This window comes from Bradyrhizobium sp. CIAT3101, assembly GCF_029714945.1.
GTDB lineage: Bacteria > Pseudomonadota > Alphaproteobacteria > Rhizobiales > Xanthobacteraceae > Bradyrhizobium.
In genome coordinates this window covers 8,514,403-8,572,073 of the sequence record NZ_CP121634.1, presented here as the reverse complement: position 1 = coordinate 8,572,073, position 57,671 = coordinate 8,514,403, and the positions used below count along the sequence as shown (strand labels likewise).

The 57,671-nt window shown below is 57.9% G+C and carries 41 protein-coding genes, 11 pseudogenes and 2 riboswitches (1 of these 54 running past the window's edge); of the genes and pseudogenes, 22 read left to right on the top strand and 30 right to left on the bottom strand.

The features are described 5' to 3' along the window. Positions 1 to 169: 169 nt before the first annotated feature. The 6 genes and pseudogenes from QA645_RS39905 to QA645_RS39880 form a co-directional block, all read right to left on the bottom strand. Positions 170 to 949: pseudogene (locus tag QA645_RS39905) on the bottom strand (IS66 family transposase); the annotation flags it as partial. Positions 950 to 1,018: 69 nt separating this feature from the next. Beyond that, the gene (tnpB, locus tag QA645_RS39900; RefSeq protein WP_283046465.1) at positions 1,019 to 1,201 is read right to left on the bottom strand and encodes an IS66 family insertion sequence element accessory protein TnpB; all 183 of its coding nucleotides are present in this window, start codon (positions 1,199 to 1,201) and stop codon (positions 1,019 to 1,021) included. 4 nt (positions 1,202 to 1,205) lie between these two features. Then, complete coding sequence (gene tnpB / locus QA645_RS39895) at positions 1,206 to 1,373, bottom strand: IS66 family insertion sequence element accessory protein TnpB (RefSeq protein WP_283046464.1); 168 nt, start codon at positions 1,371 to 1,373, stop codon at positions 1,206 to 1,208. After that, the gene (locus QA645_RS39890; RefSeq protein ID WP_283046463.1) at positions 1,370 to 1,795 is read right to left on the bottom strand and encodes a transposase; all 426 of its coding nucleotides are present in this window, start codon (positions 1,793 to 1,795) and stop codon (positions 1,370 to 1,372) included. The genes tnpB (QA645_RS39895) and QA645_RS39890 overlap by 4 nt, the downstream gene beginning before the upstream one ends. A 484-nt stretch (positions 1,796 to 2,279) precedes the next feature. Further along, positions 2,280 to 3,539: a KamA family radical SAM protein gene (locus QA645_RS39885; protein WP_283046462.1), complete on the bottom strand. Its 1,260-nt coding sequence runs from the start codon at positions 3,537 to 3,539 to the stop codon at positions 2,280 to 2,282. Between the two features lie 62 nt (positions 3,540 to 3,601). Next, the gene (locus tag QA645_RS39880; RefSeq protein ID WP_283046461.1) at positions 3,602 to 4,621 is read right to left on the bottom strand and encodes an ATP-grasp domain-containing protein; all 1,020 of its coding nucleotides are present in this window, start codon (positions 4,619 to 4,621) and stop codon (positions 3,602 to 3,604) included. Positions 4,622 to 5,884: 1,263 nt separating this feature from the next. On the opposite strand from QA645_RS39880, the gene QA645_RS39875 reads away from it, so the two are divergent. From QA645_RS39875 to QA645_RS39865, 3 genes are read left to right on the top strand one after another with little or no spacing between them, the layout of a single operon-like run. After that, entirely contained in the window at positions 5,885 to 6,673 is a 789-nt protein-coding gene (locus tag QA645_RS39875) for an IclR family transcriptional regulator (protein WP_283046460.1), read from the top strand. Then, complete coding sequence (locus tag QA645_RS39870; RefSeq protein WP_283046459.1) at positions 6,660 to 7,079, top strand: hypothetical protein; 420 nt, start codon at positions 6,660 to 6,662, stop codon at positions 7,077 to 7,079. The genes QA645_RS39875 and QA645_RS39870 overlap by 14 nt, the downstream gene beginning before the upstream one ends. Then, on the top strand, positions 7,063 to 8,094 hold the full coding sequence (locus QA645_RS39865) for a 3-hydroxyacyl-CoA dehydrogenase family protein (protein WP_283046458.1): 1,032 nt from the start codon (positions 7,063 to 7,065) through the stop codon (positions 8,092 to 8,094). Before QA645_RS39870 ends, QA645_RS39865 begins: the two co-directional genes overlap by 17 nt. A 955-nt stretch (positions 8,095 to 9,049) precedes the next feature. Here QA645_RS39865 and QA645_RS39860 read toward each other — a convergent pair. The 4 genes and pseudogenes from QA645_RS39860 to QA645_RS39845 form a co-directional block, all read right to left on the bottom strand. Beyond that, positions 9,050 to 10,272, bottom strand: a pseudogene (locus tag QA645_RS39860) (IS3 family transposase). A gap of 293 nt (positions 10,273 to 10,565) precedes the next feature. Next, positions 10,566 to 11,945, bottom strand: a complete 1,380-nt coding sequence (locus QA645_RS39855) for an aspartate aminotransferase family protein (protein WP_283053556.1) — start codon at positions 11,943 to 11,945, stop codon at positions 10,566 to 10,568. Between the two features lie 727 nt (positions 11,946 to 12,672). Then, complete coding sequence (locus QA645_RS39850) at positions 12,673 to 13,149, bottom strand: Lrp/AsnC family transcriptional regulator (protein WP_283046457.1); 477 nt, start codon at positions 13,147 to 13,149, stop codon at positions 12,673 to 12,675. A gap of 707 nt (positions 13,150 to 13,856) precedes the next feature. Next, positions 13,857 to 15,104, bottom strand: coding sequence for a D-amino acid dehydrogenase (locus tag QA645_RS39845; RefSeq protein WP_283046456.1), 1,248 nt, complete (start codon positions 15,102 to 15,104; stop codon positions 13,857 to 13,859). A gap of 62 nt (positions 15,105 to 15,166) precedes the next feature. Next, a riboswitch (glycine riboswitch) is annotated at positions 15,167 to 15,254 on the bottom strand. Positions 15,255 to 15,257: 3 nt separating this feature from the next. Next, positions 15,258 to 15,357, bottom strand: a riboswitch (glycine riboswitch). A 759-nt stretch (positions 15,358 to 16,116) separates the two neighbouring features. Here QA645_RS39845 and QA645_RS39840 point away from each other — a divergent pair. The 3 genes from QA645_RS39840 to QA645_RS39830 all read left to right on the top strand — a co-directional run bounded on the left by QA645_RS39840 (position 16,117) and on the right by QA645_RS39830 (position 19,922). Beyond that, entirely contained in the window at positions 16,117 to 17,055 is a 939-nt protein-coding gene (locus tag QA645_RS39840) for a D-aminoacyl-tRNA deacylase (protein WP_283046455.1), read from the top strand. Between the two features lie 85 nt (positions 17,056 to 17,140). Next, the gene (locus QA645_RS39835) at positions 17,141 to 18,364 is read left to right on the top strand and encodes a Xaa-Pro peptidase family protein (RefSeq protein ID WP_283046454.1); all 1,224 of its coding nucleotides are present in this window, start codon (positions 17,141 to 17,143) and stop codon (positions 18,362 to 18,364) included. A gap of 388 nt (positions 18,365 to 18,752) precedes the next feature. After that, positions 18,753 to 19,922, top strand: coding sequence for a M20 aminoacylase family protein (locus tag QA645_RS39830; protein ID WP_283046453.1), 1,170 nt, complete (start codon positions 18,753 to 18,755; stop codon positions 19,920 to 19,922). 110 nt (positions 19,923 to 20,032) lie between these two features. Here the strand turns inward: QA645_RS39830 and QA645_RS39825 are convergent, their stop codons facing one another. Next, positions 20,033 to 20,221 (bottom strand): transposase domain-containing protein, encoded by a 189-nt coding sequence (locus QA645_RS39825; RefSeq protein WP_283046452.1) that lies wholly within the window; start codon positions 20,219 to 20,221, stop codon positions 20,033 to 20,035. 45 nt (positions 20,222 to 20,266) lie between these two features. On the opposite strand from QA645_RS39825, the pseudogene QA645_RS39820 reads away from it, so the two are divergent. Continuing rightward, positions 20,267 to 20,796, top strand: a pseudogene (locus QA645_RS39820) (integrase core domain-containing protein); the annotation flags it as partial. A gap of 123 nt (positions 20,797 to 20,919) precedes the next feature. On the opposite strand, the gene QA645_RS39815 reads toward QA645_RS39820, so the two are convergent. The 8 genes and pseudogenes from QA645_RS39815 to QA645_RS39775 all read right to left on the bottom strand — a co-directional run bounded on the left by QA645_RS39815 (position 20,920) and on the right by QA645_RS39775 (position 25,533). After that, positions 20,920 to 21,399, bottom strand: a complete 480-nt coding sequence (locus tag QA645_RS39815; RefSeq protein ID WP_283046451.1) for an IS66 family transposase — start codon at positions 21,397 to 21,399, stop codon at positions 20,920 to 20,922. A gap of 193 nt (positions 21,400 to 21,592) precedes the next feature. Continuing rightward, positions 21,593 to 21,865, bottom strand: a pseudogene (locus tag QA645_RS39805) (IS66 family transposase zinc-finger binding domain-containing protein); the annotation flags it as partial. Next, positions 21,834 to 22,256: a transposase gene (locus tag QA645_RS39800; RefSeq protein ID WP_283046450.1), complete on the bottom strand. Its 423-nt coding sequence runs from the start codon at positions 22,254 to 22,256 to the stop codon at positions 21,834 to 21,836. The gene QA645_RS39800 and the pseudogene QA645_RS39805, both read right to left, overlap by 32 nt. Positions 22,257 to 22,325: 69 nt before the next feature. Further along, positions 22,326 to 22,679, bottom strand: a pseudogene (gene tnpB / locus QA645_RS43425) (IS66 family insertion sequence element accessory protein TnpB). Then, positions 22,676 to 22,864: a hypothetical protein gene (locus tag QA645_RS39790; RefSeq protein ID WP_283053671.1), complete on the bottom strand. Its 189-nt coding sequence runs from the start codon at positions 22,862 to 22,864 to the stop codon at positions 22,676 to 22,678. The pseudogene tnpB (QA645_RS43425) and the gene QA645_RS39790 overlap by 4 nt, the downstream one beginning before the upstream one ends. A gap of 51 nt (positions 22,865 to 22,915) precedes the next feature. Then, positions 22,916 to 23,044, bottom strand: a pseudogene (locus tag QA645_RS39785) (IS66 family insertion sequence element accessory protein TnpB); the annotation flags it as partial. Between the two features lie 322 nt (positions 23,045 to 23,366). After that, positions 23,367 to 24,572: a glycine C-acetyltransferase gene (locus QA645_RS39780; protein ID WP_283046448.1), complete on the bottom strand. Its 1,206-nt coding sequence runs from the start codon at positions 24,570 to 24,572 to the stop codon at positions 23,367 to 23,369. Between the two features lie 13 nt (positions 24,573 to 24,585). Continuing rightward, complete coding sequence (locus tag QA645_RS39775) at positions 24,586 to 25,533, bottom strand: aminotransferase class IV (protein ID WP_283046447.1); 948 nt, start codon at positions 25,531 to 25,533, stop codon at positions 24,586 to 24,588. 1,411 nt (positions 25,534 to 26,944) lie between these two features. Between QA645_RS39775 and QA645_RS39770 the strand changes: the two genes are divergently transcribed. From QA645_RS39770 to QA645_RS39760, 3 genes are all read left to right on the top strand, one after another. After that, a complete protein-coding gene (locus tag QA645_RS39770; RefSeq protein WP_283046446.1) occupies positions 26,945 to 27,961 on the top strand; it encodes a 3-hydroxyacyl-CoA dehydrogenase NAD-binding domain-containing protein in 1,017 nt (338 codons plus the stop codon). Positions 27,962 to 28,115: 154 nt separating this feature from the next. Further along, entirely contained in the window at positions 28,116 to 28,841 is a 726-nt protein-coding gene (locus tag QA645_RS39765) for a hypothetical protein (protein WP_283046445.1), read from the top strand. 518 nt (positions 28,842 to 29,359) lie between these two features. Beyond that, entirely contained in the window at positions 29,360 to 30,241 is an 882-nt protein-coding gene (locus QA645_RS39760) for a 3-keto-5-aminohexanoate cleavage protein (protein WP_283046444.1), read from the top strand. Between the two features lie 1,364 nt (positions 30,242 to 31,605). On the opposite strand, the pseudogene QA645_RS39755 reads toward QA645_RS39760, so the two are convergent. After that, positions 31,606 to 32,366, bottom strand: a pseudogene (locus tag QA645_RS39755) (IS66 family transposase); the annotation flags it as partial. Positions 32,367 to 32,477: 111 nt separating this feature from the next. Between QA645_RS39755 and QA645_RS39750 the strand changes: the two are divergent. Then, positions 32,478 to 33,382 (top strand): annotated as a pseudogene (locus tag QA645_RS39750) (IS110 family transposase). Between the two features lie 234 nt (positions 33,383 to 33,616). On the opposite strand, the pseudogene QA645_RS39745 reads toward QA645_RS39750, so the two are convergent. The 3 genes and pseudogenes from QA645_RS39745 to QA645_RS39735 form a co-directional block, all read right to left on the bottom strand. Beyond that, positions 33,617 to 34,465, bottom strand: a pseudogene (locus QA645_RS39745) (transposase); the annotation flags it as partial. A gap of 141 nt (positions 34,466 to 34,606) precedes the next feature. Next, entirely contained in the window at positions 34,607 to 34,831 is a 225-nt protein-coding gene (gene tnpB / locus QA645_RS43420; RefSeq protein ID WP_349253157.1) for an IS66 family insertion sequence element accessory protein TnpB, read from the bottom strand. 23 nt (positions 34,832 to 34,854) lie between these two features. After that, a complete protein-coding gene (locus QA645_RS39735; protein ID WP_283046443.1) occupies positions 34,855 to 35,256 on the bottom strand; it encodes a transposase in 402 nt (133 codons plus the stop codon). 1,100 nt (positions 35,257 to 36,356) lie between these two features. Here QA645_RS39735 and QA645_RS39730 point away from each other — a divergent pair. After that, a complete protein-coding gene (locus tag QA645_RS39730) occupies positions 36,357 to 37,139 on the top strand; it encodes a carnitinyl-CoA dehydratase (RefSeq protein ID WP_283046442.1) in 783 nt (260 codons plus the stop codon). A 1,118-nt stretch (positions 37,140 to 38,257) separates the two neighbouring features. On the opposite strand, the gene QA645_RS39725 is transcribed toward QA645_RS39730, so the two are convergent. The 4 genes and pseudogenes from QA645_RS39725 to QA645_RS39710 all read right to left on the bottom strand — a co-directional run bounded on the left by QA645_RS39725 (position 38,258) and on the right by QA645_RS39710 (position 41,454). Further along, positions 38,258 to 38,713, bottom strand: coding sequence for a thioesterase family protein (locus QA645_RS39725; RefSeq protein ID WP_283046441.1), 456 nt, complete (start codon positions 38,711 to 38,713; stop codon positions 38,258 to 38,260). A 293-nt stretch (positions 38,714 to 39,006) separates the two neighbouring features. Next, a pseudogene (locus QA645_RS39720) lies at positions 39,007 to 40,636 on the bottom strand (IS66 family transposase). 71 nt (positions 40,637 to 40,707) lie between these two features. Beyond that, positions 40,708 to 40,989 (bottom strand): IS66 family insertion sequence element accessory protein TnpB, encoded by a 282-nt coding sequence (tnpB, locus tag QA645_RS39715; protein WP_349253156.1) that lies wholly within the window; start codon positions 40,987 to 40,989, stop codon positions 40,708 to 40,710. Positions 40,990 to 41,049: 60 nt separating this feature from the next. Then, the gene (locus QA645_RS39710; RefSeq protein ID WP_283046440.1) at positions 41,050 to 41,454 is read right to left on the bottom strand and encodes a transposase; all 405 of its coding nucleotides are present in this window, start codon (positions 41,452 to 41,454) and stop codon (positions 41,050 to 41,052) included. Between the two features lie 667 nt (positions 41,455 to 42,121). Between QA645_RS39710 and QA645_RS39705 the strand changes: the two genes are divergently transcribed. The 5 genes from QA645_RS39705 to QA645_RS39685 all read left to right on the top strand — a co-directional run bounded on the left by QA645_RS39705 (position 42,122) and on the right by QA645_RS39685 (position 48,257). Beyond that, positions 42,122 to 43,036 carry an amino acid ABC transporter permease gene (locus tag QA645_RS39705; protein ID WP_283046439.1) on the top strand — a complete coding sequence of 305 codons (915 nt, stop codon included), beginning with the start codon at positions 42,122 to 42,124 and terminating at the stop codon, positions 43,034 to 43,036. Between the two features lie 14 nt (positions 43,037 to 43,050). Next, entirely contained in the window at positions 43,051 to 43,815 is a 765-nt protein-coding gene (locus QA645_RS39700; protein ID WP_283046438.1) for an amino acid ABC transporter ATP-binding protein, read from the top strand. 794 nt (positions 43,816 to 44,609) lie between these two features. Further along, a complete protein-coding gene (locus tag QA645_RS39695) occupies positions 44,610 to 45,317 on the top strand; it encodes a CoA transferase subunit A (RefSeq protein ID WP_283046437.1) in 708 nt (235 codons plus the stop codon). A 15-nt stretch (positions 45,318 to 45,332) separates the two neighbouring features. Next, entirely contained in the window at positions 45,333 to 45,983 is a 651-nt protein-coding gene (locus tag QA645_RS39690; RefSeq protein ID WP_283046436.1) for a 3-oxoacid CoA-transferase subunit B, read from the top strand. 1,434 nt (positions 45,984 to 47,417) lie between these two features. Then, positions 47,418 to 48,257 carry a transporter substrate-binding domain-containing protein gene (locus QA645_RS39685; protein ID WP_283046435.1) on the top strand — a complete coding sequence of 280 codons (840 nt, stop codon included), beginning with the start codon at positions 47,418 to 47,420 and terminating at the stop codon, positions 48,255 to 48,257. Positions 48,258 to 49,556: 1,299 nt separating this feature from the next. Here QA645_RS39685 and QA645_RS43415 read toward each other — a convergent pair. After that, positions 49,557 to 49,736 (bottom strand): hypothetical protein, encoded by a 180-nt coding sequence (locus QA645_RS43415; RefSeq protein ID WP_349253155.1) that lies wholly within the window; start codon positions 49,734 to 49,736, stop codon positions 49,557 to 49,559. A 98-nt stretch (positions 49,737 to 49,834) separates the two neighbouring features. Then, positions 49,835 to 51,476, bottom strand: a pseudogene (locus QA645_RS39675) (IS66 family transposase). Positions 51,477 to 52,665: 1,189 nt separating this feature from the next. Between QA645_RS39675 and QA645_RS39670 the strand changes: the two are divergent. Genes QA645_RS39670 through QA645_RS39655 form a run of 4 tightly spaced genes read left to right on the top strand, consistent with a single transcriptional unit; the run spans position 52,666 to position 56,668 of the window. After that, on the top strand, positions 52,666 to 53,778 hold the full coding sequence (locus tag QA645_RS39670; protein ID WP_283046434.1) for an ABC transporter substrate-binding protein: 1,113 nt from the start codon (positions 52,666 to 52,668) through the stop codon (positions 53,776 to 53,778). A 49-nt stretch (positions 53,779 to 53,827) separates the two neighbouring features. Then, entirely contained in the window at positions 53,828 to 54,952 is a 1,125-nt protein-coding gene (locus QA645_RS39665) for an ABC transporter ATP-binding protein (RefSeq protein WP_283046433.1), read from the top strand. Positions 54,953 to 54,959: 7 nt separating this feature from the next. Continuing rightward, complete coding sequence (locus QA645_RS39660; protein WP_283046432.1) at positions 54,960 to 55,853, top strand: ABC transporter permease; 894 nt, start codon at positions 54,960 to 54,962, stop codon at positions 55,851 to 55,853. Then, positions 55,850 to 56,668, top strand: a complete 819-nt coding sequence (locus QA645_RS39655) for an ABC transporter permease (RefSeq protein ID WP_283046431.1) — start codon at positions 55,850 to 55,852, stop codon at positions 56,666 to 56,668. The genes QA645_RS39660 and QA645_RS39655 overlap by 4 nt, the downstream gene beginning before the upstream one ends. A gap of 6 nt (positions 56,669 to 56,674) precedes the next feature. Here QA645_RS39655 and QA645_RS39650 read toward each other — a convergent pair whose 3' ends face one another. Continuing rightward, positions 56,675 to 56,935, bottom strand: coding sequence for a hypothetical protein (locus tag QA645_RS39650; RefSeq protein WP_283046430.1), 261 nt, complete (start codon positions 56,933 to 56,935; stop codon positions 56,675 to 56,677). Position 56,936: 1 nt separating this feature from the next. Here QA645_RS39650 and QA645_RS39645 point away from each other — a divergent pair, with 1 nt between their 5' ends. After that, on the top strand, positions 56,937 to 57,671 hold the 5' portion of the coding sequence (locus tag QA645_RS39645; RefSeq protein WP_283046429.1) for an amidase. It continues 693 nt past the right edge of the window; the window shows 735 of its 1,428 coding nt (coding positions 1-735); its start codon is at positions 56,937 to 56,939; its stop codon lies beyond the right edge, outside the window.

Sequence of the window (57,671 nt, the reverse complement as noted above, 5' to 3'; positions counted from 1 at the left end):
GGCTAAGCCCGTTGGACCTATCGAGCTTTAGAGCCCGCCAACGTAATTGGGCGCCGGCCCGCGGATCTCATCAAGGCTCGTGGCATTGCCATAAAGCCGGATAGATAGCTGCAAACGATCGTTAGCGGGAACAAAGCAAATGACCTTGCAAAGCGGGGACCGTCCATAGATAGGCCCAAAGCTGGCCGGTCTTGGTGCGGCCGCGTCCGGGATCGAGCACCGGGGCGGTGGTCTCGTCGGCAAACAGTTTTGGCGACTGCTTCAGCCTCGCGAGCAGCCGCTCATTCACCGGCCGCAACAGGAAGGCTCCCCGCCCGACCCAATCGGCCAGGGTCGAGCGATCCAGGTCGAGGCCCTGGCGGGCCTAAATCTGAGCCTGCCGATACAGCGGCAGATGGTCCGCATATTTGGCGATGAGCACCTGCGCCACGGTGGCCTCGGTCGGTAGCCCGCCCTCGATCAGCTGCGCTGGCGCCGGTGCCTGCACCATGGTCTCGCAGGCCCGGCAGGCATACTTCGGCCGCCTTACGACTAGGACCCGGAGCTGGGCCGGGATGATATCCTGTCGTTCGCTCACATCCTCGCCGATCCGGTGCAGCGGCTGCTGACAGCACGGGCAGGCGTGACCGTCGAGGTCGATCAGCATCTCGACCCGCGGCAGATGCGTCGCCAGCGCTCCTTTGTTCCTGCGGCGCCGTGCGGCTTGGCTCGATCGCTCGGCCGCATTGGCTGCATCGGTGGCGGCATCACCACTCGCCTCGACCTGCTCGACCTCCTCCAGGCCGAGTAGCAACTGGTCCTCCGGCAGCGTCTCGGCCCGGCGGCCGAAGCGATGACGCTGCAACTCCTTAATGATCTGCTCGAGCCGCGCGGCGCGCGCCCGTTCGGCCAGCAGCATCGCCTTGAGCGTGCCGGGATCGTCCGGAAGCGTGTCGGCCGTCGTCGCCATGATGCGATTACACCATGCGTCACGGCCCCCCGCGAGCGCGACATGCATACTGATTCACTGTGCCGCAGTTCAACTCGGCTGGATCGGCGACGGTGTCTCGCGCGCAGCGTGGACGCGCTTCCAGTCCAATCCTTCGAGCAGGGCCGACAGCTGCGCCACGGTCAGGCGAATGATCCCATCCTGCACGTTGGGCCAGCAGAACGAACCGGTCTCAAGCCGCTTGGCGAACAGGCACACAGTCGTGCCATCCAATAGATCAGCTCACCCGGTCGGCGCGCTTGGCGCGGAACACATACACGGCGCCGGAGAACGGATCGGCCTGGATGCTCTCACGCACCAGGGCCGCGAGCCCTTCGGCATCCTTGCGGAAATCGACCGGCCTGGTCGCCACCATCACCCGCACCGTGCCCGTCGGACCGATCACGTGCAGGTCTTCAGCGCATGGATCACGGCCGCAACCGTCGCGGCATCCGCGCCTCCGCCGACCCGAACCGCGACGCCGTTGATCTCGAGCTCGATGATGCCGCTGTTCTCGGCGCCCTCGGGCGCCTTCCGGAGGCGTCGGCGCTGCCGCGGTGAGCGCTCCGGCGGCGTGGACGATGGGGTAACGACAGCGGGCACGAACGTCTGCGGCTCGGGAGCCACAGGGATCGCAACCGGTTGTCGCATTTGCCGGCGCCACGTAAACAGCTGTTGCGGCGACAATCCGTGCCGCCGCGCGACCTCCGATACCACAGCACCCGGGGCCAGCGTCTCCTCGACGAACCGCGCCTTGTCGTCGGCCGAGAACTGCCGGCGTTCCGTGATGACCTCGACCCGACGAACCGAGGTCCTAGGCTCAAGCATATGGTCAAGCTTAGAGGCAAGCCGATCTCCAATCAGAGATCGATCATTCTTCGCTCGACGCCTTCAATGAAAGGTGGGGCCGAAACAGCGCTTACACAGGGGGCAAGGTCAGGGCAAATCCAACGATCGCGGCGCACTCAGAACTGGATAAAGCTTGGGGTAAGGTCAGTTCACCCCGCAGGAAGGTGCGCCAAGGCTCCGCGCGTGCGAACGCTGCTTAAGACCAGCTACTTGATGAACGAGCCGCTTGTTCAGCTGTGTATGAGCATTCTCTATGAAGCGCCCTAACGATTCCGAGCACATTGTTAGCGATGCTGCTGCGGCCCTGTAGCGCGCAAGTTTCTGCAAAAATCCGAACTCGGAGACTGCCGTCCCGAAATGCCTTCCTCCGACTACCAGTTTCTACTTCCATGATCGAGACGTTGCATCCCTGGATCTTGCGGAGACTCGCACCTTTCATTTGCGCCTCACGCCAATCAACTCACTAGTCAATCCTAGCCTCCAGGTTAATCATGCGGTGAACCTTACCTTCGAAATTGGTCGCCCAGATCTCTCCATTAGCAAGCTCACGCACGTAGTCCGGGATGATTGGCATCTTGCCCAGACCACCCGTACCATCGACTACAAAAGTAGGCACCGCAGGACCGCTAATGAAGCCTCGCAAGCCATGGTGTAACTTTAAGATGGCGTTAAGCGTAAGTTGATAAGCGTGGTTTCCCTCGGCAGCATCACACGAATAGCAGTAGTATGGACGAATGCCGCAAGAGACAAGGCGCATGCAAAGATCGCGCAAAATAGCAACTTCGTCGTTTACTCCCTTCAATAAGACCGATTGATTGCCGATCATCGTGCCAGTCTTGCGCAGCATTTTGATACGCTCGACAAAGAGCGGGGTTATCTCCTTGGGGTGGTTGACGTGAAGGTTAATCATCTGCACGTCATATCGCTCAATGATGGCACAGAGTTCAGGAGTAATTCGAGTTGGGAGCTGTACAGGTAGGCGACTTCCCATACGTAGAAATTTAACGTGCGGTGCTCTACCCCTGATTTGGCTAAGAATATCTTCCAATTGTCGGTCGCTCAGGAATAGTGGGTCTCCACCAGATACAAGACAATCGTCGATTTCTGGATGAGATTCTAAGTAACGAAATCCGTTCTCAAGCTGCCGCTTATTGACCACCCTTTCTCCCTGAGAAACAAACCTTTTGCGAGTGCAATATCGGCAATACGTTCCACAGTTCGTTGTGACGAGAAAGAGTACGCGGTTCGGATACCGATGCACAACAGTGCTACCATCTTTCATATCGTGGTCTTCCGATAGACTATCAGCGAGTTCATAATCTCTAAGTTTTAGCTCTCCCTGAAACGGCATGTACTGTCTACGAATCGGGCAGTTCGGATTGTCGCGATCCATCAACTGCGCCAGATATGGTGTTACTCGCATGTCGAAATGGTCATAGATTGACATATCGACTTCCTCAACGTTGTTGAGAACGCCTTTCATTTCCTGATGTGTCCTGTAGCGACGCTGCAACGCCTGTTGCCAGCCCTCCGAAGTTACGTCACAGGCTTCCAGTTCTTCCCGCGTGCGGAGAATTTTATCCGACGAGTCGAGTTCAGCTGCCCTTGTACCAAGATTGCTCGATTCTACTGCAAAACCCATATTGTCCTCACAAGGCGCAACAACTTTGCCGTCTCGACTTCTGTGCGTCCGGACGATCGTGCTGGTGTGTTGCGCTTTCACCGGCCTCTCGGCCACAGCGAACGGTGCGACGCGTGGCATTCATTCTACTGTGTCCGAAGGCTTCATGAGCTTGCGTTTGCAGCTCCAGCACGATTCGGCGCGTGTTCCGGCCTGGGAATGCCGATTCCGAAATGGCGCGTGTGGGCGAGATCGAGGATGCGATTGACCAATTTCGCGAAGGTATATCCGCCGGCCGAAGCTGCCCGGACGTAAGAGTGTGTATCACCGAATGACGGGCTGAAGTTGGTCTCGAGGACAAACGGTTGGCCCGACCGGTCAATCCGGAAGTCGACCCGAGCGTAGTCCCGGCCTCGGCAGGCGCGGAAGGTCGCGATTGAAAGGTCCCGCAGCTTCGTCGCAAGCTCTCTCCCGATTGGCGCCGGGCAAATCTTCTGCGGCTCCGCGACAGCTGTATGGTGCTTGTCCTCCCATGTGAAAATGCGTGATTTGCGATCGCCGAAGTCATGCTCCATCGGAGGCATCACCTCGAGCTCTTCGTTTCCCAGTAGCGCTATGCAGATCTCCCTCCCTTCGATGTATTCCTCCACGAGAGCATCCTCCGCATACTGAGTGACGATCATTTCTACGGCTTGCCGCAGCTGGGAAGGTTGTTGTACGAAGTGCAATCCTAGGCTGCTGGACCCGTAACGCGGCTTCACTACCAAAGGGAAGCGCAGCTCGCCGGCGCTCTCGGTGCCGTAACGCATCACCCTAAAGTTCGGTGTCGGCACGCCGTCATCGCGGATGAGCTTCTTTGTGATAACTTTATCGAGCTCCAGCGCCGCCCCGAGCGGACCCGGACCGGTGTATGGAATGCCCGCCATCTCTAGCATGGTCGGAACCTGGCTGACCCGCCATTCGCCCCTACTTCCGTACGCCCGATTGAAAACCATTCCGGAGGGGCGACCTTGAGCGTCTGGTGGTATGAACCGCTCGAGTGCCGCAAGCAATCCCTTGTCGCCCTCGCACAGCAGGGTCTCGTGGCCGCTCTCTTGCAGTGCCGCCTCCAGCCTTGTGGTCGCCGCGCGGTAGTGCGCTGGATCAGACCGCCCTGGCTCATTCCACACGACTGCTACTCGCATGAGTTGCTCCTCGATGTTCCGCTTAATTCACACCTTAGCTGGAGACTGCAAGAGCCCCTATGAACGCGGTCTCGAGCAATCCACATGCCAACAGAAGATCCGGAAAGGGGGACTTGAAAACCTGGGTTTAGTGGCGCGTGGAAGGATAACTCCTTCTCTGTTCGTCGCAGTCACGACAGACACCACGTCATTTGGAGGGCATCTGTATGGTTTCGAGCAAAGTGGCGCTTCAACTTTGGCAGCGGCGGGATAGGCTATTGACTCCGTCCACCTTGTAAATGTCTTCGGCAAGGAATGATGAAGGCACCGGATTCGTGTCAAGCGGTTGCCATTCACAGAAGAACCTGCGTGAGAAAACAATGGAATGAACGGAGTGGAGATAATAAAATAGATCCGTGACCCGACTCTGCTCCTATGAAGCTGCGTCGAATGCAGCTGAACAGCTGCAGGATTTTTTACGAGTAGTCTTAACGGAAAACTTTGCGTTTTGAACGATTCAACCAGCGGCTTCAAGCCACTACGAATTGCCTAAACGTCGTTGTTTCATCCCGGTTGCGGAAGATTGTAGAACGAGCCCAATCGATTTGCTAGGGGGCGGTCGGCTGTTCGCCGAATACTAACCATGGTGTGGCTTCAGACGATCAGTTTGTTTCAAAATCCTTCGCTCTTCTTGCAAAGATGACGCCGCACACAAAATCGCGCACTGCACATCGCCTTCGCTGGCCTGGATCTTGCTCAGCAAGGATGGAAGGGCGTCCACCCATGTTGACCATTTAGCGTCCTCGCGAGATGGCGCGCGTAGTGTTCAAGCCGATATCCGATGAAACAGCACTCCCAGCGCGTGTTAAAGCAAAGTAGCCAAACGGTGTCGGCCAGCCGTTAGCGTTTGTACTCAGTACGGCGGAATTTTCGCCAGTAGCGAAGTCTGGCGTCGGAGTTTGCAGTTGGAGGATATGTGGGCGAGTGAGCCACGCGCCAATGGCGGGACGTCATGTGATCCCTCCCGCCCGCCATCTATGGCGACGTTATCGATGGTGTCGCGTTCCAGCGGGACAGCTGGGCTCTTAGAGCCCTAGTCCTTTTCGTGGCTTCTACGTGACCGATAGCGCCGTTGCTGCGGTGCTGCCGCTTGCGCTGCATCGACACGAATGAGATTTGGATTTCGAGCAGCCATCACGCGAACCTGCATGTAGGCGTGTGGGTCTCGCTTTCCAAGGCTGCGGTACATCAATTGATTCCGAAGGCGTTGCAGTTTGAGGTTTTATGAAGACCAAGAAGATTTCCAGGCGTCAATCAGGACCGTTGGAGCGTTATACACAGGTTTTGGAAGTGATCGCCGGGTCGGTCAATGGGCTTACCGGCCGTGAGATTGAGGCTGTGTTGGACCTCCCAAAGACGACCGTCAATCGGCTTGTAAACGCTCTGGAAAGCAGTGATTTGGTCGCTAGCAGCGGGCGAGGGGGCGAGTTCAAGCTTGGCGGGAGACTCCGTCGGATTTTGGAATCCGATACGTTTTGGATTGTTGGCGCAAGCAAGCGCCGGCTCAAGGTATTGGCTGAACAAGCAAGTGAAACCTGTTTCGTCGCTCGTTTGTCGGGCTCCTCCGTCCACTTCGTGATGATGGAGGCACCGGACGTAAGTGCCGGGGTTTACGTCACGCCGGGGCATGTGCTGCCTCCCCATGCGACCGCTTCGGGGAAGGTTCTGACCGCCATGCAGCTCCCTCGCGTGCGCCAAGCCATTCTGAATACCGACCTCCACAAGTTGACCGATAGCACGATCAGCGATCCCAAGGGTCTTGAGCGTGAATTTGCGAAAATCCGGAAGCAGGGCTACGCGATCGAGAACGGGGAACACATTCAAGGTCTTTACACGCTTGCCTGTCCGGTGCGTTCCTTATCTGAATCCCCGCCGATCTACGCCTTGGGGCTTACAGGCCCGGCTGACCGGGTACGTTCGCGCGCGATCCCGGAGCTTCTTGAGCTCCTCAAGTCCACCGCCTCCGAACTTGCAAATGCTTTCATGCCGGGGACCCACAATGAAGGCCATTGATGGCTCCGTCACGCCTCTGTTGCGCCAAGCGCATATGATATTGCTCAAGCAAGCAAGCTTTAAGATCGAAACAGACGAAACTTGCCGGATCTCGAAGCGTTGCTTTCCCTCTGGTGTCAACTATGGAAGAACAGCGTTGCTCGTGCTACCAGTGCAGCCGCCAAGCGACGCGATCTTAATCCGATCGTGCGGATTCTGGCAGAAGAGAGTGCGATTCTGCATCGCGCCTCTCTCATACCATCGCCTTCCTGCGGACAATCCGCATTGCGACGATGCGCTCTTGCAGTTCGAATGGTGGTGGGATGGCTGGGCGCTCGCGATCTCCGACGCACACATGGCTAGAAGCTCCGCTCCTCCCAACCACCAACAGGCGCAGCGCGATAGCAACCATGTTGATCTGGCTTGAGTTCGGCATCGTGCTAGCGAAAAGCCGTAAAGTAGCCCGATCAGGCATCGAACGGAAGAGGTTAGCAATGAAGACTTCTGGTTTTGGGAGCATGGCCGTTATCGGCAATGGGAATATCGGACACGGGATAGCGGAGGTATTCGCAAAGGCGGGCTGGGAGGTCTGTCTGATTGGTCGCAGCGAGAAGAGTGTCGAGAGAGCCGTCCAGCGGATCCAGGCGAGCCTCTACGAATTCGTTCAGGCTGAAGTAATGAGCGTTTCATCCGCCAAAACCGCAATCGCGAACATCCGAACTTCAACTGAGTTGCAGGCCGCGGCCGCGGCGGAATTCGTCATCGAAGCCGTTCCGGAGGACATGGAGCTCAAGCGCAACACATTTTCTAAACTCGACGGTATTTGTTCTGCTGACACCGTACTCGCTACTTCCAGTGGCCATCCCGCCAGTGCCGTCGATAAATGCGTCGAACGGAAAGAACGCGTCATCGCAACGCATTTTTGGTATCCGCCCCAACTACTTCCTCTCGTTGAGGTATGTGGCAGCGCTGCCACATCCAAGGCGGTGGTCGAGCATACATACTCGATTCTTAGCGGTATCGGAAGGACGCCTGTTGTCATCGATCGCGAAGTGCCCGGATTCATCGGCAATCGCATCCAGTTCGCGGCACTTCGTGAGGCTTGGGCCCTTTGGGCTAAGGGCATTGCTTCGGCCGAAGCAATTGACTCGGTCGTCCGGCATTCGATCGGCCGACGGCTTGCTGTGACCGGACTAATTGAATCAGCGGATCTAGGCGGGCTTGACACGATGTATCATTTCGCTCGATACCTGGCACCGAGGCTAGACAGTTCTTCTGAGCCACCCGAGCAGGTTGCGGCTTTAGTCCGTGCTGGCGATTGCGGACTTCGCAGCGGCAGAGGCGTCTACGATTGGACCGAACGAGACGGCTCTGCGCTGCTGTCAGAACGGCGCCGAGAATTGATGCGATGGCTGAAAATTGACGACAGGTCTTTCGGATAGCGCGCTCGCACTGGCGCAGTAATCTCACGTCAACTAAGTGAAAGGCGATCGCTTAGTAGGCGCAGAACCTTCAGGCTTCCCTCAGTCTAATTTGCGGCAAGGTTGTTTAGAGACGTCTGCCCGACGACGAGGAGAATGCAAATTCCCTAACTATTATCTTCGATAGACAATCTCTGCTTCGGCTTGAATGAAACCATGGCGTCGATTCGAGCTAGATGTTTAGTCTGCGCCGTGCTGGAGCGGATTGAGTGTGAATCGGTTTGGCACCGTCGGCCAGGCCTAGCAGATGAATCCGCAGAGTGTGAGTCCTTTGAGAGCTTTAAGTCGCTGTGCGAACCTGCAGGCGTTGACAAAGTCTAAGAGGTAGCTGCGGAACTCGGCGTGCGTCTCATAGTGGAAGCGCGTGAGACCGTGGCGTTCTCGGTCGTCTGTTCATGGGCTCGACCCGGCCAAGGTCGACGAACGACGCTGTGCTCCTGAAGGTCAGGAACGGCAGAGCCGGCCGCTCCTCACTATCTACGCGATCGTATTTTTCGATGCAATGCGCGTCAAAATTCGGGACGAGGACTGGTCAAGAACAAGGAGGTTATGTCGCGCTGCCGTACAACAGCGAGCGACGGCGCTATGGACGTATTCAGGCTCTGGATCGAGCAGACCGGAGGCGCGAAGTTTTGGCTGCAGGTCGTCAACGACTCAAGACACGCAGCGTCAACGACATCCTGGCGTTGTGGTCGACGGCTGGAGGGTTTCCCAGAAGCGAGGACCACGGTCTATCAGAAAACGCTGGTGCAACCCTGCATCGTACACCTGAGCCGCAACAGCCTCGCCTTGGTCTGACCGCCAGGCGATCCTGCCCTCGATTGAAGGCGATCTAGTTGGCCGAGTGCGCGGAAGCGGCGTTGCTGCGGCTTTTAGTCGATGCGGAATGGGGCAAGCCCTTCTGGAGTTGCCCCTGTTAGACCGGACACTCGGCTGGTTTGAGTGATGCAATGTACTCCCGCGGTGAGCGGTAGCCCAGCCGGGAGTGTGGGTGTTCTGAGATGTAATCTTCCATCCATTGGTCGATCCGCTGCAGCGCGGTGCTCGCGTCAGGGATCGGGTTCACACGAACATAGTCACGCTTGAAGGTCTCACGAACGCCTCGGCCATGCCGTTGCTCTGGGGCTTTCGACCGGCGTGAAGCAGGGCTCGAGGTTCAGGGCCGCGGCAATCTCAAGGGTGCGATAGGCGGCGAAGATCGATCCATTGTCGGTCAGCCATTGCACCTTGCGTGGAGCCCGGATGTCGGCGAACCGCTGCTCCACACAGTGGACCATCATGTCCCGGATCATCTCGCCGGAGATCCCGGCGGTTGTGGCCACCCAGCTGATGACCTCGCGGTCATGGCTGTCCAGGGCAAAGGCAACCCGCACGAACTCACCGTTCCAGCAGGTGAACTCCAGCGCGTCCGAACACCAACGCTCATTGGAGCGGCTTGTCATGATCGTTCCGTCATGCGCCCGCGGGAGGCGGCGCCCTGTATGCCGGGCCAGCAACAAGCCGCTCTTCTTCATGAGCCGGTAGACGCGCTTGGCGTTGACAGGGCCATGGCCGGCGGATCGCCGCTCGCGCTTGAGGAGCGCGGCGATCCGCCGGTATCCATAGCTCGGGCGGCTATCCACCAGGCGCCGGATATCAGACGTGAGCGCCGCATCCCCGGCGCGGGTCTGGGGACCATGCTTCGGACGCTTGCCACCCGCTCGCTCAACCAGGTTGGAACGCGCCACCCCGAGGGTCTCTGCGATCCGTTTCACGGGGTATCCTCCGGTGCCTGCGATCGCGACAGCAAGGTCGGTTTTTTTACCCGTGCAAGGTCAAGAGCCTCCTTGAGGATCTCGACCTCCATGGTCTTGCGGCCCAGCAGGCGTTCGAGGTCTCGAACCCGTTCCTCCAGCCGCCGGACCTCGGACGCGGCGACCACATCCTCGTCGGCCCGCACTGCTTCCTTGCCCCTTCACTCATTAGCCGTCTCCATCGGAAGACCAGGCTCGGGGAGAGCCCATAGCGACGAGCAACATAGCTGATCGACATGCCCGGTTGCAGCGTCTCGTTGACGACCAAGAGCTTCTGCTCCGTCGTAAACCGCCGCCGGCGGGCAACGCCGGTGATGATTTCCACCTTCGAAAACGTCTCGGACATAGGCGTACGCCTAGGACTAGGCCTAGCTCCTCCGGCTAACGCCGGTGTCCGGTTAAAACGGGGTGCAGTTCACCTTCCCCGCAATCAGCCAAATCTGGCACAATGCGGAGCAAGTGTGCCGTTTTTCGCGTTTGCGCCGGCCATTCGCTAAATGATCTACACCACCAATGCAGTCGAGGCGTCGGTGCAGTGACGATATCTGCGCCGGTGTAACTAACAGATTGGGGATCATCGGTGATGTACCCACCGAGCCCGTGATTGAGGGTATTCCTCGTAAGCATCGTCTCGTCCCCTCAGCGTTCGACTGGCAGGTCGAGTTCGGCGGCAAGTGCCTCCAGCGAATCGCCGATGATTGCGATCATCTCGCTGATCTGCTCCCGCGTGATGATCATCGGCGGCGCCACCATGAAATTGTCGCTCTCAATACCACCCTTGACTTTGCGACCATACATGATCAAGCCGCGTGCATAGGCTAGGTCGAGTAGGCGCTGCGTCACCCGGTGGGCTGGGTTGATCGGCGTCAGCGTTTCGGGATTAGCTACCATTTCAGCGCCGAGAAGTAGGCCCTTGCCACGCACGTCGGCGATAAAGGGGAAGCGCTTTTGTAGCGCCTTTAATTCGCCAATCAGCACATCGCCCATTGCGGCGGCGTTGGCGATGAGGTCGAGCCTGTCCATTTCGCTGAGCACGGCAAGACCAGCAGCGCAGGCAAGCGGATTGCCGGCATAAGTGTGGCTGTGCTGGAAGCCCCCAGAGCCAAGCAGCGGCTCGACCAGCCACATTGGTGCGGCCAGCGCGCCGAGCGGCGCGTAACCCGAGCCAAGTCCTTTTGATAGCGCGACAATATCGGGCCTGGAACTCCAGTGGTCGCCTCCAAGGAATTTACCAGTACGCCCAGCGCCGCTCACAACCTCGTCATGGATGAGCAGGATGCCATAGCAATCGCAGATCTCGCGGATACGCACATAGTAACTGTCAGGCGCGACAAGGGCTGCCGTAGCGGCTCCGCCGATGGGTTCCATGATGAAAGCGAGCACGTTTTCGGGGCCCTCGGTGAGGATTTTTTCCTCAAGTATGTTGGCATAACGTAACCCGCGCTGTTCCATCGAAAGGTTGTCGCGGTCGCGCCAGGCGGCCGGCGCCGGCACGGTCGGCATCACGCGCATAATAGGCGTGAAAGTTTCGGCAAGTGCATCGTCGCCGGTAACAGAAAGCGAGCCAAGGGTGGCCCCGTGAAAGGATGGAAAACGGGTGATCACTTTCCAGCGCTTGGGCTGGCCGGTTGCGACTGCCCACTGCCGCGCCAGCTTGATACAGGATTCGGTGGCTTCCGAGCCGCCGGATACGAAGAAGATGCGATCCATGCCCTCGGGAAGCTTACGCGCCAATTTCCGTGCCAGTTCTTCCGCGGGCTCGTTCTCGAAGTGCAGCCGATAAGCGAAGGTGGTCTTGTCCATCTGCCGCTTCATGACTTCGAGCACGGTTTTGTTTGAATGGCCGATATTGACGACCATAGGTCCGCTCGATCCATCGATGAAGCGGCGACCGTCCTTAGTCCAAAAATAGATACCTTCGGCGCGGTCGACGACCGGCCGGCGCAGATTGGAGAGATAGAACAGATGGGACGGCGGTCGCGCGTTAGTGTCATGTGAGCGCTGAAGCAATCGTGGCATGTCGGCGTTTCGATCGGGCAACTTCACGCATCCTGGCAGCATCGAAGGCTAGTCGATACCAATCTAGAGCGTTCTTCGCACCTCTCATTGCTGGTAGGAATTATGCTCTCCATCTTTGCGTCTGGAGAAACAGGCGTAAGTACCTGCGTTTCAGTTGCGCGCCGAGGCGCCGCGGCTCGCTCTGCGGCGCCTGTCACGAGGAGATCAAGTTTTTAAATCAATACAAGGCGCCAAGGATTAAGGCCTCTGGCTCAGTTGAGTGGCATCTGGCCCTTGCCGGCGGCATCTCGCAGGGAGTGACTACGGAATGAGAGAGCGCACCCGGCTCGCTAGACGAACGCGCGCACGAAAATTCAAGAAAGATTACCGGGCGCGCGGTCTGAATATTTGATCGCGCGTAACCGCTTAGAGCACAAAAGCGAAGGAAACTTGCAGCGTTTTTAACTCGCACTGCGCGACGAAAAAGGGCGCTAGTGAGGCGTGCTGTCCAAGCCAACGTCTCTCGTTGGTTAGCGTTTGGAAGCTCATCGACCGAATCATCCAGCTCGCTCGCGCCATCAAGCGCCCACGATGAGCGGTGGGTGTTAGTAGCCTGGAGGTGATGCTACTTAGTCGAAAGTTGCACGCGCCAATGCGCGAAGACCTGCGCTCGTTTCATAACGGGTACCGCGACACCTCGCCCGGCTTGCTGATGGAGCAGGTAGGCGGGGTCCGGTGGGTGAGACACTCAATCCTCGGACGGAGCCTCAATTGGAATAGCAAATCCTGCTTTTACCCGGTCCATGACCACCATGGTCTTGAAGCCCTTGATATCGGGGTTCTCACGGAAAAATCGCCGCGTGAACTGCTCATAGTCGTCCATGGTGCGTGCGGTTATGTATAGGACAAAGTCAGCATCGCCTGTGACGTAAAACCCATTGACGACTTCAGCGGATGACTTGATCGCCTTTTTAAACCTGTCGATGATGTCCGAGCGCTCTCGTTCCAATGTCACCAGCACTAGCATCTGAATAGGTCTTCCGACCGCCTTGGCCGAAACGATCGAAACGTCAGCCTCGATAATGCCGTCCGACCGAAGCCTCTTTAGCCTGCGTTGACAGGCGGTAGCGGAAAGCCCGGCCAGTTCGCCAATCGTCTCGGATGTGAGACGGTTATTCTTTTGCACGATCTCCAGGATGTGAGCGTCGATTCGGTCGTACCTCATAACAAGCTCCAGGCTTAAGAGGAGATCCTGCAAAAGATCGCCAACTTCCGCAGAAAAACATCTAAAATCAGACAAATGTCGTCGAAAACGCTCTTTATGACATCAGTATCGTCGATCTAACGGCAATTACAAGAAATATGCTGCATGGCTTGTAAAATGCCCTTCGAAACGCCCTTCGTCCCGTAATGCAGACTTCTCTAAGATAAGCGTCAGCTGGGCGCACAGCAGGCGTCGCTCCGCAGCAGTTGGGGAGTCGACGAGACTTGAGCTTGGCGATGCATCTCGGTGTTTCGGGACGACGTGTCGTTGGATCGGGTTGGTTTTACGCTCGGGTGGGCGGGGCGGAACGGCTTTGGCGCGCTCGATTCGCTCCGCGCAAAGCTGCGTCCTGCCCCTAAATGCCACGGCACTTCACGGTGTGTGCTGCGTACGCCTTGCTAAGAAATGACGTCGTTCATGCGGCCCCATCTGGTCGGCGTCAATTCGGGAACGGTCGCAACAACTGCGTCATACAAGGCTTTCGGAAGCAACGTACCAAGTGGTCCACAGGGGCTTACCTAAGCAATGAATTGCGGGAAGCACGTCGCCCGGTACTGAAGGTCGCATCATCCTTCGAGAGCGACTGCAAAATCCGCTTCGGCGCTGTCAATCGACATGCTCCCGCCCCGATATCGGCGGGAGCATGGACCAGGACCCACTCAACAGGATCAGGGCACGGATTCGCTCAGCCGAGTATTGCTGCGATCTGCGGCAATGACATCAGCGATCATTTCAGCTGTGACAGCGGATAATGTCCAACCGAGATGGCCATGGCCGGTGTTGTAGAAGATATTCGAGCGTTTGCCTCGGCCAACCCGCGGCATCATGCTAGGTGTCATAGGACGCAAGCCCGCCCATGGCACCACCTGCGCGGTGGATACATCCGGGAACGATCGCTCCACCCACCGTATCAGGGGCTTAATTCGGTCCCAGCGGATATCGCGGTTTTCGCCATTAAATTCGGCGGTCCCGGCGACCCGGAAGCGATCCTCTCCTAACCGGCTGGTCACGATCTTGGTAGCCTCGTCCAGGAGGCTGACACGAGGCGCAGCCTTTTGGCTCGTTTCGTCTCCCAGCTCTACCGTGATGGAATAGCCCTTGACGGGATAAATGTTTATGTTGTCCCCCAGCATTGAAGCAATGCGGCGGCTGCCGACTCCCGCGCAAACCACTGCGCGTTCGGCATTGAGTTCTTCCTTCAACGAACCTCGTTTCCAGTGTACGACCACACCGTCTCGATCGGACCGAATGCCGCAGATATCTGCATCAAAGACGAAGCGTACGCCCCCTCGCTCGCAAGCCGCAGCGAGGCCGCGCGTGAACTTGTGAATGTCGCCGGTTGAGTCAGACGGGGTAAAGAAGCCACCATAATACTGATCGCGCAGAGCTGGCTCTATTGCAAGCATTTCAGAGGGCGTCACGGGACGGCGATCCAATCCGCCTTTGAGCAGCAACTGATTCACGCGAGAGGCCGCATCGAAGTCGGACTTGCTCGAATAAACGTGCAAAATTCCTCGCCGCTCCAAGTCGAAATCGATGCTCTCCCGATCGGCTAGCTCAAAAAGATGCTTGCGAGCAGCTATCGCTAGCTTCGTCGTTTCGATCGTGTTGTGGCGGTAGTTTCGAATCTGGCTTACGAACTCTGCCAGCCAAGTATATTTGTGAAAACTGGGCCTTGGGTTCAGCAACAGTGGTGCGTCTTTGCGCAGCATCCACCTCAAGCCTTTTACGATCGTTGCGACGTTATTCCAGACCTCGGCATTGCTTGCCGATAATTGGCCGCCGTTCGCAAACGAAGTGTCCATCGCCGGATAGCGCTGGCGATCAAAGACTGTCACCGAATAGCCGCGGCGGGCCAGGGCATAGGCAGTTGTAACTCCGGTAATACCGGATCCAATAATGACGATCGTGCTCATCGTGCGCTCCAAGACAGGGTTGAACGAACGGTGAAATGGCTTCGCCATGTCTCCGTCCCCAAATCTGTCCGTGCACCTGAGAGCTTTCTCCGCAATCCGCGTGGATTACGGTCCCCTTCGGTGGGTGCTGACCGGCACCTCTCTCCAGATCGTCCTCGGTGTGCGGTCCTGGGCCTGAGAGTTTCCTTGGGGAGTTGCTCCGTCGGCGGTGATACGCCTTTGCAGGCTTATCGCGCTCTCCCGCACACCATCATCAGACACGATGACAGTCTCAGACGCACTCACTCCCTGTCAAGCCGCGATGAATCGTCGGATCCAAAAATCGGCGGCGTAAGCGGCAACTCGATGTTTGCCCAAGCTCCCCACCAAGATTAGCAGGTGGCTTATTGCCAGGTACTATGCTGATCTCGCTTTTTGAGGATTGCATTCGCTGGATGTCCCAGTGGTTTCCATCGAGCTATCCGCGGCTAGCGCAGAAATACTGCGGGATCCTGAAAAGAACGCACAATGTTTGCGTGGCGACGCTCTAATAAATATGCGGTGGTGTAGGACCCTACAAAGCTAGTGCCTTTCATGCATCTCTTTCAAAGTCGAGCCAAAATGGAGGCCTGCACGCCTGAGGCGATCGCTATGCTCGATGAGGGGCTCTTCACACCACTTTCGTCGACGTCTGTGGCATATGGCGGCAGGATTCGACCTTGTTCGTCGCGCAACCAGGTTAAGTTCGTTGCTGGTCCGGCGATCCGCTGCCGCGTTTTTCGTTTCGCGCGATTTCCAGTCCATGCTCCGCCAAACATGCCGGCCGCAACAGGGCCCAGTTTGCGGGTGGCGCTGCTGTGACGCTATTCGGGCTTGAGTTAATCGCCTCCCGCGCGCTCGCTCTCGCCCTGCAAGCTCGCAGTTCCGGGCGAAGAGCAGGGTGTTTTCCGACAAAATCGAAAAGACGACGGCGCCAAGTTGAAGATAGACGTCCCACGCTCTCGATCTGCTTAGAACTCGGCGGAGGACCTCGATGAGACATGCCGTCTTTGTCTTCTGCGTCGATGGAGAAAAGGACCCGGTCGCGGGGCACGTTCTGGATGCTCTCAAGGCGGATTGCGCTCTAGTTCCAACGAGTTTTGAAGTCGATGGGCACTCCGTCCGCGAAGTTGCTGGCTTGCATGATGCCAGAATTTCGATCGTGGCCACGAACGAGGTCGTAAGTAACGACTATGCGCGCTACGCGCCAATGTTCAATGATCGGTTCGGTGATGCCAACGTTATTGGCATCGTGAACTGGCACGAGGGCGCCAATGCGCCAAACGCAATCTTCTCGGTTCAAACGACCGGCGATCTGGGCACGGGGACCTTCAGCGCGGTCGACCCTCGGATTACGCGGGGACTTCTTCTGGCGATCGAAGCCGAGCGGGTCGCTTCCGGTCTTGACCCCTATCGCACTTATCTCGAGGCGACTCATTGGTCGGGCGTCAAGGCTGGTGATGCTGGTACCCGTCTCGCTGACCTGCCACCTTCGGCTGTCGATGTCGAGATCGGAAGCTCGCCCGAAGATTGGGCACATCCTCTTGCAGCTCGAGTGCTGGCGCGATCCCTACTGCGAATTTTCGATCGTATTGAGGAACCGGTACATTCCGTGCTCTGCATCGGAGGTGTTCACTTCGAGCCGAGCTTCACGAACGCGGTATTGCAGTCGCGCGATCGACCCGCGATCGCGGCTAGTCACGTCCTACCAAACCACTGGCTCGTGTCGGACGGCTATGACCAGGAAAGCCGTTTGATCGACCTGCGAGCTTGCGTGCGATCCATTGTAGGCGGAATTCAAAGCATCGTTCACCACGACAAGCTGAAAGCTCCTTACAAAGGTCTTGTTCGCCTGCTCGCAGAGGAGCTCGGTATTCCGATGCTTTCGCATAAAAAACTGCGCGCGGCTGTTCCGAAGGATATTGTCGAATGAGCGCGCGAGGGCGGCCATCTGCTGTCGAGCCGGCATATAAATTGTCGGTTGTCCTGCGATTGACGTGTTTCTCTGGAGAAGAGCGATGAACGGTATGGGGATGGATTCGATTAGGACCATTCAGTATGATCCCTTTCCCTGGATCGAATACGAGGGTCGCGTCGAGCGCGCGCGGCGTTTGATGAAACAGCATGCCATTGACGCGCTTCTGGCGACGTCCGAACACAATTTGCGATATTTCATTGGTGAGCCTAGTACGACCCCGCAGCAGACGACCCGGCCGCGATTTCTTCTCATTCTTTCGTCAGCTGACCCCGTTGCAATCGTCCCGGAGGGAATTGACCAGTTTTACAGAGACACGACCTGGGTAAAAAATTGCCGGAGCTGGCCTAGCCCAAATCCGAAAGATGAGGGTGTGTCCGCCCTTGCACGAGCGGTGTGTGAATTACTGCCGGAGCACGCTAGGATCGGCGTAGAGCTTGGCGCGGAGAGTAGGCTTGGCTTCCCCGCGGGAGATTTCTTGCGTGTAGCCGACGCGATCAAGCCTCGAACGTTCGTCGACGCATCGGATCCGATTCTCACCCCCTTGCGAATGATCAAGTCTCCGCTTGAAGTCGGCAGAATTGGAACCGTATGTGGCCTTGTGTCGGACGCATTTGAAGGGCTCGCAACAAAGCTACGCCTTGGAATGACGGAACGCGAGGCCTGTCGCCAGTTCGAATTCGAATGTTTCAGTCGCGGTGTCGAGAAGACAAGCAAGATAGTGGGTGTTTCTGGCCGCGGGGGATACACGCGTCCTTACGGTGTTCCGACCGACAAATTTCTGTCGGATGGAGACCTACTGTTTATTGATGCCGGCTGCCTGTTCGATTTTTATTGGAGCGATTTCGATCGACACTTTGCTTTCGGTGCGCCTGATCCGCACACCCAGGATGCCTATCAGGTCGTTTGGGATGCCACCGAAGCGGGAATTGCGGCCGCTAAACCTGGCATTCCGATCTCTGATGTCTGGAGCGCAATGTCAGCCGTACTAAATGGCTCAAACAATCGCGGTAAAGCCACCAACATCGGCCGAATGGGACACTCCATGGGCTTATGGATGCCGGAGTTACCGTCGGTCCAACCGGACGACAAGACAATACTAAAGCCAGGCATGATCGTTAATATTGAACCGAGCACCTCATATCCCTCATATTTTGACGGATCACCGAAGCTGATGCTGCATGAAGAGGTGGTTGTCGTGACCGAAACTGGCTCGCAGTTGCTCACGTCTCGTGCTCCGCGAAAAATGCCAGTAGTGGCCATATAACAAATAAGAAGAAGAGCATGGCAGAAGGGAAGGGCATGCCGAGCTCTCGCCGTAGGCCTGAAGCGGTCATGACGTCTCACTGGCGTTTTAGCTCTGTGTCTCAATGGCCGCACGAGAGTGTGGGATATCAGCGAGCCGGCCTAAGAGACTACGGCAAGTTGGAATTCACGAGTAGAGTGCAGAAGCCCACACGGTGTGTGCCCAATAGATGCGACGTCCTGCCATGACGTCTCTACATTTTGCTTATGGCGTGCTCCATTACAAAAATTTCAGAATGCGAGCGACTACAGCAAAAATTGCGCGGGGCCGCTTCACGCGTACGCACCGAGACTCCGCCGCGCGCTCGAACGGTGCTGTATCATAATGGATTCGGATTTTAAGGTCTGACATGCATAGTGTTGATCAGTTTCGTGATTTGCAGGGAGAGGTAACGGCGTGGCGCCGCTATCTTCACGAAAATCCCGAGCTTGACTTTCAGGTACACAATACGGCGAGGTTCGTCGCCGAGAAGCTCGCCTCGTTCGGTATCAATCACATCGAAACGGGGATAGCTGAAACCGGCATCGTTGCATTGATTCAAGGGAAGGGTGGACACGGTCCTACCATTGGATTGAGGGCCGACATGGATGCGCTGCCGATCCTCGAAGCCTCAAACAAGCCGTGGTCCTCGAAAGTGCTGGGTAAAATGCACGCATGCGGGCACGATGGTCATACGGCCATGTTGTTGGGCGCAGCGAAATATCTTGCTAATACGCGCAATTTCAAAGGCTGCGTCGCCTTGATTTTTCAGCCGGCAGAAGAAGTGGAACTCCCTTCCGGCGGCCTGAAAATGGTCCAGGTAGGAATCATGGACCGTTTCAGCATCTCCAAAGTTTTTGGGATGCACAACGCTCCGGGCACCGAGATCGGCAAGTTCAGCATTTGCCATGGACCGATCATGGCCTCGCAAGACGATTTCGACATCCTCGTAAAGGGTCGGGGCGGCCATGCGGCCAAGCCGCATGAGACCATCGATCCAGTCGTAATTGCCGCACAGATCATCGTCGGCTTGCAAATGCTGGTCTCGCGGAACACGAATCCAATCAAGTCTCTCGTCATCTCAGTGACGAAGTTGAATGCCGCCAACGCCTACAACGTCATTGCCGATCAAGTCGAAATGGCCGGCACTGTTAGAACCCATGTTCCGGAGCTGCGAGACTTTGCCGAACGCCAGATCATGACAGCTGCCCAAGGCATCGCGCGCGGATTCGGCGCGGATATCGAGTTCAAATATCGTCGATCGGTCCCGGTGACCTTCAACCACACCGTAGAGACCAATCTGGCGATCAGGGCGGCACGCGGTCTCGTTGGGTCCGCATCTGTGTACGAGAGCATCAAACCAGGTATGGGGGCCGAGGACTTTGCCTACATGCTTGAGGCACGCCCGGGCGCTATGATTTTCATTGGCAACGGGCCGACTGCAGGTGTGCATAACCCTGCATATGACTTCAACGACGAAGCATTGCCATATGGCATCGGCTATTGGGTGAATTTGGTTGAGACATTGCTGGCTATCTGAATCACCCGGTTTGTCTCGATTCATCTCGGCACCCAAAGCCTTGGCGATTGGCAAAACTACACCAGATAAATGTGGCTAGCTTGGATTACCGTAAGCGTTCAGCCGTCACCCTATTGATGCCGGCTTGACGCCTTGCGGAAGCGCCACGGCATGAGGTCGCCGATTCTGCTATTGGGATGGCCTTCGATGATCACCTGGAGCGTTTCGGCAAGGTAGGCTGCCGGATTGACGTCGTTGAGCTTGCAGGTGGCGACGATCGAGGCAAACAAGGCCCAGTTTTCTGCCCCGATTTCCGCCATCCCGCCAGTCTGCTTGACCAGGAAAAAACGCTCTCTTCGCCGGTCATGCGCCGCCGCAGCGGGCGCAAACGGGCGCCGGCACGAGGGCGCCAATGGCGATCCCTCAGGGATCGAACCAGCGCTGGAGCATCGACTTCCTGTCGGATGCCTTTGTCGACGGCCGGCGCTTCCGCATCCTCGCGGTCGTCGACGACTTCGCCGCGAATGCCTGGCGCTGGTCGCCGACACCTCGCTGCCGGGTCTGCGGGTGGCCCGTGAACTCGAGGTCAATCGCCTGGCGTGATCGTCCGGTCATGTGCGTCTCCGACAACGGCACCGAGCTGACCGGCATGGCGATCCTGCGCTGGTGCCATGAGATGCGGATCGAGCGGCACTATATCGCCCCCGGCAAGCCCACCCAGAACGCCTTCATCGAGAGCTTCAACGGCCGCCTGCGCGACGAACTCCTCAATGAGACGCTCTTCACTTCGCTGGCTCAGGCACGTGCCGCAATGAGCACACGGAAAGACGACTACAACAACGTTCGCCCGCACAGCTCGCTCGGCCACCTCACCCCGAGCGAGTTCGCCGATCGTAATGCTCCCCGACCGCAACGGAGCAGCGCGCTGCTCTATGCCGAGGGCTCCGCGCCCCGTTGCTCCACCGAGCCCGTTGGGCTCAAATGTCACCGGAACTCTTCAGCGGATGAAAGTTGGGGCTCAGGTCACGTTCTCGACCGGGGTGGTGTCGAGTTCGAGACGCCCGTCTTCAAGGAAGCGGCTCAGCCCCTGCCAATGATTGAGCGCATAGCGGATGTCCTCGGCGAGCGCCGAGCCGCTGGAGATCATCGACAGCTGCTTCTCGAACCACAACTTCAACACGGCGACCATCGGCTGCGAGTGCTCCTTGCGCGCTGCTAGGCGGACGTCCGGCGGTGAGCCGCGCGCCATGGCTTCGATGGCATAAAGCTGCGCGATGTGCCGCACGGCGGCCTCGGCGATCGGCGATTTGTTGTTGCGGACCAATTTGACAAAGCGCCGGCGCAAATGGCGCCAGCAATGCACGAGCGTCCACGGCTCTTGCGGCCGATCGACGTCATAGCCGTCATAGGCATCGCATTGCAGGAAGCTTCCGCCAAAGCCGTCGAGGAACTGCTGCGCGAAGGCACCGCTGCGACCGGGGGCATATCTGAACAACACAATTGTGGACTTGGACCGCTGTGGCCGCGGTCGTCCGATGCGATCGCCCAGAAGTAGCCTTTCTTCGTTTGACCTTGCCCAGAATCAAGCACCGGCGCTGTGGTCTCATCCATGAACAGGCGATCCGCCATGCCAGATGGCGACGCTTGTGGTCCGCAATGGGTTGAAGATGGAAGCAGGCGCGACCGGACCGGTTGCCCAGTATCGCCCGATCAAGCCGGATGCCCTGGCGCGCATAGATCTCGGCCTGACGATAAAACGGCGTGTGGTCACCAAACTTGGAGACGATCACGTGCGCGATAGCCGCTTCGGTCCGCAGCCCGCCGGGCACGACGTGCTCCGGTGCGTGCGCCTGCAAGACGGGGCCCGAGCACCGGCGACAGATGTATTTCGGGCGACGCGTGATCAGCACGCGCCATTGCGCCGGGATCACGTCAAGGCGCTGGCTGATGTTCTCGCCGATCATCGTCATGGCCCCACAACCGCACGAGCAGAGCGTGCTTAACCCGTTCCACCGGCAAATGGGCAGGCAAGCAGCCTCGGTTGCGACGAGAGCCTTGATCCGGATCGCTACGCGATCGGCCCTTGATCACAGCCGCGGCTCTCTCCTGCGCCGCGTCCAGGATCCCTTGGGCGATCTCCACGTCTTCCAACGGCAAATGATACTGATCTGGCCGCAGCTTCTCGGACTTCGCGCCGAACCTGTCGTGGCGCAATTCGCCGAGAATGACCTCCAGCCGACGCCGTGCTTCCTCCGCCGCCGCCAGCGCCGCCTGATGCTCGCTCAAGGCCGCCTGCGTTTGCGCCAAAAGCGCTTTGAATTGTTCATTTTCGTCGCGCAGCGTCGCGATGCTCATGCGCTATTTCGAGCACATCGCCGCCGCGCGTGCCACGTTCAAAATAGAAGCCGAGTCATTCGGCCGCAGTTATCCAGCCGCCTGAGGACGCCGCGCTTCTTCCGGGCGGACCAATCTCCAATCCAGCCCCTCGAACAAGGCCGCGAACATCGCCGGCGATATCCGCATCACGCCGTCCGCGATCGTTGGCCAAACAAACTTGCAACCTTCGAGGCGCTTGTGCACCAACACCAGGCCCGTTCGATCCCAGACCTAAATCTTGATCCGGTCCGCTCGTTTCGATCGGAACACGAAGGCTGCGCCGCTGAACGGGTCGAGACGAAGCATCTCCTGCACCTTCGCTGCAAGCCCATCATGGCCACACCGGAAGTCGATCGGCCGCGTCGCGATGTAAATCTTCAGATCAGAACCGGCCGCGATCATCGTGACGCTCGCACCGCACGGATCACCCGGGACAACTGCTCGGCATCGATGGCCGTATCTGTCCGCAGCACGACATCACCGATCGCGATCTCAAGCTTGATCGCCGGAGCCTGACGCTCCTCTAACGCAGGTTCCACGACCAGCGGCGCAAATGTCGGCGGTGACGCCTCACACAGCGGCAACATACCTCGCTGTCGAAACCGCCGTCGCCAATCGTAGATCTGCCAGCGCGTCGCTCCGTGCCTGCGCGCCATCTCGGATACCTGGGCGCCGGGCAGCAGACTCTCAGCAGCGATCCGGGCTCTCTCTGCTTCCGACCGAATTCGACGTCCTGAGGGCCCTTCAAGGATTTCCAACCGGCTCACCGACCCCGCCGATGAGACGTCCAAATGGACGTCCTTTTTTCTGTCGAAACCATTACAAACCTCCGTCCAAGCCGGAGGCTTCTTCGCACAGCTATCCAGATCCCGAAGCAAGGGTTTTGGCTGGGCGCTTACGAATTACCGAACCAAGCGCGCTTTAATGACAGAGTGCAATCAGGTGGCGCGCTCGATTTCTACGCGTTCTGACCGTATAGTCTTGCCTCAATGTATTTGGGCCATGCCGGAGAAGCGATCTTGCGCTCCCGCCGTGAATTGATCTCTTACGGAAGACTGATGTTGGAACTCCTAGCCAGGGAGCTTAGAGCTAGGGTGTGACGGTTGGCTTGTTAAGGTCCGACCTTGCTGATCGGAATGCTGCAATTACTCTTTCGATGTCGTCCGCACTGTGGGCGGCACTTACCTGCATGCGGATCCGCGCAGCGCCTTCCGGGACAACAGGATACGAGAGCGGAACGACTAGAATGCCATGCGCACGCAAGAATTCAGCAATCTGGACCGCCGCTGCTGCGTCCCCGGTCATAACGGGCACAATTGGGTGATCGTTGCCCAAAACATGAAATCCAAGGCCGCTCAATCCTTGTCGTAGCTGACCTGTGCGAGCAGAGAGATTCTGCCTGAGATCGTCTGCGCTTTCTGCCAAGTCGATTGCGGCCAACGAAGCCTCACAAATTGCAGGCATCAGTGCGTTTGAAAAGAGGTATGGGCGCGCACGCTGTCGCAACCAGGAAATGATCTCACTACGGCCTGAGACGTACCCGCCAGATGCGCCGCCAAGTGCTTTGCCGAGCGTACCGGTAAGAATATCAATTTGATCTTCCAGCCCGTACTGCGCGGGTGTTCCCCGTCCTTCTGGCCCGATAAACCCCACAGCATGAGAGTCATCGACCATGACCAACGCGCCGTGACGTTTTGCAAGCTCGCAAATACCTGGAAGATTCGCCGCAGCGCCATCCATGGAAAATACGCCATCGGTCACAACGAGCACTGTTCGGCAGTGACTTGCCTCGCGTATAGCGTGCTCTAGTTCGTTCATATCATTGTTGGCGTAGCGAAATCGCTTCGCCTTGCAGAGCCGAATTCCATCTATGATGCTTGCATGATTCAGACGATCGCTGATTACCGCATCGTCAGCGTCAAGCATAGCCTCAAACAGTCCGGTGTTCGCATCGAAGCACGAACCGAATAGGATCGTGTCTTCCGTCCGAAGATAGCTGGAAAGCCTGTTTTCAAGTGATCGATGAACTGAGTGCGTCCCACAAATGAATCGCACGGACGACATTCCAAAGCCATGCCGTTCGAGACCTGCATGGGCCGCTCGCACCAGGGCTGGGTGATTGGCTAGACCAAGATAGTTGTTGGCGCACATATTCAGGAGATCGCGCTCACCGAGGGCGCGGAGGTGAACATGCGTTGACTGAGGCGAGGCGATCTCTTGCTCGATTTTCAGGAGTTTCCGCGATGATAGCTGATCGAGATTGTCACGAAGTCGCTGGCCAAAGAGCGAGCGCATGGTTCATTTCCGATCAAGCATAAATGACAGCAGTCGACCACGCCGGATCTGCGTGCTTTTGCCAGTATAGATCCATCAGCCGGCGCGTAACGGAGCCGACCTGCCCCTGGGCAATTTTAGTGTCGTCGATGCGGGTCACGGGCATGATACCGCCGGCTGTGGAGGTAATGAACACCTCATCAGCCGTTTTGATATCGTCACGGCAGATTTCTCCAGCGGTGGCGGGGAGCCCAATCTCAGCGCAAAGATCGAGGACGGTGCGACGCGTGATACCGGGCAGTACTCCAAAAGCGGGTGTCCTCAACGATCCATCTTTTACAAGAAACACATTGAACCCTGGCCCTTCAGCGACATGTCCGTTCGCATCTAGGATCAGCGCCGTCTCGGCGCCCTTGTCGTAAGCATCGAAAAGGCCCTTTACGAGATCGAGCCAATGATAGTTCTTGATCGTAGGATCGACTGAATTTGGCGGGATGCGAACGGTCTCGCTAATCGCGACGTGCAAGCCTCTTTCCAATTGTTCCTTGTTCGCGACCGAGCCATACGGAACAGCAAACGCAATGAAGCGATTCTCTGCTTGGCGAGGATCACGGCTGAATATCGGCGATGAGCCACGCGTGCAGATCATCTCAACGTAAGCGGATTTATGGCCAGACAAGGCGACGCATTGCTCGAGGATCGAGGCGATTTTCCCGCGGTCGTAAGGCAGTTTCATTCGAAGGCGTTCAACGCCTGCAAGAAAGCGGTCAAGATGCAAATCCAATCGGAAGAACCGGCCATTCCACACGTGGACGGTGTCGTAGGTCGCGTCCGAGTGGAGAAGACCCCAATCGAGCACAGAGATCTTGGCCTCGGACATTGGCAGGTATTGCCCATCCATGAAAGCGACTCCATGGGGGTAGCACCGTCGGTCGATGTGATGCTTATCAATCGCCGAAAGCACCGGTGAGAGCTCTGTCATCGGGGGCACTGGAAATAGGAGGGATTGAGACAAGGAACGAAGTCTTTCTTTAGGAAAACCAGCATCTCGGACATGGCGCTCCATCAAAGATGTCGAGGATCGGAACGGGGGCGGCCCACTGGACCTAGTCAGGTCGGATGCTAACAGTCTCACGAGCCGTATTCCCTCGATGTGGCACCTCGTCCGGCCTAAATTATGCGTCTGAACGTTATAGGCGAAGCTTTCACACGCACGAGTCGCTGTTTAATTGGCAACGTTCGTGCCGACCATTCGGCCGCCGTCTGACGGGGGGAATGAAGAGTTTAATCTGCCAGGGCTTTGCATGAAGCGATTTTGGCGACTATCGTAGACTTGGATGCGTCGCAATATGCGAGGCAGATCAACGAGAGTTCGGCCGCGCACGAAGTGCAAACCCTGATGCCGTCCCGGCCGGGCGGCGCGAAGGGCCTTTGGGCGCTTTTAGCACTGAGCTATCAACCGGGAATAAACTAAGAGTGTGGCGCGGACTCACCAAAACAATGGGTGTCTCTATGCGGACGCTCGGTAAACAAACTGGGTTATCAACCGCACCGAGGAGGTGGGGGAGTCGCGCAACATCGAACGGCGGGCGAACAGCCCGACGCAGCGGTCGAGTTTTGTCGCTCATCCGTGAAGCTTATTGCAAGAAATGAGGCGATGGTTAGCCAATAGGTGATGATGCAGTAGGAACATCTGTTCAGGAAGTGATCCCCAAATTGCTTAAATGTGTAAGGCACGCGCATCCCGACGAGCGCAAGCGTCGCCTCTCGCACAAGAGTGTTGTCCGCATTGAGAGCCATTGCTCCGCACCGCATACGGTCCAGCGAAAGTATGAGTGTCCAGCGTCCGCTAGGGCGAAGAGTGTTGTGCGCCCATTTCGGCTCGCTGACTGTCGTCAACGATCTTAAGGCTGCATTCGTTTTGTGAACGTGTTCGCGCAAAACTCGTTTGTTTTGCCTCCGTGCGCTCGTTTTCAGACCGCGAACCCAATGGCAAAAAGGGCGCGCTTGCTGCGGCATTTGCGCTGTCCCGATCTACTCGAAAGTTTAGATGCACCTCTGTTGGGTTCTGCAGGGGCTTCGGAGATGAATGCGTCAACTTGGGGATAAAAAACGCAGCAATTCTGCTCCGAACTGAGCATATTAGTGAACCTCAGCCCGGCGGGCGCGATATCATGCTGTTATTCGCATTATCGACAGAGGTGGGAGTAACTTCAGGCGAGGTGCCTGTAGATGGGCAGCGCTCAGCAGAGTTCGTTTCGCTCGTTGTGGTGATGTGCGAGTAGCGTCGCGCGGATTGCACTCGGAGTCGGTCCTGTGTAGCCGATAGTTGAAATCTCGAGAGAGTTCGAGGTGCGCTTGCGCCCATGTTGTACTCCGAGAGTAGAGGGTCAATGGTAGAGAATTCAAAGTTCAGGTCTGGGAAGCCGCTGCAGGTAGTTGGATTGTTGGGAGGCGGGACGATCGGGGGTGGCTGGGCCGCACGATTTGCCCTCAACGGAGTAAATGTGCGGCTTTATGATCCAGCTCCGGGGGCGCTCGAGCAGGTTCAAGAGACTTTGAATCATGTGCGCCGGATATACCAGCGATTGACGCGGGTGCCGCTGCCAAAGGAGGGCACTCTGACGCTTGCGAACTCGGTCCCGGACGCAGTGCGCGATGTGGATCTCGTGCAGGAGTCTGCGCCTGAGCGTTTGGGGCTCAAGCAGGAGCTGCTCGCGGCCGCGAGTCGTGCGGCGCCGCCTGAGGTTCTGTTCTGCTCCTCGACGTCGGGTCTACGTCCGACGTTGCTGCAGGCGAAAATAGAACATCCCGAGCGTCTACTCGTTGCGCACCCTTTCAACCCCTTATATTTGCTCCCACTCGTTGAGCTCTGTGGGGGGCAGCAGACGGCGGCGGATGCCATCGCGCGGGCGGACGAGATTTACCGTGGGATCGGTATGCACCCGCTCGTAGTGCGCAAGGAGGTTGATGGATTTATCGCTAACCGGCTTCAGGAAGCGATGTGGCGCGAGGCGCTGTGGCTGGTGCATGATGGCTTGGCGACTGTGCAGGAGGTGGATGACGCTGTCCGCTACTCCTTTGGCTTGCGTCGAGCGGTGGTTGGTCCTTTCCGGATGAGCGGTGGCGCGGCTGGAATTCGCCGCTACCTCGAGCAGTGGGGGCCCATGCTAAAATGGCCGTGGACGAAGCTCACTGAAGTCCCGGAACTCACCGCTGATTTTCTTGACACGCTGGCGGAGCAATCAGACGCGCAGGTGAAAGCGGATAATCTTTCAGGATGTGAGATGTTAGCGAAGCGCGATGAGGCGCTTGTGGCAGTGCTGCAGGGATTGCGCGATCAGGGATTTGGTGCGGGCGAGACCTTGGCGCGCTGGGAACAGGGGTTGCGAGACCGCGCCGCTGGTTAGAGATATTCGTGGCAGGTAGAACCCAAGTCTAGTAGTAGACATCGCCTTGCTCTTCATGAAACACATTCTTTCGCCCGGAACTGTGCCGAATTCGAAGAAATGCACCTTGCAGGGCTTCTATGGTCAATCGCACACGGCTTAGTTGGATATCCTCATGGCGTCGATTAGTACAAGTTGTCTTGGAATCCTTGACTTCGAGCGCGAGCCGAGCTGGGTAAGGCCCACGCCGCAGCCTGGTTCGCTAATGAGCGCGGAAACGTACGGCTTTCCCGTAGTCATCGAGAGCGTCAAAGGGTCTACGGTGGATCGCACGATGGGTGGCGATCTCACGCTTGTCCCGGCCTATGTCGCCGCCGCACGCAAGCTGGTCGAACAAGGTGCCGTGGCCATCGGCTCCAACTGCGGTTTTGCGATTCGCTACCAGACCGCTGTCGCGGCTGCCGTGGACGTCCCTGTGGTGCTATCATCGCTAGTCCTTCTGCCCGCTATGCTCCGCCAGTTGGCTCCGAGTACCCAGATCGGCGTTGTCACATCCGATTCGACTCTATTCGCTGAAGATCTCCTTGGCGTCACCGACCCAGCCGAGCGCGCAAGGATTGTCGTTGTTGGCATCGAAGGCGGCAACATGTCGCGGAATTCGGCGATGAACCGGCCGACTGAGCTCTCGGAGATCAGGCAAGATGTCGACACGTGCGTCAAGCGGTTGCTTGAGACAAATCCCAGGGTTGGTGCGCTGCTTTTCACCTGCACCCTTTTCCCGGCGATCACACCAGCAATACGTCGCAGGTTTGGTCGACCGATCTACGACATCTCGACCGCGTGCAGACTTGCTCTCGAATCTGCCGTCTCAGCAGGACTTGTGCACGCGCCGAAAGAGTAGGCCCGCGAAATTTGGCAGGAGCGGACCGCGTGACCTCCAGTTATTGCTGCCCCCCGCTCGATATCAATGGGACTTATTCGCGGGTCGATATGTTTTTGCAAGCCCGTTGCTCTAGCGTGCCGAGTAGACGTGGCTAACCGATTTGGAGCAGGGGCAATCCCTTTCCGCAGGAGAGTTCTATGTGAGGTTTGTACAGGCAGTACCCACGCGGTCAAGACGCGAACCATAGACTTTGACGTGATGGGTTTCCTGCTCTATCACGAGATGATCGATTGTCGCGATGGTACGCGAGCGGCGACAGCGGAGCACATGCAGCTCAACGTTCGAGTGGCGAGCAAGCCTGCCGTCCGTGCCGAGGTTCTCAAAACACTGCGTAAAGCCAGCCGATATCAAGGCGAAGGCATCCTGCGGAGCGTCAGTCGTGCCGCGACCCTCAGCGCCGGCGCGCGACGAGACCAACAAGTTTTTCTAAATACCGTCTCTAGACGGTTTCAACGGTACTAGTAGAGGAGCCACTGATGTCTCGAAAGGTCGTTCTGACGTGCGCAATCACTGGCGGGAATGCGGCAGTCGTTGCAAAGCATCCGCACATTCCCAAGACGCCTTCGCAAATTGCAGAAGCAGCCATTGATGCAGCGAAAGCAGGCGCTGCCATCGTTCACGTCCACGTCCGAGAGACAGACGGCACGCCTTCAAACCGTCTGGAGCTTTATGAGCAGGTCGTAAAGAAGCTCCGCGACTCGTCTACCGACGTTATCATCAACCTGACATGCGGAATGGATGGGAGCATCACGCTCGATTCCCTTGACCCACCGACGCTCGGCAAGGCCACTAACCTCAAGAGCCCGAAAGATCGAGTCCTTCAAGCGATCACCCTCAAGCCGGAGATCGCCACTCTTGATTGCGGCGTTCTGGCGTTCGGCGAATCGATCTATGTAGCGCGAATGTCTGACCTGCGCGAAATGACGAAGCTTATGCAGCAGGCGGGCGTCAAGCCCGAGATCGAATGCTTTGACCTCGGTCACATCGAGAATGCCAAGAAACTTATCGCGGAAGGCACGCTTATTGACCCGCCATTGTTCCAATTCTGTCTCAGCACCGGTTACGGCGCCCCAGCGGAGCCGATCGTTATCCAGGCGATGAAAGAGATACTACCTCCCGGCGCGATATGGGCTGGATTCGGTTGCGGTCAGGACGAAATGGCCACAGTTGCGGCAATCGTAACCCTAGGGGGGCATGTTCGCGTCGGTCTTGAGGACAATATCTACCTGCGGCGCGGTATGCTGGCATCGAACGCCGAACTCGTCGACAATGCGGTTGGCATTATTGAGAGGATGGGCGCCAGCATCGCCACACCAGCGGAAACGCGCCAAATGCTCGGCTTGGTGAAGCGCGGGTAAGAGTTCTTTCCGGCAGGCGCGGGCTGGACCCAGGCGCCCGTGGTGAACACGCAGGCCTACACGTGCTGGTAGGGCCTGCAGCACCAATCGCGAGGTGACCGTTGCAGCCGACGCCAAAAGCCCGCCCCCGAGAACTGCGTCCTTCACCCTTCGCTCTTTGCTGCATGACGAGCCACGCTCAACGAACCCCATATGATGCTCAGTGCTTCAGAGCAACTCCCACTCGCCTACGCGCTCGGTCGCAGCGTGCTCAAAGACCACGCTGTAACATGCGCAGCAGGCCAGCTCGGGCCGGCCTGCAACAATTACCCTTTGATGTAGTCCGAATGGTCGTCCACTATGAGCACCCTTGCTGAAGATGAATTCTCTAATGGTGCCCCTAAGGCTACGTACACACAATCTGAAAGGTCTCGGCGCTCCGCCTACACAGACTTCCGGCTTATCGAGAATCTCGAAGCGAACCCTCAAGGATATTCCAGAGGATAGGAAGAGATCGGAATGCCGACATTTTGCGCGCATCCGGCAGAAGGCCTTGGGCTACTCAGCTTTCGGACGGAAGGCTAATCGCGCTTGAGAGGTGTGAGCACGCCCAGCAGTATTACTCAACGTGCAAAGTCGTCCGTCCTAGAGAGAAGCGGCTAAATGCGTCTCGGCGGCTAAGGCAGCAATTGGCCACTTTGGTCGTGTCGTTGTTCCAGGAGAGCTTGGCGCTCTGCGCGCGCAGCGACGCTTGTAGTTCGACCATCAGGGGCGGTTACGCTCCTGACAAGCACGCAAGAGCTACTGCGCAGCAGAGCTTGGGCGAAACGGCGAACGCCCACGCGCTTGACCGCCTCGGCTGCGATCGGCGCCTTGCTGACCCTCGCCAGATCCAATAACTTGCGCCTGCGTGCGCCCAGCACGCGGCCTCGACGAGCGGGTCCGCCCTTGCGATTGCCCTCGTGAGCGCGCCAAAGCCGGCTTAGGAGCCGGCCTGCCTCAGCCTGGCAGAGCCTGCCAGATGCTGCTCGGGCTGCGCACCGCCACGATCGGGCGAGTAGAATAACACGGTCGCCAGTGAACTTGGGCCACCACACAGACGGTCGCGAACGGGCGTCCATCTGCCTGCGTCGCCACGGCGGCCTTCAGCGTCGCCGTGTCGACCTTACTCGTGATCCACATCGAGTCCCGGCCGCAAACTCAATCCCGATTGACCCGCCCTGCTGGGCAGCACGACAGGATAAGAAATGAATCCTGATCCGCGAACAACGTACGCATACGACGAGGACCGCCTGATTGACGCGTGCGCGCGAGGCTCGGCGAGCTATATGATGGCGATGGGTGAAGGTCAGGCAGCTTGCTGATCGGGGGGCTTGGCGCAGGAGCTTCCATTCCCAGGGCAGCGGTTCGTGCAGACGCGATGCGGGATCATCGGCGATCCGGGCGAGGACGTCGGCGAGCCAAGCCTTTGGATCGACGTCGTCGAGACGGCACATCGTGATCATCGTCAGCATGATGGCGGCCCGATCGGCGCCGCGCTGGCTGCCAGCGAAGGTCCAGTTGCGCCGTCCCAAGGCAATGCCTCTCAATGCGCGTTCAGCGCAATTGTTGGTCAAGCAGACCCTGCCGTCGTCGAGGAAGCGGGCGAAGTCGTCCCAGCGCCTGAGCATGTAATTCACGGGCTTCAGGACCTCGGACTAGCTCGACAGGGTCTCTCGCTCGCGGAGCAGCCAGTCGCGCATGTCGTCCAACGGCGGCCTGCTCTGTTCCTGGCGCACGGCGCGCCGGTCGTCAGCACAGCGGCCACTGATGGTGCGCTCGATCTCGAACAGGGCATCAAGACGCCTGACCGCCTCCAGCGCGATCGGGGAGACCGGCTTGCCTTTCTGGCCGTCCCGGGCGGTTTTCTCGATGTCAGCCAGCTCGAAGAAGCCCCGCCGCACATGGGCGTGCAAAATGCGGGCGTGATCGGCATCGCTTTCCTTTTCGGGTCCAACAACGGCTCGAAGCCGCTGTAGCAGTCGGCCTGCAGGATACCGGTGAAGGCGGCCAGATGCTTCTGGGGGTGCACGCCCCTTCGGTTGCCCGAGGCGTAATAGACCGCCGCCGGCGGCGCAGGTCCGGCGAACGGCCGGTCATCCCGCACAGAATGTGATGGACGGTCCCCGCCCTGATAAACTCCGAAATCATCCAAGAAGGAGAACAAGCTATGCCTATGATGACAATCGGGCTCGATATCTCGAAAAGCTGATTTCAAATCCACTGGATCACAGAGGATGGAGAAATTATCCGCAAGAAGCTCGCTCGCGGGAAGGTTCTCGATTTCTTTTCACGGCTTCCAAGTTGTCTCGTTGGTCTTGAGGCTTGCGGCAGCGCTCATCACTGGGCTCGTGAACTAATAAAGCTTGGACACAAGCACGTCTTATGCCGGCCCGCTATGTACGAGCCTACGTAAAGACAAACAAGCATGATGCGCTGATGCGGAGGCGTGCTGGGAAGCCGTTCAACGCCCCGGCATGCGCTTTGTCCCTATAAAAGCGGTCGAACAGCAGGGAATTTTAATGCTACATCGCACGCGCGATTTGCTCATTCGACAACGCACAGGCGCGATAAATGCTCTGCGTGGTCATTTGGATGACACTCGTGGATGTTGATGAGCGCATTCCACAGAGCGCGCGTAGCGCCCCGTCAATCCTTGTCGATCAGATCGAAGACCTTGAGCTTCACATCGAAGACTACGAGAAGATGATTCTTGCAACTGCCAACGACAATGAAGTCTGTCGGCGTCTCATGAAGGTAGTAGGCATCGGTTCATATGCTGCCACCGCGCTGGCGGCATAGGTCGACCATCCACAACAGTTCGCTTCGGCAAGGCATTTCGCTGCCTGGCTTGGATTAGTACCGAAGCAGCATTCGACCGGGGGTAAGGAGCGTTTGGGTGGTATCAGTAAGCGCGGCGACGGCTACATTCGTAAATTGCCGATACATGGCGCCGGAGCAGCCGTTCATCGCGTCCGTATCCATCAAGTCACCAATACCTGGATAGCAGAGCTACTCGGCAGGCGTCCCTTCAATGTCGTGACGGTTGCGCTTGCTCACAAAACGGCTGGGATTGCTTGGGCGATTATGGCCAGCGGTGAAGATTACCGCTCGCGAGTATAAAACGAGCGCGGTTCCGTTCGCGAGGGCGGGTGCAGAGTGATGGCAACCGGTCGGACCGGGGCGGCTAAGCCCGTTGGACTTATCGAGCTTCAGAGCTCGTCAACGTAATTGGGCGCCGATCCGCGGATCTCATCAAGGCTCGTGGCATTGCCATAAAGCCGAATAGATAGCTGCAAACGATCGTTAGTCAGAACAAAGCAAAGCAAATGTACTTTGCAAAGCGGGGACCGTCCATAGATGTGTCCAGATCCGGCCGGTCGTACACTTGCCCTTCGCCAGGATGCGGATGGTGGTGTCGTCACTATGCAGGCGCTCGGCCGCGAGCACATGACGCTCGATCAGCTGGAACAGCGGCATGACGGCGAACGTTCCGTGGCCGACCTGGTCGGCCAGCGTCGACAGCGGCAGGTCGATCCGCTCGGCCTTGAAGCGCACGCTCTGGCGATTGAGCGGGATATGCATGCCGAACTTGTCGAACAGGATCGTCGCCAGCAATTGCGGACCGATGAAGCCGCGCGGCGTGGCATGGAACGGTGCCGGCGGCTGGCTGATCTTCTCGCAATCGCGGCAGGTGAACTTCTCGCGTACTGTCTCGATCACCTTGAAGCGACGCGGGATCTCCTCCAGCGTCTTGGTCACATCCTCCCCGATCTTCGCCAGCCGCGATCCACCGCAGCAGGCGCAGCTTGTTGGAGCCTCGATGACGACCCGCTTGTGTTCGATGTCGTCTGGCCATGGCTGGCGAACCGGCCGCTTGGGCATGAAGGGGCGGACGTTCTGCGTCATCACCGCTGCGGCCTGCGCGGCAAGCTCATCCTTGCTCGCCGTGGTGACGAGTTCTTCGAGCTTCAACTCCAGCTGCTCGATCAGCCGCGCCGTGCGCTCGGATCGCTGCCCGTGCAGTTCGCGCTTGAGCTTCTCGATCCGCAGCTCGAGATGCGCGATCAGCGCCGCGTTATCCGACAGCTCCGCCTGCGCGCTGGCAGCTATCGCCTCGGCTCGCAGCCGCGCCTCACGCTCGGCTTGCAGCGCTGCCAAGGCATTGACAAGGTCCGACGGGAGGTCGTCCGGCTTCGATATCATGAAGCCATTGAATCAGATTAGCAGCAGGTTCAAACCCAAAACGGTTATCCGACCCGCGTCGGACGCTGGGTTTCTTGCGGATTGCGCCAATCGATCTCGGACAGCAGATAGCTCAACTGCGCCGGCGAGATCGTTACCGACTCACCCGGCAACCGCTGGCCAGATGAATTTCCTCTCTCGAGTTTTTTTTATGAACAAGCAGGTTCCCTGGCCATCGTGCCAGATCGCCTTCACGAGATCGCTGCGGCGACCGCGGAAGACGAACAAATGACCGCTGATCGGGTCTTTGTTCAGTACCTCCTGCACTTGGAGGGCCAGCGATGGAAAGCCTCTGCGCATATCCGTGTTGCCTGTCGCGAGCCACACTCGTTCACTCCCCGGTATAGCAATTATCGGCGTCCAAGCACATCAAGGACCCGCGCCAGCGCCTCCGGATCGACGTGCGCATCCACCCGGATGCACCGTCGGTTGCCAAGATCGATCTCTATCAATCCAGTACGCGCGGCTGCCGCTGAGCGAACTCGGCCATCAACCGCAGGCAAAAGCTTCGGAGTTTCCTCAGCCGAGGACGCTACGGCGGCGATCTGCACCGACGTAAAAGATGGTACAGCTTGTTCCGATGTGCGTGCTTGTCGACGCCAGGTAAACACCAGGCTAGCCGCTACTCCGTTGCGATGCGCAACCTCTGTTACCTTTGCGCCCGGTGCCAGCGTCTCCTCGACAATCCGTGCCTTCTCGTCCTGCGACCAGCGCCGCCGTCGCTCCAGCCCGTCCAAAACCTCGACCTGCATCGCCTGATGACCTTAAAGCTAGACTTAAGGTCACACGCTTCGCGAATTGCCACCCGTCACGTAAGAACGCCCTCGTCGGAGGCGTACCGAACAACATCGTCGGCACAAATAAGTCTGACCGCCAGTCCTTCGGCTCAGGCCGAAACGACGTCGCCATCGCAGCAGCAATGAGCGCGAAACGCCGTATCGCCGCGTTCTCGTTGCGACCTGCCAAAGATCTGTAAGCACTCAGGCCGATCTTGAGGATCTTGTCCTCAGACCAGCGTAGCCGCTGGCCTGTCAAGCCGTTCGACTTCGACACTGCGCCTATCGTTGTCCTTCGAAAGTACTCAATAACACGCGTCATTCGTTCCTCACCGGACGGATACGGCACTTTCTGCAAAGTCGTTTTAATCCAAGTCACCCTGGCCGAAATGGTGCGAGATACGAAACGTCGGCGGTACACCCAGTAGAACTGGCAGCAAAAACAAACAGCTTGTAGCGTGTGAGTCGACGACAGCGTTGGTTCAACGTCGCTCGAGAGAATCGATAGGTTGCTTAGTAAATGTACCGCTTCCGAGCCGGCACAACACGATTCGGGCTCTTCATCGTGCAGGGACGTGACCTCGTCCCCTTTCGCCAATGCAGAAGAGGCCCCCGATCGAGCGACCGGGTAGAGAGACGCAACTCTATAAAACCGCGGCAAGCTCTTTCGAGAGCCCGGGGTCGAGTTCCTGGCTTCTGTTGAAGTCCTGTCGTCGACGCCGTTTCTTCGGGAAGCGTCGATGCTGCTTGGGGGGCGCGAACAAACTCGGATATCCAATCGTCGTAAAAATTAGTTCACCTTAGCTCGGAACATAGCGGCCATCCTGCGGGACCTGCGTGAAGCGATATATAGATTTGCTCGTTCTACTTGCCCCGCAGTGAAGGATTTCGGCGCGCGTTGCTAGCTCTTTGCAAAAAACGTGTGCTGAATAGAGATAGACTGCTCCATGAGGGGCTATGGCGAAAGCTAGATTCAAGGGCGACGCGATTTGACAGAGGCGTGCGAGCGCGTTGAAGGGGCAAGAGGCGAATAGGCACCAGTCTGGTCTCGATGGTCGACAATGGAGAAGGAACGAATGACTGAGGTTGTAACCACGCTCCGAGAGGGGGCGATCCTCGAAGTCACACTCGACCGACCGAAGGCTAACGCTATTGACGCTAAAACGTCTCGGATAATGGGCGAGACTTTCAAGGCTTTTCGCGATGATCCGGAGCTGCGTGTTGCGATTTTAAAAACCGCAGGTGACAGGTTTTTCTGTGCCGGCTGGGACCTGGCAGCTGCGGCGGCTGGAGAGCCCGCGAACGCGGATTATGGTGTTGGTGGATTTGGTGGCGTGCAAGGTCTGCGCGACCTCAACAAGCCAGTAATCGCCTGTGTCAATGGTATAGCCGCTGGTGGTGGATTCGAGTTGGCTCTCTCCTGCGATCTAATCTATGCGTCCGATAATTCCTCTTTCATGCTGCCAGAGATTCGCGCTGGCCAGCTCGCCGATGCGGCATCGGTCAAACTGCCGAAGCGTATTCCGTTTCACATTGCGTTGGATCTTCTTTACACTGGCCGTTCTATAACCGCGGCGGAGGGGCATCGCTGGGGTTTGGTGAACGAAGTGCTTCCGAAGCAAAAGCTTGAAGAGCGCGTGTGGGAGATCGCGAGGTTACTCGCGAGCGGGCCGCCCCTTGTCTTCGCCGCTATTAAGGAGACGGTGCGAGCGGCTGAGCCGCTGAGCTATCAAGATGCTCTGAACCGAGTGAACAGGCGTCAGCTTGCAACGGTCGACATACTCTATGGTTCAGAGGACCGTCTTGAGGGCGCGCTTGCATTTGCAGAAAAGCGCGTTCCAGTATGGAAAGGAAGGTAGTCACGGCTCGGGCAGGAGATATTAAGCCAAGAGGCGCCACGGAGGAAACGACAGGTTGTGGTGGGCTGTTTGACAAATCCGTCTTTTCTGCCCGGCATTGACCCATAAATTCGATACAATCCCACAGCGCTCGGTGAGAACCGAGAACCGGCGGGGGAGCGCTCCCCAGCCTTTCGAACCGGGTCAGATCAGATTTGTGTCCCGCCAGATTCCGTGAGGGTCAGATGGCCCTCTGGCTCCTGCGCTCGTTAGGACGCGTTTTGTGACCATGGGAGAAGGCAGGATGATCTCGGAGGTGTTAGGCACTTGTGTGTCACCGGCGCGGGACTGCGAACTCTCCGAGAAGTCCACAGTTGCCGCTAGTCGGGATCGGATCGCCGGTTCGGCGGTAGAGGTGGCCGGCGGGAAGCGGCAGTCGTTGGACATCCATGTGTGCAATGCCTGAGCCCGGCTTAGCTCGCGGGATTTGGAACTGTACTCGCTAGAATCCGGCATTCTATCGGTCTGTAATGCAGCGTCACAGGAAATCGGATGTAGATCCAGCTAAAACTGAACTTAGCAATCGGCGCCGATCTCGCGCTCGGCTGGCCCGACGCGCCTTCGTCTAGGGTTGATGCGTCCGGGGGCGGGTTCTTCGCAGCACCTACTGCACCTGGAGTGCCACCGACGGGAAGCCTTCGCCTATATCCGTGCAGCTGTTTCGATCGACACTCGCGCATGGAAACTTGGCATCATCGGCGGTGCAAAGCATACGGCGTAGTGCGTCTCCATCGTCGCCATTGACCCGCATGGGGTGTGCTACCAAGCAATCTCGATGATGCCCAACTTTTCCGTCGACGCGCGACCATCGTGGTGAATGGCACTTCGGCCACTTGGCTGCGGCGGCACACACGACTCAACCCGAATAGGCGCGAACGGCACCATACTCAAGAGATCGTCCTTGTCCCGCTCCTAGGATTGTCCTTTGGGCCTGCAGCCATCACGTGCGTCAAACAAGCGGACCTTTGACGTAGAAATCCCTTTTCTAGAGTCTGCTTTTGCGCAACCTTTGCCAGACACGGCTAAGCGCTAATCGAGCGGGGCGGATAAAGGTCGAGAGTATGGCGATTTCAAACAATTCAGCGGCGAAATGGTCTTCGGGTAATTGACAATCGCGGCTGGGCATCGGCCGGAGGGCTGCCCCATGCCGCGAAGTATCCGCTGATCGGCGCGGTGAACATGGCGACCCTCCGGCTCGTTGGGTCGAAACAGAGGTTCAGCGTTTCGACTGTGCAAGCGAGATCGCCGGCGCTCTCGATTCGATGAAAGAGATGAAACCGCTTCGTGTCGGAGGCAATCAAGGTTGTATAGATGGCAACCGTTACTCCCAAGCGCAGCTCGCGAACATAGCGAACGTTGGTCTCGGTCAGGACGAACTGCAGGTCCGACCCAGGCGCAAAGTCATGCTTCGCACGGCGCCACACTTCCATACTCGCAAGATCGGCAATTCGCTGGTAGGTCAAGAAATTGACATGGTCGAGCTTGTCCAACCAGTCCTTGTCGACGACGCCTTCCCAGGTCTTAACCCAAGCCATATTCTACCCCACAAAGTTTGACTGAATTGCGTGCGGCAGGGCTGCCTGCCCTCGCTGCTCCTAGTTCGCGCCGCTATCAGCTCTGACTACTTGCTAGTCGAGGTGCGTATAGCGGCTAACCGGCGAGCAGAGGCCACCGAGGCACCAGTCGAACCCGTCAGCAAAGCTTAGCCCAACCTTAGGTCTTGTTTTCTCCGGTCCAGGCGCAATCAGCGCCGAAATTCTGCTCGCGATAAAAACTGAAGAACGTTTGTGCCGAAGTAAGCATCCGGTGAGTACCGCGCAGCGGTCACTCAGGCAGCCTGATTGGCTTGCTTGTTCCGGTCGCGCCAATTCCAGGGCAAGAGTTCGTCGACCCGGTGGGCCGGATGTGCAGCGATGCGCGCCAGGACGTCGGCGAGCCAAGCTTGTGAATCGAGGTCGTTCATCTTGGCCGTGACGATCAGGCTGTACATCATCGCGGCCCGGTCACCACCTCGGTCGGAGTCACAGAACAGCCAAGACTTCCGCCCCCAGGGCGATGCCGCGCAGGGCTCGTTCGGCGGCGTTGTTCGACAGGCAGATGCGGCCATCCTCAAGGAAGCGGGTGAACGAGCCCCAGCGCTTGAGCATATAGTCCATCGCCTTGGCAACGTCGTTGCGCCGAGAGAGCTTGGCGCGTTGCTCACGCATCCAGGCTTCCAGAGCGGCGACCAGCGGCGCGCTGAGCTCCTGGCGCACGGCCCGGCGCCGCTCAGGCGTCTCGCCGTTTATGCCGCGCTCGATCTCGAACAGGGCATCGATCCGACGGACTGCTTCCAGTGCCAGCGGCGAGATCACCGCAGGCTTTTTGCCCTGCACCTTGCGGCGCGCATTCTCCGCCAGATCATCCATCACGAAGAACGGCCGTCTGGCATGGACCCAGCACGCGGCTTCCAGGATCGGACCTGCGTTGCGGCCCGCCTCGTAAAGCTTGCCATAGCCGCCATAGGCATCGGCCTGGAAGATGCCGCTATAGCCGGCCAGATGGGCCTGGGGATGCTCGCCGGCGCGATCGCGCGAGTAATAAAATACTGCCCCCCGGCGGAGCCTGCCCGCCAAAAGGCTTGTCGTCGCGTACATAGACCCAGATGCGGCCGGTGTCGGTCTTGCCTTTGGCCAGGACAGGCACCGTCGTGTCATCCCCGTGCAATCGCTCGGCCCTCAGCACATAGGCCTCAAGGCGCCGGAACAAGGGCGTCAGCGCAACCGTGCAGCCACCAACCTGGTCGGCCAGGGTCGACAGGCTGACCTACTCGCCTTCCTTGGCATAGCGTTCGGCCTGCCGGTTCAGCGGCTGGTGCTGGCCGAACTTCTCGAACAGCACCATCGCCAGCAAGCTGGGGCCGGCCCAACCACGGGCGATGACGTGGAAGGCGCCGGGGCCTGGCTGATCTTCTCGCAATCACGGCAGCTGAACTTCTCCCGGACGTGCTGGATCACCTTCCAGGATTTCGGGATGACCTCCAGCTTCTCGGTAATGTCCTCCCCTAGCTTGGATAACCGCGAGCCACCACAGCAGGCGCGCATCACAGGTCCTGGCACGACCACCCGCTCGCGAGGCAGATGCTCGGGGAACGGCTGGCGCGATGGCCGCTTGCGCGTGAACGAGGCCACCTTCGTGGTCTTGGCCGCAGCCATATCGGCGGCGAGTTCGTCCTCAGTCGCTGAGGCCTCGAGCTCCTCGAGCGTCAGTTCGAGCTGATCCAGCAGCCTTGCGGTACGCTCCGCGCGAGGGCCATAACGATCACGGTTCAGCTTTTCGATTTGCAGCTTCAGGTGAGCGATCAGCGCATGGTCGTCGGACTGCTGGGCGCGAACGTTGGCGAGTTCGGCGCGCGTCGCCAGCAACGCCGCCTGCAGCGCCTCAATGTCTTCCGGCAGCTTCTCAGGACCGTCACCCATGCACCGATGGAATCACAAAAGCCGCGATTTGGCGCGCGCTTTTTGGCAATCTCACCGGACTATTGCGCAACTTATCCTGCGCTCTGCGGCCGCCAGCTGTGTTGAGGGTTGCGCCAGTCGATTGCCTCCAGCAAGTAGCCCATCTGAGCTGCCGTCAGCGACACCACCCCATCCACCGCCGCTGGCCAGATGAAGCGCCCACGGTCCAGCCGTTTGGCGTAGAGCGATAGTCCGATCCCGTCGTGCCAAAGCGCCTTGATCAGTGTGCCAGCACGACCACGGAACACGAAGACGTCGCCGGCAAAAGGATCTCGCCCCAACCCCTCCTGCACCAGCAATGCCAGACCCTGCATGCCTTTGCATGTCAGTGTGACCGGTCGCGATCCAGATTCTTGCCCCTGCCGCGATCGGGATCATCGCCGCTCCAGCAGATCCAACACGCGAGACAACGCGGTCATATCAACGCCGGCGTCCACGATCACGCGACAGGCCTTGCCGACGACAATCTCCATGCGTCCGCCCGCTGGCCCGGCCAAAGCTACTGGCGGCACCGGCGGTTGGTCCGGCATCACCATCGCCGGCACAGAGGCTGGCTGAGGTCGTTCAGTATCGCTCGTCCGCGTCCCAAACGATCGTCGCCAAGTCAGCAGCAGCGAGCGCGAGATGCCGTATCGCCGTGCTGTCGACGAGACCGCGCGCGGGGCCTGCAAACTCTCCAGAACGACCTTGAGTTTCTCGTCATCCGTCCAGCGACGGCGACGGCCAGTCTCGACAACCTCGAACCGTTCAATCTGTGCACTGAACTTATTGCTGTCCATAAGGGCTGTTACACAGCACTCCTCTTAACCCGGCAAGACGGCCCTCACCGGAGGGAGACGTGCCGAATGCTGAACCGGCCTAGGAATGATCAATCCGGAATCTGAGCTCATCGCTCAAATTGTGTACAAACCAAGTGTGATCGCGCGAACCTCGACAGCTACATCGACTTGCGGCAATTGCCTTTTGCCAGCCAAAAAAAACGGGCCCCGGTGATAGGAAGCGGGGAGAGCAGTAGGCACGCCTAATCTTAGAAGCGCACGCCCAGAACCATCGCCACAGTCGGGAGGAGAGCAGCGCCCTTCAGGAACGCAACCTGGCGAAGTTCGAGCGAGCCGTAGGCCAGCAGGCTCCCGGCACACAGGGAAGTGCCTTAGCACGTGGTGTCCTTACTCACGTACCCAGATTTTGCGCAGCGCCGTCATTGTATGTGCAGGCGACGCAGGCTCGCGTACGAGTCCACTGTTTCGACCAAGGCCAATAGAAAAGGTGCTCTCGGCAGCGCAGAAATTCACTACGATAGACCTTAATAGTGGTAATTTTATGCGGAGTTAAGTCTCACATTGATGGAAATTCATAGGTAGGTGGCGTAGCTTCTTCCGCAGCTTGATGCAGAGGGGCGCAGCGAGCATGCCAGTGCAGAAATGACGATCCTCAGAAGTCGGCCGGTTGATGTTGAAGGCGGGGCTGGAGACAATTTACGTATCAAATGCCTTGGTCGGGAAATTAACCAGCAGCGAGCAAGACCACGCCGTGGATGACATCTCTAAATTAGAGCACGTTTCGCGCAAGCAGGTAGGGCGCTATCTTAGTGGTGTCGCGGTCGTGGCGCTAGCCACTTGGATTGTGCTGGCCTTCGTCCACGGTCAGATCAACTGGACTATTGTTGGTCGTTACCTCATGGCGCGCACCATCCTCCTCGGGCTCGGCAACACTGTTCTGATGGCCGCCTTGGCGATGCTACTAGGAGTTCTGATTGGAGTGACGGTCGCGATCATGCGACTTTCCGCCAATCCCGTGGTCAACTGGGCCGCGGCTAGCTACGTCTGGTTCTTTCGCGGCACGCCGTTATTGCTGCAGTTGCTGCTTTGGTTCAATCTTGCGCTGGTGTTTCCCAAGCTCGGCATTCCGGGTCTCTTCGAGCTGCGTACGGTAGACGTGATGACGCCGTTTCTTGCAGCGTTGCTCGGATTGGGCATCAATCAGGGAGCCTATACCTCGGAAGTGGTGCGCGCCGGACTATTATCTGTCGATCAAGGACAGTATGAGGCGGCGAGCGCGATCGGAATGCCCCGTCTTCAGGCGCTGCACCGAATCATCCTCCCGCAGGCGATGCGTGTCATTGTGCCCCCGATTGGCAATGAGCTAATCGGCATGGTCAAGCTGACATCACTCGCCAGCGTGATCCAGTTTTCGGAAATTGTTCACAACGCAGAGAACATCTATTACGTGAACAACTACGTAATCGAAATGCTGATCGTTGCTGCATTCTGGTACTTGATCGTGGTTACTGTGCTTACGTTCCTTCAAGCTCGATTAGAGCGGCATTACGCACGCGGCGCTCGCAATACAAAACCACGCTAGCCTGGGAAGAACACATGAAGCCCATCGTTAAAGCCAGCGGCGTACGCAAGTCCTATGGTGCATTCGAGGCGCTGAAGGGTGTCGACCTGGAAGTGGAGCGTGGCGAAGTGCTCTGCATTATTGGTCCATCGGGCTCGGGCAAGAGCACTTTGCTCCGGTGCATGAATCAGTTGGAAGTCGTCGATAGCGGCGCGCTCTGGGTGAACGGAGAAATAGTCGGTCACCGTCAGATCCACCAGAAACTGTATGAACTTTCCGAGCGTGATATCGCGCGACAGCGCCTCGCAACAGGCATGGTGTTCCAACGCTTCAATCTCTTCCCCCATATGACGGCGCTGGAAAACATCACCGAAGGTCCGGTGCAAGTACTCAAACAAGAGCGCAAGCAGGCCGAGGTCGCCGCCCGTGAGTTGCTCGCGCGGGTCGGACTGGCTCATAAGTGCGATGCTTATCCGGTTGAGCTATCGGGTGGTCAGCAGCAGCGCGTCGCAATTGCTCGCGCTCTTGCGATGAAACCAGCGTTGATGTTGTTCGATGAGCCTACCTCCGCGTTGGATCCCGAACTAGTCGGCGAAGTGCTGGTCGTGATGCGCGGTCTCGCGCGAACTGGAATGACAATGATCGTTGTTACTCACGAACTCGGCTTCGCGCGGGACGTAGCAAATCGAGTGATTTTCATGGATCAAGGCCAAGTCATAGAAAGCGGCGCCCCGGCCCAGGTCCTCAGCAGTCCCACTCATGCTCGAACTCTGAATTTTATTTCAGCCGTCCGCAATTGACGTTGTCGTCAGCCGATCGCAAACTTTTAAAAATAGAGTTGTCTTGCGATCTGCCGTCCACTTAAGGCGAGCGTTCGACGGCGACCTATCCATAGCTACTAGCAATGCGGACCGCGGAGGCGGCTTAGCATCGCGAATGACGCGCGCATTCTCTCCTCATATCGCCAGAACAGTACACCGAATTCAGTCCGGACTCGGCGCTGAAATGTCAAAAGCGTCCCAGCTCGATCCGTTCCGAACTCTTCGCACGGTTCGGTCATTTTCCAATTATGCAGCTTCTTTGATTCTTGCGGATCAAGGTTCTCCTGGTGCATTCCTGCGCTTAGTAAGAAAATACGCCGAATATCTGCACGTCATAGCCCAGGAGCCTACCGACTTCCTCCTCAATCTGCGGGTAAAACAGCGCCTTCGCGGAGAGAGCGAGAAGGGCTTTGAAGCCGAATGTGTGCGCACAGCAACCACATCTTACCCGATCCGGAGCCAAAGGCGATGGAGCGATGAAATCGCCCGATCAAGCGATGCGTCGCGAGTCTCGAGCTTTCCAAGCCTGAAGGGAAGCGCAGGGGCGGATCTCCGGCGTAGACCTCTCCGCGTCAAGGGGCGCCAAGATGTTCATGAGACAAGCCAAATGTCGATCTCGCGGAGCCGGTCAAATCGGTCAATTGCGATACGCGCCATCGTCCACGCGCTGGGAATGCGCGGAGGGGGATCAGCCGTCGCGTCACCTAACCGTGAGTGCGGCCCTAACGAACATCTTCCGAGCCATCAAACCTTTTGGTAACGTCAGGTAAATTATGAACAAGATCTATCCCGACGCCAAGTCGGCTCTTGAGGGCGTTCTCAAGGACAACATGATGATCATGTCGGGCGGCTTCGGCCTCTGCGGCATTGCCGAGTCGCTGTCGGATGCGATCCGCGACTCCGGCGTCAAGGGTCTGACGGTTGTCTCGAACAATGCCGGCGTCGACGGCATCGGGCTCTCGCGCCTCCTGGAAACCCGTCAGATCAAGAAGATGATCTCGTCCTATGTCGGCGAGAACAAGCTGTTCGCCCAGCAATTCCTCGCCGGCGAGCTGGAACTCGAATTCAACCCGCAAGGCACGCTGGCCGAGCGCATCCGCGCCGGTGGCGCCGGCATCCCGGCCTTCTACACCAAGACCGGCGTCGGCACGCTGATCGCCGAGGGCAAGGAAGTGAAGGAGTTCGACGGCGAGAAATACCTGATGGAGCGCGGCCTGTTCGCCGACCTCGCCATCGTGCACGCCTGGAAGGGCGACACCGCCGGCAACCTGATCTACCGCAAGACCGCGCGCAACTTTAACCCGATGATGGCGACCGCCGCCAAGATAACGGTGGCCGAGGTCGAGCATCTGGTTCCCGCCGGTGAACTCAATCCCGACCACATCCACACGCCCGGCATCTTCGTGAAGCGCATCGTCGAGGTCGGCACGGCCCAGAAGCGCATCGAATTCCGCAACACCCGCCCGCGCACCGCCGCTTAAGATCAGGAGATCGATATGGCCTGGACCCGTGAACAGATGGCTGCGCGCGCCGCGAAGGAATTGCGCGACGGCTATTACGTCAACCTCGGCATCGGCATCCCGACGCTGGTCTCGAACTACATCCCTGACGGCGTCGACGTCAGCCTGCAGAGCGAGAACGGCATGCTCGGCATGGGCCCGTTCCCCTATGAGGGCGAAGAGGACGCCGATCTGATCAACGCCGGCAAGCAGACCGTGAGCGAGCTGCCGTCGACCTCCTATTTCTCCAGCGCGGATTCCTTCGGCATGATACGCGGCGGCCACATGGATCTGTCGATCCTCGGCGCCATGCAGGTGGCCCAGAACGGCGATCTCGCCAACTGGATGATCCCCGGCAAGATGGTCAAGGGCATGGGCGGCGCGATGGACCTCGTCGCCGGCGTCAAGCGCGTCGTCGTGGTGATGGAGCATTCCGCCAAGGACGGCGCCAAGCTCCTGAAGAAGTGCAATCTGCCGCTGACCGGCGAGCGCGTGGTCGACATGGTCGTCACCGATCTCGCCGTCTTCACCATCGACAAGCATGGCGACGGCGGCATGGCGCTGATCGAGCTTGCCGACGGCGTCACGCTCGACGAGGTCAAGGCCAAGACCGAAGCCGAATTCCCCGTCGCGCTGAAGAACACCTGACGGCATCGCAAAGGGACGCGTGAAAATAGGATCAGCTCCTGCCGAAGACGCGGGATTCATCGCAGTATCTGTCCGCTCTCCCGAGCTGCCGCCACTGAGCGGTGGTCAATGTGTTACGCACGTTTAAGGGGAGGCACATGTCGAACCTGCGCTCACTTCGTGCTCGCTGCGCAGGGAGGACCGAAACCCGCCTGCGAATGAATCCGAGCGTCTGCGCAAGAGACCATTCCTTGGCTGGCGTCAAACCGACGAGGAGCTCGTAAAGGCGAGGATCGGTCTCGCCTTCGGTGTTGATCAAGAATCCTCGTGCGCTCGCACTGCACGCATCTATGGATCGAAAGCGGCAGTAACGCTTGCTATCCGTAGCGCAACAGACCGTCATACCTGCTGCAACACCTTTCGCTTCAAGCGTTTGGGGTTACATCCCGGCTGAACTGCTGACTTGTTTCCTAACTAACATTCGGATCACAGCATAAGAACCGCCTTATGCTTTGAAACTCCAAGTCGAGACGACAGCCTGCGTCCTTGAGATGGATCCGAACCGGCTCCGATCACACGAACAAGGCGTGTTAAGAAAACGAGAGGAGTTTTCTTTTGGCCATCGCCTAATCCGAAAAAATCGCTCGGCTACCGGCTGCCACGCTCAACTTTCGCATCGAGGAGACTTCGAAATTGGTGGGCTGGTTAAGGATGAGCATGGCTTTCCTTATCACTTGGTTGATAGTCTGTATGTCTAACCTATTCGACAAACTTCAAGCGTTGCGATCGCCTATGCAAGATCCAAACCCAAGCGGCAAACGTTTGAGCCGAAACTCGGCGAGAAAACATCGGCGCAAATAGGGGCATACTATGCCGCTTGAGCGACCGGCTTCACCGATCCATATGGTGACTACATTGGTGAGCTTCTTAGCGCGTCGGTCCGCCAAATGTATGAAGGTGGTCGTAGGTGGTCGTAACATCGCGTACGGAGGATGAGCGGACAACGCAGAGTTTTTGCAGATTTTAGGCTTAAATGCAGGTTTCTACCGGCCAGCTCACCTCGTTAAAGGCGATACTTGGTGATTGGACGTGATCTTGTTCCACTTCGTAAGAATTAGGAGGTGCACAGCCATTCTACGGGCTCCGTATCAGCGGGTATACCGACGCATTGTTTCGGAGAAGAATGCGCGGCGGAACCGCAAATCTTGAGGATCCGCCCCGCAGACGCGCTTAGAGGGGAATGCAAAAATTGGTGAGACACGCATGGACATGATTTGCGCGCATCTCAGACGAGAAGTAGGTGGGTAGGCTTGGCTTCCGTACCAGGCTCAGCGGTCGTCGCGCCCGATCCGCCCGGCTCCCGAGTGATCCAGCGCTTGCTCGCATTCGGGGGCCAATTGCATCCGCTTCATTGAAGCGGATGCACATCTTTTCAAAGTAGCATAGGAGTTCCAAATGTTACCAAACCGTACTCGCCGCCTAACCATGAGCGCTGCTGCAGTCATCTTTAGCATCATCGCCGTTGATGCGTGCGCGCAAAGCGCAAAGAGAGTTATCAACGCAATGGCGTTGACCACCTATCCTCCGTTCGAATTCAAGGATGAAAAGGCTGGCAAGGTAGCCGGCTTCAACATTGATGTTCTAGAGGCGATGGCAAGAACGATGGGAGCGGACGTCATCTGGACCGAGACGAGCTATGCCTTGATGATCAGCTTTGCGCCGTTGAATACAAAGCGCGCCGATATCCTTTTGGGCACAATGGGAGATACGCCCGAGCGTCGAGCCAATGCAAACTTCCTTGATTACGTATATTCTAACCAGATATTTTATACCTTAAGTCAGAAAGCCGAGCGCTTCGCGAACCTCAAGGCTTTATGCGGCAAGCGCGTGGCGGCGACACGTTCAAGCCTAATCGAGATCCAGGGAATCGAGAAATGGAGCGAGGAGAATTGCGTCAAAGCTGGCAAGCCTGCGATCGAGGTCGCAGCCAGCGAGAATACGGCGCAAAGCCGACTCCTCGTACAACAGGACCGTGCCGACGCCGCTATCACTGGTGAAGGCGTCATCGCGTTTCAAAACAAACTAGAGGGAAACCAGTATGCAGTAATTAGTAAACCTGTCGTCAAGTTGATGACTGGTTTTGCTTTTCGGAAAGACAATCTTCAATTCGGAGAAGAGCTAAAGATAGCCCTGGCCGGGGTAATCGCCGATGGCACGTATGACCAGCTTTTGCACAAGTGGGGTTTGACCGACCAGGCCAGCATTGAGCAGCCAATGATCAACGGTCAGCCGTAATTGGGCGTTCGGATCGCTGGCAGCTTGGACATTAAAAGCTCACGCGACGAAACTTGCCTGCGAGGGGACCGAGAGCGCAAAAGTGTTCGCTTGGAAGCAGCGCGCGCGCTACTGCGGGCAAAGAAACCGGATAGGCTGCATCTGCTCTGACTGATACGTAAGGCTGTTCGGTGACCGCCTAGTAGGTGACGGGGTGATCTGCGAGCCCTGCGGTTCGGATAGGAGCGTTACGTGTAGAATGGATTTTAGTACATACTACCATCTGAGCCGATGCGACGGCTCGAGATCTTCACCGGAACAGGTCCTCGGGAAGTGGAGCGACGAGGACAAGGCATTGTTGCGGAGATCGTTGCGAGCGGAGACCCGGCGTGCTCGGTAACGAGGCGGCATGGATTTGCCGCAATAGTTGTTTGACTGCGAGTCGATTGCGAGAGGGCGGCGAGGGTGATTCGAGGGAGAGGTGCAGTTTCTGCCGGCGGTGGTGGATTGCCGTGATGCCGACGGCAGCTCTTGGCCGAGAGCGCAAAGGCCGTGCACTGCAAGGCCTACCGGGGTCATCGAGATCGAAGTTTACGGCGTCACGATCCGGGCTGGTCTTGGTGAGGGCTCGGCGCTGATTGTGTCGATCGTCCAGGCGCTAGGCGAGCCGGTGATCGGTCCGTCGGGGTGCGGTCCGGGTGAAGGTAGACTTCCGCAAGGGAATGGATGGCTTGCTACCCCGGTGTGCTAGAGCTTTGGAGGCGGCCCCATAATCAGAACTTCTTTTGTGTTCCGGGCCACACGGGCGGTTCGGATCAAGCTGCTGTTTCGGGACGGGAGGGGCCTTGTCTCTTCGTCAAGCGTCTCGAGGATCGAATTCTCCGCTGGCCAAGGTAAGTATGGCCTGAAGCGCCTGGCGGCGGCGCTATCGTCGGCATTGCTAAGAGTTCGACGGGTGGCATCTCCGCAAGGACGAGCCGCGCTGGCGCGAACGCAAGCGGAAAATTGTTGAAGGCACTGCGGCGAAGTGAATCAGGCGCGCTGGCCGCGTCGCCACATGGCGGCGAATATGCTCTGAATTGGGTGTGAGCGGGTCCTGAGACCCTGAAGCGATGCTGATTGCTGAGCGATGCGAGAGCGAGCCGCTGCGGCAGATCATCAAAGAATTGCAACGACAGAGATGGTGCCTGAAGATCAGCTGCTACTGGGCCTGGAAGACGGGAGCAGGTCGCGGGCAGCGAGGCGGGGCGGGAAGTCAGCGCGCCTGAAGCGTAACCATGCACTGTAGGCCGCAGGCGCGCTGATCTGTCCGGTTAGCGATTAGATCTCGTCGAACTCCTCGGTCTTCGGTTTCATCATCGCAGCGGGCGCGTGGTGTCGTTTTTCGATGATGCTGGGGGTCTCCTTGCGGATTGCGATCAGCTCCTTGAGGCTCTGGATCTCGTCATCGGTGAACGCCATCACGCCGTCTTCCAACGCCGACGACCCATAGCTGGCCATCCTCGCTGTCCATTTCTTCGGCGACCTCGAACAGCCATTCCTCGTATTCACCGAGCATCTCAGCTACATGGCTGAGAGTGAACACGTGGCTGACCTTGTTAACGTGCCCCATCAAGCCGCTTGCGCCGCAAGGCTTGCTGTTGCGCAGTCTTCCAGTTCGAGGGAAGCAGCTCATCGAGCCTGCGGGCGGGTGTGGCGATGGCAGCGAGTACATGGGCGACTCAGGCCAGAGGGTCAACGTCGTTCATCTTGGCCCAGACGATGAGACTGTAGATGGCCGCGGCTCGGCGACCTCCGCGGCCGGATCCACCGAACAACCACGACTTTCTGCCGAATGCGATGCCGCGCAGCGCTCTTTCGGCGGCATTGTTCGAGAGGCAGACGCGGCCATCGTCGAGGAAGCGTGCGAAGGAGGCCCAGCGCTTGAACATGTTGTTCAGGCCTTCGCCAGATCGTGACCGCGGGAGAGCTTGGCGCACTGCTCGCGCATATTGCTTCCAGATAGTCGCCGAGCGGCGAGCTCTGCGCCTAGCGAACAACTTTCGTAGGTCGGCATTTTGTGCGTTGATAGAGCGCTCGATTTCGAACAGAGCGTCGATTCGGCGAACGATCTCCATGGCGACGGGCGAGATGACGATCTCCTTCTTTCCAGCCGATTTGCGCCGCGCGTTCTCCTCAAGATCCGCCATGACGAAGAACGGGCACCAGGCATGGAATCAACATGCCGCCTCCCTGATAAGCCCAGGACTTCGCTCGAGGTAGTAGAGCTTGATGTATCCGCCGAAGGCGTCGGCCTGGAGGATCCCGATCTAGTTGGCTATATGCGCCCGCGGATGCTCACCGCTTCGATCGCGCGAGTAATAATACATCGCCGCCGGCGGATCTGAGCCGCCGAAGGGTGGTCGTCCTTCACATAGACCCAGCATCGAGCGACGTCGAACTTGCCCAAGGCAGCACAGGCACGGTGGTGTCGTCGCCATGGAGGCGTTCCGCTGCCATGACGTGGGCTTCCAAGAGCCGCGACAGCGGCTCCAACACCCTGCCCCTACGGCGTCGGCCATGGTCGGGAGGCTAATTGGCACGCCTTCAAGGGCATGGTGTTCGGCCTGACGGTTCAACGGCAGCCGAACTTCTCGTACGGGATCATCGCGAGCAAACTCGGTCCAGCGCCCCCCCCCCCCCGCGCAATCACATGGAACGGCGCCGGCGCTTGGCTAATCTTCTCGCAATCCCGGCAGGTGAACTTTTCGCGTACCGTTTCGTCCACCTCCCATTGGCACGGGATCGCCTCCAGGGTCCGGGTCAGGTCTTCGCCCAGCTTGCGCAGCCGCGCGCCGCCACAGTAGCCACAAACCGTCGGCGGATCGATCACCATTCGCTCGCGTTGGAGACGCTCGGGGAACGACTGTCGCCCGGCGCGCTCGCGTATAAATCCGCTCGTCCTCGCGACAGCTCGTTCGGCCGCCAGCTCGTCCTCTGTGGCGTCAGCTTCCAGCTCTTCGAATTGCCAGGCCAATTGGTCGATCAGTCGCGATGACCGCTCTGACCGTTGTCCGTAGATCTGACGCTCAAGCCTGACGATCCGCAGCTTCTGCTGGGGGATTAACGCGCCGTCTTCCGGGGCCCCCGCGCGGGCGACCTCGAGCTCCGCTACAACCTCTATCGCCTTCGTGCGCTCGACCGCCAACGCCTCTTTAGATCCGCAATGTCATCCGAAACAGCGTCACGATCGGCGTCCATGCAACGCAGTGAATCACATATCCAGCGCGTTGTGACTCCCCAAAACACCAGCAACCGCAGAATTTCCTCTGTTCAACCCGCGCTCTGCGGCCGCCAGCTTAGTTATGGATTCCTCCAGTCTATTCCTTCCAGCATATAGGCCGTCTGCGCTGCCGAGATTGACACCACACCAGCGGATGCTGAGGCCAGATGAACTTGCCGTGGTCCAGGCGCTTGGCATAGAGCGAAAGCCTAACCGTCATGCCATAAAATCTTGATAAGATCGCCGCGGTGCCCCGGAAGATATAGAGGTCCCGGCATGAGCATGGCGCTTCAAGCTCTACTGAACCGTCAGGGCCAGACTTTGCATTCCGCGGCGCATGTCGGTGCGGCCGGTGGCGATCCAGACCCTGATGCCGCTCGGGATCGGGATCATTACCGCCTCAAAAGCTCAAGCACCCGTTGCAGTGCCGCGGCGTCGGCTCTTTGACAACCCGTTGCGCCGAGCCGTCACTGACACCAAACGCAGTCATACGCCCTGTCTTCACCCGCCTTCGCACCGCGCACGGAGGCCCTCGCCGGAGCGATACCCTGAAGCCGTGAGGTGCGGGCTCTCAAACGCCGCGGCAGCCGGGGAGCCTTGCCTACGCTGCTGCCGCGGATCGACGTCGTCGTCGACATGGAGGAGAAGGCCCGTTCCTGCAGCCAGCACGAGTTAACTCGCATAGGCGAGGATAGACACGAGCGGCTGGACCTAGTCCCCCGCGCAGTTCCGGATTCTTGTTACCCAAACGTTGCCTGCCATGCTTGCGAGGATCATACAAGCGGCTGCTTCTGCTCGGCTGATCGAGGTGGATTGCCGACCGAGGCCACCGTCGCCCAGTTACTGCTCTCCAATCGCCTATCACCTGCCGCTGCTTCCGCGCGCCAATTGCCGTCACGACCTCAAAGCTATGGTCCGAGAACGAGGCTTAGGGCTTACCGCTAACGGGCTCCTTTTGGCAGGAAACAAGCAAGTCGCGGCAGAATTTTGCAGTATTTCCCCGCCATAAAGGTCAATTTCACATTCATTGTTCGCGAATATTCGCGGACATTAGCGCCGACAGACGGAGCATGATGGCGAACAAACTGACGGCATAGAGCCAAGCTCTATGCACACGCCGCGAAGGTTTGCTTCGGCTAGCGCTGCCTAACAGGAAGGTTTTCTTTTATGGATAAGGGTCCAATCCGCGCAATCAGCCGCCGCCGTGCCGTAGGCTTGATCACCGCCGGGCTTGTGGCGCCATCTGTCATCCGTCCGGCTGCCGCAGAGGCTGCTTTGCCGGAGCAAACAACTATCCCAGATATCCTGAAAGGCTCAGGAGAGGTCCGCATCGCCTCTTGGGGGGGGTCTTATCAGGCGGCACAGCAGAAGGCTTGGTTCGAGCCTTTCGAAAAGGCGACCGGGATAAAGGTTCGTGCTTTCCCGGATGCCGACCCCGCGAAAGTCAAAGCAATGGTTGATACTGGAAATCTCGAATGGGATGTGATTAGCGCCAGCCGCAGAGCGATGATGCGCCTGAATTCGAGAGGCAGCTACTTCGAAAGCATCGACTACTCGCTGATAGACGATGGCGTGGCTAAGGAATACCGCTTCGATTATGGGATAGAAATGATGAGCTGGGCTCAGGTGATGGGCTATCGGGCTGATGCGTTCAGGAGCGCTACCCCCGCGAGTTGGGCCGATTTCTGGGATACAGAGAAGTTCCCTGGCAATCGGGCAATGTACGGTATTGGCGCCGGCGGTCCTCCAGAGATGGAATTCGCGCTGATGGCTGCTGGAGTGCCGGCAGACAAGCTCTACCCGCTCGATGTAGACAAGGCGCTGGCAAGCTACGACATGATCAAGAAGAGCGTAGTCAAATGGTGGGAGACAGGCGCTCAGCCGATTCAAATGTTGACTGACCGCGAGGTTGTCATGACCACTGTCTGGAACGGTCGCATGGAGGCGCTCAAGGAGCAAGGCGTGCCGGCAGCGATTTGCTGGAATCAAGGGCTTCTAAGGCGCGATGCGTGGGGGATACTCAAGGGCGCCAAGAACAAAAGTAACGCAATGAAATTCGTCGCCTATTCTATGATGCCAATTCCGCAGGCGCGCTTCGCGATGTCTATTGCCTACGGAACTACCAACGAAGGCGCCAATAAATATATCCCGCCAGAGCGGTTGGCGATCTTGCCAAGTTCGCCCGAAATCAAGAAGCAGCTCGTTCTTGTCAACGATGACTGGTGGTTTGAAAACGGAGCCGCAACACAAGCGAAGTTCAACAAGTGGCTGTTGGGCTAGGTCGTTGTCATCATCAGCACTGGCCCTGAGGCCGTTCCGAAAGGTTTTCATGAAGCAAGCGTTGGGTTCTTCGTTGCCTCGCGACTCCAATACGATTTGCGGCGCATCAGTGTATCTCAACGCCTTGCAGAAAAATTATGGTGGCGTCAGCGCGGTGGCCGGCGTTTCACTTGATATCCAGAAGGGTGAGTTCCTCACCCTCCTTGGCCCAAGTGGGTCGGGCAAGACGACCACCCTGATGATGATCGCAGGCTTCGAGGATCCAACTGCGGGCGATATCACAATTGATGGAAAATCGGTGGTAGGGCTGCCTCCCTACCGCCGTAACATCGGTGTGGTTTTTCAGAACTACGCTCTCTTTCCTCATCTGACCGTGGCCGAGAACATCGGCTTTCCTCTGAAGCAGCGCGGAGTCTCCAAGCCCGAAAGAGAGAAGCTGGTCGGTCGGACACTAGAGTTGGTACACCTTCCTGGGCATGGTCGGCGGTATCCGCACCAGCTCTCAGGCGGGCAACAACAGCGAGTAGCGCTCGCTCGTGCGATCGTGTTCAAACCACAGCTGCTGTTGATGGACGAGCCTCTGAGTGCGCTCGATAAGAAGCTTCGCGAGAACCTGCAACTCGAGATCCGACGGTTGCATGCCGAACTTGGCATAACGTTCATCTTGGTCACGCACGATCAGGAAGAGGCACTTACAATGTCCAACCGCATCGCAGTTATGAACGACGGAGAGGTGGTGCAGGTAGGGCGTCCCGAAGAGCTTTACGACCGGCCTTCTAGCCGCTTTGTAGCTGGATTCATCGGTGAGTCGAACTTCCTGCCTGCAACCGTACGCGGCATTGATAACGGCACGGTTCTGGTCGAATGCGAAGGCCGTGCGATGCGGGCCGTTTCGCCGGCGCCTCCTGTGTGCGGCGCAAAAGTCGCGCTCACGATTCGGCCCGAGCGCTTGCACTTTTCCTATGGACATGTCGATTCCGAAACGACCGTTAACGTCATGACCGTCACCGTTGCTGAAGTTGTCTTCGCTGGTGAGCGTTGCCGGTATCTTTTGAAGACTGATGATGGGACCTCCATCGTTCTTAGGGAGGCTACGAGCGCCTCCGTACGTCGCCGTGCCGTTGGAGAGCGGACACAGATCGGTTGGTCGGTGGCCGACACAATCCTGGTATAGAACGCAAATGTCTGACGAGGTTATTAACTCAGTTCTGTTGTCACCTATTGAACGAAAGCGCCGGGCTGAGCTGTCGAAGATGGTCATTCCACTACTGCTCGTAGCGCCGCTGTTCGTATTCATGCTCGTGCTCTACGCGATACCTGTATGCTCTATGTTGTTACGCAGCGTCAGCTCTCCTAGTTGGTCATTCGTGCACTATACGGCGCTCGTTGAGGATGTCGTGTTCGTCAAGACCTTTTCGACAACGCTTAGAACGTCGTTTGTTGTTACCCTTACTAGTCTGGTGCTGGCTTATCCCGTGGCATTGGCACTAACACGCGCCCGGTCTAGTGCACCAGTTCTTCTGATACTGATTCTAATGCCATTCTGGACGTCGATACTGGTGCGTAGTTATGCTTGGATGGTGTTGCTCGGCCGTCATGGCCTGATTAACGAGATGCTATCGTCTCTAGGCATAATAGATGCTCCGCTACGAATACTTAACACCACGCTCGCGAGCGAAATCGCTATGACGCACATCATGCTGCCGTACATGATTTTGCCGATCGCGAACGCTCTCCGGCAGATTGACCCCTCATTGGAACGCGCCGCTTCCGCACTCGGCGCTACGCCATGGGCGACCTTTTATCAAGTGACCTTTCCGCTCTCGATGCCCGGCGTGGCGGTGGGCGTGCTGCTGGTCTTCGTTCTCGCTCTTGGGTTCTACATTACGCCTGCTCTAGTCGGCGACTCCCGCGAGATTACGATTTCGATGCTAATTGCTCATCAGGTGGATCAGCTCAATTGGGAGTATGCGGCCACACTTTCAGTCGTCCTCTTGGTCACTGCGCTCGGGTTAATCGCTGCAGGACAATGCTTCCCAGGCGTCGGCAAGGCTTTTCGGATGAACTTGCGATGAGCGGCAATGTTTCAATGATACGGATCTTGGCGACGACAATCGTCGGGTCGACACTTACATTTCTCGCTTTGCCAATCGCCGTGGTGATCGTGGTCTCGTTCTCGTCGGCAGACTATCTCACGTTTCCGCCGCCCGCCTTTGGTTTTAGATGGTATGCAGCCTACTTTGGTAACGTTGCTTGGCTAAACGCTACCTTGCTCAGTCTATGGGTTGGAGCTGCAGTTGTATCACTCTCAGTAGTGCTAGGCACTCTGGCCTCGGTCGGAATTCAACGTTTGCCGCAGCCGTTGCGCATCGCTGTGACCAGCCTCGTACTTTCGCCGCTAATCGTCCCAACGATAGTTGTGGCGATCGGCATTTACTATGCGTACGCTCGATACGGCCTGATAGGTTCGCCTGTCGCGATAGTGCTGGCACACACCTGCCTCGCAGTTCCTTTTGTGGTGACCACTGTTAGTGCTAGCCTTGCCGGCATCGATCCAAGACTTTCACAGGCCGCGCTCAGTCTTGGGGCCACGCCTAGTGGGACTTTCTGGCAGGTGACGTTGCCGCTAATCCGGCCGGGTATGTTAGTCGGCGCGCTTTTCGCATTCCTTACATCTTTCGATGAGGTGGTTGTAGCGCTGTTTTTGTCAGGCTCCGGCGCAGTCACCCTGCCGCGCCACATGTGGGACGAAGTGCGCTTCCAACTTGATCCCACCATCGCGGCAGTATCAACGCTTACGGTGTTTCTGATGGTAATGCTGGTCAGCGCTGCACGGTTCTTGCGCAAGCGCAGCGAACAATTCGGTAAGGGGGTCTCGCACCGACCCTGACTCGATTCACAGCAGCACGCACCGGTAGTTCGCGCTGAGCTTTCTACGCGTTTTTAGTTTGCTGGAACGGTGCCATCCCAGCGATTGTTTGGCGGTTATCACGTCGTAGGAAGTTTGATCCGGGAATTGCTGTGAGTGAGTTCCTTCGAGGGGGGATTGTTTCAATAGCGCATTTGCAAACGCATGAAGGCGAGACAAGCCCCCCTTTAAATCAAGATTCACGAGCTCGGCAAGGTCGAGATCGGCCCTGCAATCCGGAGTAATCACGATGCCATCCAAAGACATTCAAGCGCTTTATCAAACCAGCGACGCACTTGGTCTGGCGAAATTCGTTCAAGATGGGGAAGTTACACCTGCTGAGCTCATGGAAGCCGCGATCGTCCAGGCTGAAAAAGTAAACCCGCGCATCAACGCATTAGTGAGCTGGGACTATGAGCGCGCACGCTCCCATGCCCGCACGCATCACCCGCACTCGAGATTCTCTGGGGTTCCTTATCTTGAAAAGGACCTTTGGATGCAAGTAACAGGCTTCCGAACGACCAATGGCTCAAAATTCTACTATCGGCTTGCCTCAGTCGCGGAGAAAGACAGTGAATCAGTGCGCCGCTTGCGCTCGGCCGGCTTGATTCCTTTTGGCATGACCAATTCTCCGGAAATGGGTCAGGATTGGACCACGGAACCGAAGGTCTATGGCTCAACGCTGAATCCCTGGGATCTCGCCTTTTCCGCATCAGGCTCTAGCGGAGGGGCAGGCGCTGCCGTCGCGGCGAGGATAGTCCCGATCGCGGGTGGAAGTGATGGTGGAGGATCGATCCGACTGCCAGCAGCTTTCTGTGGCCTTGTCGGGCTGAAGCCCTCGCGTGGGCGAATTCCCGATCCTTGGCAGAATGCGACGGGATCTGTACTCGGTTGCCTCTCTCGAACTGTCCGCGATACGGCAGCGTACTTGGACGTTGCAAGCGGTCCGTACCCAGGGGATTATTTCACGCCCCCGAGGACCGAC

Excerpts from the sequence above, each read along its gene's own strand:
- QA645_RS39790 (WP_283053671.1), bottom strand. The coding sequence starts at position 22,864 with ATGTTGCCGCTGTGTGAGGCGTCACCGCCGACATTTGCGCCGCTGGTC.
- QA645_RS39835 (WP_283046454.1), top strand. The coding sequence starts at position 17,141 with ATGAACGGTATGGGGATGGATTCGATTAGGACCATTCAGTATGATCCC.
- QA645_RS39655 (WP_283046431.1), top strand. The coding sequence starts at position 55,850 with ATGAGCGGCAATGTTTCAATGATACGGATCTTGGCGACGACAATCGTC.
- QA645_RS39735 (WP_283046443.1), bottom strand. The coding sequence starts at position 35,256 with ATGCAGGTCGAGGTTTTGGACGGGCTGGAGCGACGGCGGCGCTGGTCG.
- QA645_RS39660 (WP_283046432.1), top strand. The coding sequence starts at position 54,960 with ATGTCTGACGAGGTTATTAACTCAGTTCTGTTGTCACCTATTGAACGA.
- QA645_RS39870 (WP_283046459.1), top strand. The coding sequence starts at position 6,660 with ATGAAGGCCATTGATGGCTCCGTCACGCCTCTGTTGCGCCAAGCGCAT.
- QA645_RS39690 (WP_283046436.1), top strand. The coding sequence starts at position 45,333 with ATGGCCTGGACCCGTGAACAGATGGCTGCGCGCGCCGCGAAGGAATTG.
- QA645_RS39760 (WP_283046444.1), top strand. The coding sequence starts at position 29,360 with ATGTCTCGAAAGGTCGTTCTGACGTGCGCAATCACTGGCGGGAATGCG.
- QA645_RS39865 (WP_283046458.1), top strand. The coding sequence starts at position 7,063 with ATGTTGATCTGGCTTGAGTTCGGCATCGTGCTAGCGAAAAGCCGTAAA.
- QA645_RS39725 (WP_283046441.1), bottom strand. The coding sequence starts at position 38,713 with ATGGCTTGGGTTAAGACCTGGGAAGGCGTCGTCGACAAGGACTGGTTG.
- QA645_RS39800 (WP_283046450.1), bottom strand. The coding sequence starts at position 22,256 with ATGAGCATCGCGACGCTGCGCGACGAAAATGAACAATTCAAAGCGCTT.
- QA645_RS39670 (WP_283046434.1), top strand. The coding sequence starts at position 52,666 with ATGGATAAGGGTCCAATCCGCGCAATCAGCCGCCGCCGTGCCGTAGGC.
- QA645_RS39845 (WP_283046456.1), bottom strand. The coding sequence starts at position 15,104 with ATGAGCACGATCGTCATTATTGGATCCGGTATTACCGGAGTTACAACT.
- QA645_RS39700 (WP_283046438.1), top strand. The coding sequence starts at position 43,051 with ATGAAGCCCATCGTTAAAGCCAGCGGCGTACGCAAGTCCTATGGTGCA.
- QA645_RS39780 (WP_283046448.1), bottom strand. The coding sequence starts at position 24,572 with ATGCGCTCGCTCTTTGGCCAGCGACTTCGTGACAATCTCGATCAGCTA.
- QA645_RS39830 (WP_283046453.1), top strand. The coding sequence starts at position 18,753 with ATGCATAGTGTTGATCAGTTTCGTGATTTGCAGGGAGAGGTAACGGCG.
- QA645_RS39890 (WP_283046463.1), bottom strand. The coding sequence starts at position 1,795 with ATGCTTGAGCCTAGGACCTCGGTTCGTCGGGTCGAGGTCATCACGGAA.
- QA645_RS39665 (WP_283046433.1), top strand. The coding sequence starts at position 53,828 with ATGAAGCAAGCGTTGGGTTCTTCGTTGCCTCGCGACTCCAATACGATT.
- QA645_RS39710 (WP_283046440.1), bottom strand. The coding sequence starts at position 41,454 with ATGGACAGCAATAAGTTCAGTGCACAGATTGAACGGTTCGAGGTTGTC.
- tnpB (WP_349253156.1), bottom strand. The coding sequence starts at position 40,989 with ATGCAGGGTCTGGCATTGCTGGTGCAGGAGGGGTTGGGGCGAGATCCT.
- QA645_RS39765 (WP_283046445.1), top strand. The coding sequence starts at position 28,116 with ATGGCGTCGATTAGTACAAGTTGTCTTGGAATCCTTGACTTCGAGCGC.
- QA645_RS43415 (WP_349253155.1), bottom strand. The coding sequence starts at position 49,736 with ATGGCCAGCTATGGGTCGTCGGCGTTGGAAGACGGCGTGATGGCGTTC.
- QA645_RS39840 (WP_283046455.1), top strand. The coding sequence starts at position 16,117 with ATGAGACATGCCGTCTTTGTCTTCTGCGTCGATGGAGAAAAGGACCCG.
- QA645_RS39695 (WP_283046437.1), top strand. The coding sequence starts at position 44,610 with ATGAACAAGATCTATCCCGACGCCAAGTCGGCTCTTGAGGGCGTTCTC.
- QA645_RS39775 (WP_283046447.1), bottom strand. The coding sequence starts at position 25,533 with ATGACAGAGCTCTCACCGGTGCTTTCGGCGATTGATAAGCATCACATC.
- QA645_RS39850 (WP_283046457.1), bottom strand. The coding sequence starts at position 13,149 with ATGAGGTACGACCGAATCGACGCTCACATCCTGGAGATCGTGCAAAAG.
- QA645_RS39825 (WP_283046452.1), bottom strand. The coding sequence starts at position 20,221 with ATGGCGGAAATCGGGGCAGAAAACTGGGCCTTGTTTGCCTCGATCGTC.
- QA645_RS39855 (WP_283053556.1), bottom strand. The coding sequence starts at position 11,945 with ATGCCACGATTGCTTCAGCGCTCACATGACACTAACGCGCGACCGCCG.
- QA645_RS39730 (WP_283046442.1), top strand. The coding sequence starts at position 36,357 with ATGACTGAGGTTGTAACCACGCTCCGAGAGGGGGCGATCCTCGAAGTC.
- QA645_RS39770 (WP_283046446.1), top strand. The coding sequence starts at position 26,945 with ATGGTAGAGAATTCAAAGTTCAGGTCTGGGAAGCCGCTGCAGGTAGTT.
- QA645_RS39685 (WP_283046435.1), top strand. The coding sequence starts at position 47,418 with ATGTTACCAAACCGTACTCGCCGCCTAACCATGAGCGCTGCTGCAGTC.
- QA645_RS39880 (WP_283046461.1), bottom strand. The coding sequence starts at position 4,621 with ATGCGAGTAGCAGTCGTGTGGAATGAGCCAGGGCGGTCTGATCCAGCG.
- QA645_RS39875 (WP_283046460.1), top strand. The coding sequence starts at position 5,885 with ATGAAGACCAAGAAGATTTCCAGGCGTCAATCAGGACCGTTGGAGCGT.